This is a genomic window from Butyricimonas muris, assembly GCF_046365375.1.
GTDB classification, from domain to species: domain Bacteria; phylum Bacteroidota; class Bacteroidia; order Bacteroidales; family Marinifilaceae; genus Butyricimonas; species Butyricimonas muris.
In genome coordinates, this window is sequence record NZ_JBKEIT010000009.1 from 1 (window position 1) to 57671 (window position 57671).

Sequence of the window (57671 nt, forward strand, 5' to 3'; positions counted from 1 at the left end):
CCCGCCTTCCAAGTAAACCTGAAGCGTCATGTTTTTCAAATCCCCGATTTTATACAGAGCCTTTACCGGGGCTGCCAATTCTTTCTCTTCCGTGTACTTCGCCAGTACCGTTCCCGATATCGGATTTTTCACAATACAACGCTGAATCTGATCGTTCACTTGCTCTATTTTCAAAACCATTGCCGCACTTTCCGCCTTTGCCCCGGCAATCATCACCTCTGCCTGATGTGTTTGTCCCACCAATACCGAACGCCCCTCGTCCACCATCGCCTTCACGTCATCATACTGTTTCCGTGTAGCCGCCTTCCCCTCCAGTAAACGCTCCACCCTTTTCAATTCCCTTTCTCCTTTCTCAACTTTCAAACGATACACTTCCAGTACCTTGTCCAAATCCGGTATTCGCTCTTCCACAACTTTCACCGCCTGTTGAGCCTGAACTTTCAACCAATGCAACTGCATCGTGTCAATCAATCCTACCACTTTGCCGGCCTCAATATAATCCCCCTCCATCACCTCCAAACGCTCCACTCTTCCACTTATCTCCGACGACACGACCACCTCCCTCGCCTCGAACATTCCCGACGCATCCCGCTCCTCCGTTTTGTCTTTGCAACCAACTCCCAACCAAGCTAAAACCACCAAACCTAATACCGCATTTTTCATCTTTATAAACTTTACAAACCTTATGAACTTTATAAACCCAATATTACCTTCTTCGAGTAAACCATCATCTGCAATTCTACCTCCCGCAACACCTTCTCCTGCTGCGCTATCAACGCTTGATTCACATCCGTGATTAACTCCGAGATCGTGTACACCCCATTCATGTATTTCACTTCGGATGCCTGCCGGATACTCTCCCGCAAACGCACAATCTCCTCGTCACTCTTCACCAACTCTTGCAATTTCCTAATCTCCGCATCCTGCTTCAACACCTCTATCCTCGTGTTGAAGATAAAACTTTCCCGCTCATTTCTCACGCTCTCCTGTTGTACCTTCACCAATTTTCGGTCATTGCCTAACGTATTCAACTTCCCGAAATTCCAACTCAACCTCACACCTCCGATAAAATTAAGTTTAAAATCACTATCAAACGTGCTCAATCCTGACTTACTATACCCGCCGATAGCAAACAATCCCAACTTCGGCATATTCTCGGCATTCTGCATTTTCAAATCGGCATCCAACCGTTTGACCTTGCTATCCAAGTATCTCAATTCCGGTCTTTTGATCTCATTCCCGTCCATTCCGACCTCTACCGACGGTATCCGTAATTTGGTTTTTCTCGACAAAGGACGGTGAACCAGAGTCGACAACACGTTCAGGCAAGCCTCTCGCTTGGCTTCCAACTCTACACGCATTTGCTTATACTTTATTCGTTCCACGTCAATCACATCCAAATCCGTTTCGTAAACCACTCCCTCTTTCAACCCGACCTCCGCTCGTGCCCGCAGGTTATCCAAAACCTCATCCGTCCGGTCCAACTGCCTCACTCTTCCCTCTATTATCAACAAACCGAAATATAATTGTTTCACCCTTTCCTTGATCTCGTACAACTGCACATCCAACCCGGCACGCATCATGTCAATTTCCCGTTCCACCACCTCTTTCCCGGCTTTCATTCTCCCTCCTGTCCACAACGTCTGCTTCAAGGACAGTGAAATCCCATAACGATCCCGATCACTCACGGGAATCGTTATCGGGGGAATAGATATTGGCATATTCACCGTCGACAAATTAAAATTCTGAGCTTGTTCTACCTCACTCAAATCCATGCTGACATTCATCTTATCCGGCATCTTCAAGTCCAGCTCCATCCTTTCTGATTGCCATGACGCCATTCCTGACAAACCGAACTCCGGCATATACACCCTCGAAATATTCGACAACGTGTATTTCCTTATCCGTTCCAACATACCATACCGCCGTATCGCAGGATAATTATCCATTGCCCATTGCTGGCATTCTTCTATCGAGATTTCCTTCTCGGGCTGCCCCATCTTTGCTACTTCCTGTCCCCGAAGCAAAACACTCAACAACATGATACACCAAAAAAGGAGCGCTCTTTTTCTCATAAACTCCAATAATTTGACTCCTTTCAACCACATATTCAAGGAAGTAACTCTTTCAGTCTGGCTTTTAACTCTTCTCCTCTCAAACCTCTTGCCACGATCACATTATTCTCGTCCAGTACCAAGGTCTGCGGAATTGAATTTATCACGTACAAGTGAGCTAAAGCACTTTGCTTGAACCCGAGATCGGAACAATGCAACCAACTCTGCCCATCTGCCCGAATAGCCTTTTTCCATGACTCCAAATCCCCATCCAACGAAACCCCTAGAATTTCCAAACCTTTAGGATGAAATTCTTTATAAATTTCTACCATATTCGGCATATCCGCACGACAAGGACCACACCAAGAAGCCCAAAATTCAATAATTTTATATTTTGCTTTTATATCATATAAAGAAATGCGATTCCCCTCCGGCGTCATAGCCGTAAAATCCGGAGCCTGTACCCCGGGAGTCGTGGCCCTCAATCGCCGAATCCGATCCTCCACTTCACGACCATACGTTGCGGCTCTTGCTTTCGGTCCGAGTAAAGCGAATTTTTCTTCCAACTGTTTCAATGACAATTTAGTGATTTTCATTTTCAATCGATAAGCAGAAGCTATCGCATCCGGATTTTGAAAAAGTATCTCATTCTCCTTTCGATCCATCGCTTCCTCCAAATTTTCAAGTCTTCGCGTAAGCTCTTCCGCCTCTCGTGTCAAATCTTCCGCTACACTTTTATTCCTTGCGATTCGTAATTTTCCTCCCTCGATAAAAAGTTTCTTGTCAATATCCCAAAAAAGATTATACACGCCCTGCTCCTTTCCCCCGGTAATCAAAGTACCTTCCAATCTTCCGAAGTCCATATTCGCCTCAAATTCCCTATTTTCCAAGAAAATCGGGAATCCTCCCCCCAGTCCGTCAATACTGATCTGTGCTATGGTTAAACTATCAACCGATCCGCGGAAAGAAAATTCGCCATCCTTTACAACGGCAACTCCCAACGTATCAATTTTCTTACCTTGAACCGACCTAAAGTTTGCATCCGCAAGCAAATAGACCTTTTTGCCATCAACTCTTGCGGCATACCCCCGTACGGCAAAGCCGTACGGGGTACTTTTACAACCGCTCAAAAAGGATATAATCCACAAACATATCCATATACTACTTTTCATATCTTTACTTTTTCGCTAATTTCTGTAAAGCAAACAATATCTTTTGATAATGAGGTCTGTCTTCTACCGGCAAGGTATCCATACGGCTTGACAACAGAACTGCTACCTTAATTCCCATTTTATAAAAATAAGTTTCCAAATCCGCAATTGCACGTACATTAAGAGGCTGTTGCCACCCGTAACCTTTTCCGAAATTAGCCAGATTCATCTGTTGCGCCACATAACCGGTTCCATATTCTTCTTCCAATTTCTGGAAAATCTCTTTATATTGAGAAATCAACCCGGTTTCATCCAAACCGTAAAGACACATATCATTCACAGAAGGCAGATAAGCATCCAAAGCAAACCGTTGTTGTCCGCCGCCACCGCTAGCTGCCGAAGTAGCCTGTTCAACCAAACCGATCGTCAATGCTAAAAACTGACGTTGCATTTGTTTCTCGTGCATGGTCAATTTGCGCCCTCTCAGTGTTGCATCCCACATACCTGAATACAAATCGTCAAAATACTCGTTCACGGAATATTTGCTACCGGTAGCGGCTTCCGCAGCATACACGTTCATCACGGCATTCAATATACTTAACGTGATTTGATTGCCTACCATAAACGAAATCGGGAAAGACAACTCGTATTTGGACGTCAGCTTCTTGTCGTCCAACCAATTCAAATTCTTGAATTGGTTTAACGCCCATTTCAGAGATTCTTTTTGTACGGATTTCGAAACAGCCTCGTGTTTTTTCCCGGGAAGTCCTTCTTTCACGTCGTTCAAATAAATCCCCCCGATGTTCATCACCACATTATTCACGTAACGCAAATACTGCTCTGCGATAACCTTGTGCAATTCCGCTTTATGTTCGGCATTCGGATCATCTTGAATCCACTCGTCCAAATGCGACAAAATATATTTCAAATTCTTTATCCCGTACTCCCCGGCCTTAATCGGGTCATCCCCCAAATCTTCTTCAAGGGCACTCGGGTCCACGCGGGCATACAGTTGCTGACGTCCGTAACGGAAACGCGGATCACCTGCTTTCTCGTCAATCCAACTCTCCAACACGGCAACTTCATCTTTGGGAGTAGCGGCTTCAGGAATCGGACAATACAACCATTTGATAGCATATTCGTCATACACCCCCAGATCCGGGGGAGTCAACTTCACCCCCTTGTCACCCGGTTGCGCGACATAATTAAACCGGGCATAATCCATAATAGACGGAGTAGTCCCATATTTCCGGGTAAAGGATACCGAACGCAATGAATCCACCGGATAGGCAGCGGAAGCAGACATATTATGCATCAAACCCAACGTATGCCCCACCTCATGAGCGATCACGTAAGCCATCGTTTCGTAAACAATATTATCCGGTAACTTCTTTCCTCTCACGGAAGGATCCACTTGGGAAGTTTGGACAAAACGCCATTGATTGTTCAATTTTATCACGTTGTTATACACCATTACTGAAGCGTTAATAATCTCCCCGGTTGTTGGGTCTACCCACGATGGTCCCATCGCATTTGCCGTGTACGAGGGCACGTAACGAATACAAGAGTATTTCAGGTTATCCGGGTCAAAATCAGGATCATCTTTCGGGAAATCCCTCACTTGGACAACATTCTTAAACCCGATTTTCTCAAAAGCTTTATTCCAACGCAACGTTCCCTCCTTTGCCGCTTTCTGCCACAATTCCGGCAAAGCATCATCCACGTAATACACGATCGGTTTTACCGGTTCCACCAACTCACCCCGTTTCCAAGCCTCCATATCTTTGGGCTCCAATCGCCAACGGTTAGCCAGCGTGTAATCCTGCAAACCGTCTTCTTCATTCGAAATATATTGCTTCGCGGTTAAGAATACACCTACACGGGAATCTGATATTCTCGGGCGCATTTTCTCTTCCGGCAATAATAACAATGTACGGGTAGCTTCAATCGTTAAAGGACCGCTTCCCAGATCAAACATCATGACACGCATCGAATAATCATACGAGAAAGTAGATTTCACCATGATATTGTCATCAAAAGCTTTCATTTCACCCACGATCGTCAAATCCGTTTTAGGGGTCACCGACACTTGCAAAAGTCCGGAACTCACACTTTCCGCCGGTGCTAACGCAGGTTCACCTCCGTTAAAAAATACGGAAGCATCAAAAACGACAGCTGTACTATCCGGGTTATAGGCTTCCCGTTTAAACTTTCGCCTCATGGGATCCAAAAAATTCAACTTTTTCACCTTTGCCATCCGCTCCGGCTCTTTCTCGTCGAAAGTAGCCGACACATTCACGTCACACATATATATCGTGCTATCGATCATCATGAACTTAATGTGCATGGGATCTTTTGACTTGAAACCGTTTAAACAGAACATACTATTATTTGATGCTGTCATCGTCGATGCCAACAACATATCCCGATTGAAATACTTCACGGGCATTTCAAAAAAGACTTTACCTTTCACTTTATGTAACGTGATAAAATTCCCTTTCACCGTTTCAGCCCCTTTCAACAATTCTGCATAAGGATCCTTTTTCTTCACGGGTGGTTTCACGGGAGTAGCTTGTTCCGTGGCATTCTTCTTTTTCTTTTTTCTCCCTAAAGCATTAGCGTCTTGCACGAAAGGCAAAACAAACAAAGTCATTACTAACAATACAATAATTTTCTTCATACATTTTTTTATTTAAAAATTAACGCACATTACCCTGAAAGAGAGATATTTCACTCTCTTTCAACAATTACACATTCAACTAAATTCCCGGCTATTGGTTCATTAACGATCTGACAATATCCTTCAACACCTCATATTTACTCATCACAACAGAATATTCTCCGTTTTCAGCCTCGAACTCCTCATCTGTCATGGTCAATACAGCTATAACAAAATCCCTCACGTCCTCCTGTTCGGAAGGTGTCATGTAGCTATAAAAATCAGGCATAACCTCCGGGAAATCCTCCGGAAGATCCCAATAAGAGAAACTGCCGTGACTGCAATTTAAAAAGCCGAACTCTTTCCAGTAAGCCTCCCCGGCAGCCTCCGAGTCATAATTAGAAACCCTCACGTTATAGGCAGACCCCGTTGACACTGAATTATTGGAATACCGGTAGAAAGCATTCAACGTATCGGCATAATTATATCTCAAATAAGCACCGAACTCCTCGCCTATAATATCATAAGTTAATGCTAACTTCTCATCTTCCGACATCTTACCCAGCGTATCGACTCCGATTACCGTGCATCCGGCACCCCGGTACATCGCACCCGGAATCCAATTAATATTCCAGCTAACACTACCGACACCCCTCAAATAAACCGAGTCCACCAACAAGAAACACTTCGGTTGAACGGCTTCCGGCAAACGTTCTAACGCCCCGTCCCGAAGAAATTCAACCGCGGCCTTCAACTTCTCCCGCTCCTCCGACAACACATACTTCACGCCAGCCATTACACTTTCTATCGTATAATTCGGATCCAATATTTCATAAGACACCCACTCTTGTCCGAAACGGTCTACTTTCTTTTCCCGCCCGATCGTATCATTGTAAAAAACAGGAACATGATAACTTGTGTAAACATCATAGATCAACCCATCCAACGGATCATCGGAAGGATACACCACATACCAATCCTTATCCTCACCGGAAGGTCCGACGTTATCATCGTCGTCATTACATTGCCAGCAACAAAGCGCCAGCACGCATAAAAATATAGTATAAAACTTATTCATAATTCTATTCACTTAAATTTCTCGGTTTTCTAACATTATCTACCATCACTCCGTCGTTATATTCCATCGCGTACTTGGGTATCGGCAGCACGTAAGCTTCCGCGTCCGCATCGTACGTGCCCAACACGTAATACCCGGTAAGTACCGCGGTATTATTCCCGCCATTCTCGTAATAGGCGTGACGTATACTCTTACTATCCGCATATTTAGGACTAACGGCATAACGACGCAAATCGAACCAGCGGTGTCCCTCGAAACAGAGCTCCCAACGACGTTCCCAACGAATTTTATCTATCAAATCCCTACCCGTTTCGGTAATTTCATGGCTTTTCCCGGACTCAAATCGTTTATCTCTCAACTCTTTCAGCACGGCAGCCGCCTCTCCGTCCCGATCCTGCATAGCCAATGCCTCCGCTTTATTTAAATAAACCTCGGACAAACGCATGGTCCCGACATCAGCGGTAACATCATTATTCATTCCCACTTGTTCATAGAAATCACCGTATTTTGAAGAAATCCAAAACATGGCAAGCTGATCCCCAGGAAGGTACAATCTAGCTCTCCGGTCACCCTCTTCATAAGAATTCCGCAACTCGTCAGATACTTTGTATGACATCGCAATCCCCCTCGGTCCGCCCCCCGGAGCCCCTCCGATCGATACATTCGGTACCATAACATAAGTATGCAACCTATTCAGTCCTTGTGCAAATATAGTTTCCGGAGAAGTCGTTCTAACCACTCCCGCCGCAGTTTGAGTCAAATCTACAGGAATAGCTGCCATTTGCAAATATTGCAAAGCCATTGCTTCCGTGTACCCCATCTGCACCAACTGGTCAAACGTTGATTTCAACCCGCACCAAGCATGAGCCAATCCGTTATAATCTTCCAACCGGAAAATTCCTTGCGTTAACACCTCGTCACACTGTTTCTCCGCTAACTCCCATTCCCCCATGTACAAATAAACCCGGCTCAACAAAGCATTCGCCGCGAAAACGGAAGCCCGTCTTACCGATTTCTGTTCCACACCAGTCAAATTAGTTATCGCCTCCTTCAAATCATCCGTGATCAACGCGTACACTTCTTCTACCGTGGCACGCCCATATTTTATATCTTCAACATACTCCGTCGTTTTCAAAGGAACCCCTAAATCCGTTGCCGCGGTTTCCTTCGAATATGGTTTGGCATATATATTTACCAACATAAAGTAATAATAAGCCCTTAAAAAATGCGCTTCCCCCTTCACGCGCTTATAATTATCTTCTTCTTGAAACTCTTCAATACTCACTAACAAAGCATTCAACACCGCAATATGCTTGTAATAAGTCTTCCAAGCAAGATCCTCTATTTCTTGAGTCCGGGCATAAAAAGGATCTTGTTGCCACCAATGAAAACCGGCCACCCGCCAAAAAGTAGAATTATCGTCATATCTCGCCGCGTAAGGCTCCGTATCGTCATCCATGGCATGTAAATAATAGCCATAATCGTTGCTTTGCAAAGCTATACTGTAAGCATTCGCCTCTGTTCCGGTTCCTAAATCCGGATAGCAACTCCCGATCAACAACTCATCCAAATCATTGATGGAAGTCACGTAAGCCAGATCCTGAGATTGTTCTTCTAAAAAATCGCTACAAGACACCCCCAAGAAAAACACAAACATCAAACATATATATCTATTCATAACCACTTGTTTTTAAAATGCTATATTCAAATTAAATGAATAAGTCGGACGTATTGACATATTAATCGTACCCGCGCTACCGCTTTGCGTCGTCGGATCTTGCCCTTTCAGCTCCTTACTGCAAATCGTGAACAAATTCGTCCCCGAAAATCCGACATAGGCAGATTTCAAATGTATTTTCTTACAAAACCTGTCCGGGAAACTATAGCGGAAAGAAAAAGACTGCATCTTCACGTAATTCCCACTCACGACCCGAACATTCGAATTATCATACATCTGCCATATATTCTCGGCAAAGCTCTTATTCCTCAATTCAGACGGCCAAACACCGTTGGCACCTTGCATTCCTCCTCCCACTGTATTAACAAACTCGGAATTCGGAAGTATGCCCGGTATATTCGTGTGCTTTTCATCTCCCGGTCGTTGCCAACGGTCTAAAAATTCACGTCTCACATTTTCCAGAGGTTGCGGGGCTAAAGTTCCATTACCCAAAGATACATTCGGATACAACTGCAACAAGCGGATCTTGGAGCCGAAACTATACGCCAGGTTAACCGACAACGTGAAGCGGCGATACGTGAACGTGTTTAGTACACTTCCCTGAATATCCGGCACCCGGCATCCGGAATAAGCCATCACGGATTTGAACATCTCTTCTTTATCCATCGTGATATAACTATTCAACTCTTCGTCCGAAACACCATGAAATGTCGGACGCCCGTCTGCAGGATCCAAACCGGCAAATTTGTAAGAATAAAAACTATTCAAAGGGCGACCCGCGATATTGATACTTCCGTCCAGATAATCTTGATAAACAATCTCATCCTGCACTGTCGCATCTTTATTTTTTATCGCCTTATCGATCAACTGATTGATAACTTGACCTATTTGCGGATCAAGCTTCCAACGAAAACCGTTCGGGTTACCGGCTGAAATTTGATCAATTGGGACAAAATTCAATGAAACCTCTATTCCCTTATTCTTCAACGTACCCTGGTTCACCATGTAACCTGTCACCCCGTTAATCTCTGATACCGTTTTTTCCAAGAAAGCATCTTTCGTTTTCTTAAAATAATAGGAAACAGAACCATTCACCTTACTATTAAACAACGAAAAATCAAGAGTCACGTTTGTCGAAGCCGTTTTTTCCCACTTCAGGAAAGGATTGGCAAACTTATACACCGTCGACTTATATTCGTTAAAATAAGGATCCATCGTTCCCCGCTGAATCACCATATCGGGACCTTCCCCCTCTAACATATTTCCCTGGTAACCGAAAGAAGCCCTCAGTGAAAGATCATTCACCCAATGCACATCCTTCAAAATATCCTGTGCTACATTCCAACGTCCCGAAACAGACCATATAGGCAATATCTTCTCGTTACTCCGGCTCCCGAACGCGTTGGAATAATCCATACGTCCATTTACATTGAACATATACACGTCATTATAAGAATAAGATCCCGAAAAATAAACCGACATCAAATTCGTTAACTGATGCGTGCGTTGACCTAAAGCCTCAGCCGTCTGCGTCCATTGACCGTAATACGGGAATTTCTCCAAGTCAACGGCTGTCATCTTTAATCCGCGTTCCGGCACGTATCCCCGGTAAGTCTGACTTATTCCCGTGTATTTATTTGAAGAAACTTCCCATCCAGCCGAAGCAAACACCAAATGCTTCCGGACTTGATCCAAATAATGATTAAAATCTAACTGAGCTCGAGCCATATAACTGTTATTCCGGGTGTTACTCTCTTTTAATTCTCCACCGACCGGCAATAAAGAGGAAGTTCCGCCATCATGCCTTAAACAAGCCGCGTAATACGACTTCTCTCCATGATAAACATCCATTTCCGTGTGATTCAACGTATAGGAAAGCGTCGTGCTTAATTTCAAAAAATCAAATAAATTATAATTCACCGTGGCATTCAACGTTACTCCACTGGAATTAATATCCTGCGATGTATTGGCAATCTCATTCAAAATATTAAAAGCAGCCAACTGGTTTTCATCACCATCCGCTCTTGTCGGAGCTGCATAGGGGCGATTATAATACAGCAATCCGCCATCCCCGTCATATACCGGCACGGCACGACTCGTGTTATAGGCGTAATTCACCAGCCCCACGTCGTCAGGAGTGTATTTCTTCTCCTGAATATTGGCATTAAGCCCGAATTGCATGGCAAAACGGTTATAATTGGCAGTCAGTTTCACGTTCGCAGTATACATTTTATTCGACTCCCCTTTCGCGGTTCCCTTTATATCACTATATCCCAAGGAAGCATAATAACCGAACTGATTAGCTCCGCCGGAAACACTCAACGTGTGTTTATGCGTGAAAGCGTTCTGCGTGAGAATATCAAACCAATCCGTGTTCAAAGATTCATAGTAACCGACAACATCAGCCATCTGATTGTACGAATACTCGCCATTCCAATATTTTCTCATGGCATCCTCGTACCCCACCCACGTTTCAATCGTGGGATATTCAATTCTCTTCTGTATCAACTCCCTGGAATAAGCAATCCGTTCCGTCGAATTCATCATATTCACGCTCTTGTCCGAGTAATGTGGACGACGGGTGATACTGCCCGACACGGAATAACTGAAACGAGGGGGACCCGCCTTCCCTTTCTTCGTGGTAATAACAATCACCCCGTTAGCCGCACGTGCCCCGTAAATTGCTGTTGCCGAAGCATCCTTCAACACGTCTATCTGCTCAATATCCTCCGGATTCAACCCGGATATAGCGTTACCCAACAAATTCACGAAATCCAAATCGTTAAGTTGACTCGGGTCCACGTTCACGGGATCCGTCTGCACGATTCCGTCTACCACCCATAACGGTTCCTGAGAACCCAATATCGTGGAAGTTCCGCGAATCCTCAACCGGGGTGCCGCCCCAATCTGCCCCGTGTTTTGCATGAATATCATCCCCGGAACACGCCCTTCCAACATCTGGTCTATCGACTGCAACCCGGGCAACACGACATCCTCCGCCTTCACCGTGGTAACCGCACTGGTAATTTTCCGCACACTCTGGCTCGTGTATCCCGTGCTCACCACCACCTCTTCCAACTCGGCAGCAGTTTCCTTCATCACCACGTTAATCGAATCCTGACCTGTATATTTCAACTCCTGAGATTCCATTCCAATAAAGGAAAATACAAGCGTCAGATTCCGTTCCTCCGGTAAAAGCAATTTATATTTCCCGTCCTTATCCGTGGCTGTACCACTAGTACTTCCCTTCACCTGAACGGTCACTCCCGGAAGAGGAAAACCCTCCGTGTCCATCACTTTTCCTTTAACCATTTTCAACTTCACCTCATCATCTTTCAAAGGACTCGGTTTTATAATCACCACTCCTTTCAGATATTCATAACTAAAAGGCAAATCCTTGAAAATACGTTCCAATGCTTTTTCAAAAGGCTCATCGGTCAATACCATATTCAATTTCACCTTTAAGTTAGCGACTTCCTCCTCGTTGAAAACGAAATAAACTCCCGTCTGATTTTTCAACTCTTTAATCGTTTCCCTTAAACTTGCGTTTTCTAATTTCAACGTCACAGATTGCGACGACACGTTAGCTATCGCCGTAAAAGAAAAGAACATAGTCAAAAACAAAGTCAATCTCATCACTAAATAAATTTTCCCTCTCACATTTTCCGGAGAGGATTGTTCAAAATTTCGTCTTTTTTTCATACATTTGGGTACTTTGATTAATAAACGTAGCCTTTTACCGAAGGCTGCCATCAAATTTCAAATAAAACGGGAGATGCTGGGAACATTTCCCGTTTTTTCATTCTTTCATCTTGTCACTGAAGTTATCGTCACATCTCTTCCATTTATAATAAATTTCACGTTTGTAGTCTTTTCTATCATATCCAGCACATCATTCAAATCCTCGTATTTCCGAATCACACCTGTAAAACGACGTTCTTTATACTCCGGGGAAGAGAAAATGAATTGTACATCATACCAGCGGGCAAGTTGAATCATAATATCACTCAATTTCATATTCTCGTACTCGAATATTCCCTTCACCCATGAAGTGTACAACGAGAGTTCGACAGCCCGCCGGCTTATTGCCCCGCTATGTTGGTTCACCACAGCCTGATAACCCGGCTCCAATACCACAGAATCATTCCCGGACGTCACCCTCACCGCCCCTTGTACCAAAGTCGTCATGATACTTTCATTTTCAGGATAGGCAGAAACACAAAATTTCGTCCCTAATACCCGCACGCTCACGTCATCCACTCGTACAATAAAAGGTTTATCCTTGTCATGCAATACTTCAAAATACACTTCCCCCTTGACGCTCACTTCACGAGTATCACCCGTGAATCGAGTGGGAAATGTCAATTGAGAAGAGGAATTTAACCACACCATAGTACCATCTGCCAAAGTAAAATGATACTCACCCCCAACCGGAGCAGAAATCGTGTGGAATACCGGTTTCTCTTCTTTTCCTTCGTTTTCCACACAATCATACCGTAACTCATTCTCTTCATTCTTCACGACCACCACCCCGTAGTGCCCGATTAACTCTTGCAAATTATCTCGTGTAAGATCAACTTGTGTCCCGTCCGCCACCGTTAAAGTAGCTTTCATTCCTCCCGACTGAACTTTAGCCAACACCGGTGCCATCTCTTTGCCACCCGGAGAATAAAACAACAAAAGCGCCCCAACAAGCAAAATCACCACGGAAGCTGCAGCCGAAACCTGAACCCATACCTTTCTCCTCCCGCGTGCCCGAACCTTTTCCCGCACTCGTTCCAACACACCCGAACCGTTTTCGTCCAAACAAGCAACAACCTGGTACTCCCGTACCATTTTCACTCCCTCCATAAAATATTGCTTGTTCTCCTCCGACTCCCCCATCCACGTGCGCAATTCCCGTTCCTCCTCTTTATTCAAGACGCCGGAACAATAATCACCTATCCATTGCCAAATTTTATCATTCATACTGATTCGTTTTTATATATATACCAGAAGAACGAAAAAGAGATGACAACTTTTTGAAAAAAATTATTGTTGAATGACAAGAAACAAAACCAACGTATTCCCGCCTAATTCCTCCTTTAGTTGTTTCAATGCCCTGTAATACATTGTCTTCACGGTATTCACGGTCACCCCGAACCGTTCTCCCACTTGCTGGTACGTCATATTATCCAGCACCACGGCTTTAAATATTTCTTTTGTTTTTCCCGGCAACGCCTCAACCCTGGCGTTCACCTTATCACGTAATCGACTGAACTCATCCTCATCACACTCTCCCAACTCTTCCAAAAAGTGATCCACGTACTTCTCCACATCATCAAACAGGATCTTTTTCCGGCGTACGGCAAATTTAGAAGCGGCTTTGGCTACCGCCCCGAAGAGATAAGAACGGACAGAACCGGAAAAAACACTTCGTTTTTTATTCATCCAAAAAGAAACAAAAACCTCCTGTACAATGTCTTCCACATCATCCCCATCCGAAACAAACCGAAACGCGTACGCGCATAACGCCCGATAATAATTATTATAAAGCATATTCAGACAGGTTTCATTGCCCGCCTCCAATTCACGTACAATTTCCGACTCGCTATATACCATAGATTAGAATTGCAATTATAATTCATACAAACTTACACAAAAATCCGCGATTTTTACACCCGCGGAATAAAAAAAACAAAAACACGTTTCCTCACGGGCTTTTCGTACTCGTAATATAAATATTTGTACCTCCAAACCTTTAGCTCTTAAATAAAAATCTATAACCTTTAGACCTCTTTTCATTTATTTAGAGAAAATGGTAACGTAAACACTGTTAAATACGTAAACTAAAACAGCGAAGTTTCACCTTTTTACACTAGTTTCGCTCTTGTATATATTGAATATTTTATTTTAGAAGAAATTATGAAGAAGTTTATTAAAATACTAGGTATCACATTGATAATTATTATATTTTTAGTTATAATTTGTGCAATTATCGCACCGCCGATAGCCAAAAACTACATTAACAAACACGGGAAAGAACTCGTCGGCAGGAAAATCCAAGTCAACGGGCTCTATTCAAATCTTTTCACGGGGTACAACCGGATCACCGATTTCACCCTTTACGAACCGGACGACACCACGGCGTTCGTGTCATTCGACACCCTCGTGGTAGACCTGTCTTTATACAGGTTACTCGCTAACGAATTACGGGTAAACGAAATCACGCTCGTGCACCCGCGGGTCATGGTATGGCAAAAAGGGGACGTATTCAACTTCAACGACCTGCTGGCACTAGCCTCATCCGACACCACGGAAACGGCATCCTCCAAGGACACAACAAACTCCTCCCCCATGACAATAGCCATAAGCAACATCAATCTCCGGCAAGGTCGCGTATACTACGAGGACAAAATACGCCAATCCGTCTGGGACATGGAAGATATGAACCTCCACATTCCCGGGGTTTACTTCAGCGGGGAGAACACGAACGTGGGCATCAACCTGAATTTCAGCAACGGCGGTAGCCTGCAAACTCAAACCGAATACAACTTGACAAACGGCGATTACCTCATCCATTTGAATCTCCAAGACCTTGCCATAGACAACCTGCAAGCCTACTTGACCGATTACTTGAATATCAGCAAACTCGGCGGGTTACTATCTGCCGACATGGATATAACGGGCAACGTGAATCACGTGCTCGATCTCTCGGTCAAGGGACAAACCGGATTAAAGAAACTATCTCTCGCGGACATGCACCAGAAGAACGTGCTCACTCTTGACACCATCGGGATAGACATACAGGAAATCAATCCCTCGACAAACACATTCTATTTCAACACCCTCACCATGAGAGGCCTCACCACCTCATTTGACTTGTACAAAGATCACAACAACCTCTCCGACCTCATGAAAGCCTCCCCCGCCGACACGACACGAAGCACGGTCACGACGGATTCCGTGGCGGAAACACCCACGCGGTTGAAATTAAACAAACTCGACATCGCCGAATGTTCCTTCACGTTTAACGACCACACGCTGGCACAACCGTTCTCTTTTCCCATGACACACATCTCCGTGCAGGCAGACTCCGTGACTCTTTCCGGCACGAACCATATTCTAATGAAGATGAACATGGGGCAAGGCGGAAGCGCGTTCCTCAACTGGAAAGGGAAACTCGACGACATCAGTAACCTCATGCTGACATTAAGCATCAAAAACGTAGACCTGCGCGGCTTTGCTCCCTATTGCCTCGCCTACTTCGCCTACCCGATACGGAAGGGGAATCTCGCTTTCACCAGCGTGAACGTGATTACCGACAACATGCTTGAAGGAAGAAATACACTGGATGCTTTCCGGTTCGAGCTGGAAAACAAACGCAAAGACCTAAAAGCGGAATACAACATCCCGATGAAGACCGCCCTTTATCTGATCAAGGATAAAAACGACAAAATCAACATGGAACTCCCGGTAAAAGGCAACATCACCTCCCCGGAATTCTCCTACCGGAAACTGATTTTCAAGACGCTTACCAACCTGCTCGTGAAAATAGCCGTCTCCCCGGTCACCTTCATGGCAAATTCATTAGGATTATCCCCGGATAAATTACAATCCATCCCTCTCGACCCCAGTCAATGGGAATTTACATCGGAACAATTCACCACGTTCAACGATCTGGCAAAAATCATCAAGGACAAACCCGCCATGACGCTGGTATTGGAACAGCAAATCAACCTCCCGCGAGCACGGGAAGAACTGGCTCTATTCAACGCCAAAAAGAAATATTACCTGTCACAACACCCGGAAAAAAGCGATTCCACCCTTCTGGCAATCGACTACGCCAAAATCGGCGAAATAGAAACCAAAGATCAAAACTTGAATACCTACCTGTCCGGTATAGTCGCCCCGGAACACCAAAATAATTCCGTGACCGACAAAGCCCTGTCCCTCGTTCCCGAACAAACCCTGCAAGACCAAGTAGACCGCTTCATCCGCCTAAGGAATCAAAAAGCCGCCACTTACCTTATCACCCAAGGAATACCCGAAGCAAACCTCCGGGTGGAAACGATAAAGCCGGAAGCCTTAAAAATCTACAACGGTAAAAACCAGTACAAGATCAACCTTGTCCTCCCGGGTGACGAACAAGCCCAAGCCGAAGCGGCGACAACACCCGCTACAAACTCCCCGGAAAAAACAAATGCTCAAACTACAACGGATCGGACATAATCTCCTACTCCATTTTTGCCAATAGAAAACATAAGAAAAGCTCAAAAAGAGCACGTCAAAAAAAATTGACGTGCTCTTCCTATAAATAACACTCTTTCTATTTCCTTTGCCTGCGCAAAAGCAAAATCATCCCTAACAACAACAAAACAGAAGGAAGAATCCATTTCACGAACACTTTCACCCATGTTCCCGAAGATATTCCCAAAAAGATTTTATTGTCAATCGGGTTCGGGTGTCGTATATCTACCGGCAATTCCTCATCGGACAACCAACAAAATGCCCCTTGAATCAACGAAAAATTCGAAGCCCGTATACCTCTCCGGACTGCAGAAAGCTCGCCCATACTAATACAATCGGCATCCCCCAGCACCAACACCCGTTGATTTCGCCCGTTACATTCCCTTTCAAGAGCCATCGCCGTTACCATCCGGGCTTCCCTCTCTCCTGCCGAGGGATTCAACTTCACGGTTCCATTCACGAAATCCGTCGTTTCCACCTCATTCCAACAACCAGAATCCCGAGATACCAACAAAGGAATCATCCTGAATCCCTTGTCTGCCTCCGAATCAATTCCCATAGCCCCCGGCATGGTAAAAATCGAACGCCGCCAACCGGCACTCACCCTGCTTAATCTCGCTCCCGCCAACGTCGAACGAACCACCAGCAAATCGGCAGGAAACTCTTCCATCGGTTGCACCAATGTCCCCGGAACATATCGAATCCCGAACTTTTCCAACACAGGAGCTAAATACTCATCGCTCTTCGGTTCTCCGGCTATAATCAAATTATTTCCCCGGTCAATATAATCCGACAACTGCTCTAGTTCCCAATCCTCAAACGCTTCCAACGGATCTGCTATCACCAGAATATCAATATCCTGCAAATTATCCTTTTCCGGTTCCAATTCGGACTCCACCACATCAAACCCTTGATTTAACAACGAATGCCTGAAATATCTGCCATAAGCGAACAAAGAATAATCCCGATTCTTATTTCTCGTGATAGAACGTTCCCCATGCCCTTTCAAAAAACCGACCTTAGGCAACTTCATAACCATACGTTTCAACGTTGCAGAAACCTCCGTTTCCGAAGGATGCTTCTGCATATCGGTAAATATCCTCAAGCGGGCGGTCTGACCGTTATCCCTTTCCAATATACGAACAAAATGATTCCCTTCCTCAGAGAGATCCACACGCTCACGGATCTGCTCCGGGGACAAATAATCATCCAAATTCAAGTTGGCAGCCTTCACCACCTTTTTCGCTTTCTCCTCGGCACTCAAACCGGGATACATCTGCTCCAATTTCGGATTATCCACCTCATCATAATAAAAAACATACTTCATCCTAATATCCGGCTTAAAGCGCACGTATTTCTCGAAGAAAGCCATATCACTCAAAACACCCTTTCGGGAAAAAGAATAAACATTATCCAAGAGATTCACGTAAGTCGTGATCGTCATTCCCCCATCCAGTCGTTTCACGATATCCTGACTAGCCTCAGAAATAGTATTCGCCTTCGTGTAAGTCCCGTCATAATACACTTTCAACACCGGACGAGAAGTCACGTAACCGGCAAGCATCGCCACCGCGAACACTCCCCCGTAACGCATCATCTTGGACAAACCGGAATAACGGGCACGCCCCAGCTGGATCTTCAAAAAACAGAATGAAAGAAACATCGCGATCACGATAATAAAATACAACACGTCCTCGCTACAAACCATGCCCTGCAAAAACGTGTTCACTCTCCCTCCCAAAGAAAGCCAGTACGTGATATCCCGCACGAATTCAATATCTTGCCCGACCCTTCCGACCAGATTCAACAACGCGAACACGACAAAAGTCCCCAAAGCGGCAACAATCTGGTACGAAGTCAACGAAGACATGAAAAGCCCGATAGCTGCGTAAGCTCCCAGCAAAAAATACAACCCCAACATCCCGATCAGCACCGGTCGCCAGTCAAAATTTTCAATCGTCACCCAACCGATAGCAACATACACCCCGATAACGAGCATCAAACAGAACCCGTATATCATAATACCGACATACTTTCCAAGCACAATCTGCCAACTGGTAATCGGGGCAGAGAAAAGTAATTTCACCGATCCCCGGCTAAACTCCTGACTCAACAACCCCATCGTCAACAAAGGAATATAAAGATACAAAGAACTTGACACCCCGCGCAACAAACCACCCATTCCCCCGTAATACACCCTCGCCGTCAAATTCATTAAATTCCGCCCCAACTCTTGGAACCGTCCCAACGACCCCATCATCTCCCCGAAATTAATACCCATCTGCAACATGAATATTATCAATATAAACCACGCGATCGGAGAATAAAAAAGGTTAGCTAACTCTAATTTCGCTATCTTATATATTGTTTTCATCATTCCACGTTTTATAATTCACGAATCTCTTTATTTGACAATTTTGCGAACACGGCATCCAAAGAACTCTTCTCGAAACGAATCTCTTCCAACTCCCAACCATTCTTCACACTGCACTTCACCACATCCTTTGACACATCCCGCCCACCGTCAAACCACAGGCGATAATTCTTCTCGTTCACTTTTTTCACCTTGGTGATTCCCTCCACGGCCAACAATTCATCTTCCAGCGGAGGGCGTTCAAAACATGCCAACAACGTGTTAGGTTTGATATAATTGTCAAAATCATCCACCGTACCGGAGAAAACAACACGCCCGCACTCGATCATCTTTATATCCCGACATGTAGCCTGCACTTCCGACAAAATATGAGTGGAAAGCAAAACCGTACGATCCGAGGCTATCTCTCGAATCAAATTACGAACCTCCACGATCTGATTCGGGTCCAAACCATTAGTCGGTTCATCCAATATCACGAACTTAGGGTCATGCACGATAGCTTGGGCTATTCCCACGCGTTGCTGGTATCCCCCGGATAAATTCCGTATCAAACGATCCTTGAAATGCGTGATACCGCAACGTGCCATTGCCCGGTTCACCGCCGACTGAATATCTTTTTTAGCGACAAACCTCAAGTCCGCACAAAACCGTAAATACTCCTCGACATTCAAATCCGGATAAATCGGTGGCTTTTGGGGTAAAAAACCGATATTCCTTTTTGCTTCCACGGGATGTTCTCTCAAATTAACCCCATCAATAAACACCTCCCCGCGAGTCTGATTCAACACCCCGCAAATAATATTCATGGTCGTTGACTTACCCGCACCGTTAGATCCCAACAATCCCACGATTCCTCCCGCTTCAATCTCAAAATTAATATCTTCTATCGCCCACTGCACCGTGTAACGATGAGATAAATGTTCCACTCTTACAATTGGATTTTTCATACAATTCATTTACATACAACATATTATTATACAGTGTGTCAAAACACACCTTTAGTCCGTAAAGTCCATAAGGTCCATAAAGTCTGTAAAGTCACTGAAGTCTTTCGGACAGAGTTTATCGGCAGCAACACTGCCGTAAGCAAAGCGCCCCGCAGGGGTCCATGGACTTTTGACCTTATGGACCTTACAGACTTTATAGACTAAACTTACCTCCTAAGCCCCATCTCCACGGCGATACTTTTTATAATATCATATTTCTCGAGACATCCCTTAAACCCCGCGTTCCTTTCCGCGAACCCCTCGTCATCACCCATCAACACCTCTATCAGATAACTGCACACATCATCCTTATACTCCGGTGTATACCTTTTACTCTGCCACCAGCGCAAGAAACCGGCTTCCCTCGGGTCTGTCGCCGCCCCATTCGATCCGGCATTATAATTCGGAATATTACTCTTGAACTTCGTGATAATATCCGAATACACGTCTTTTTTCTTGCACAGCACGAAACTCACTTGAAAAAACGCATCCACCTCCTTGGAATAATTCAACTGGATACTATCATACACTTCCTCCGCGACAACTTCCCAAGCCAAACGCTCCCGCTCCTCCTCGGACATTTCGTCCACTTCTGCCACCCGACCGATAACCGTCGTATTCATCCCCTTACGAGCCCCCACGACATCCGTATAAAACTCCTTTTGACGCAACTGATCCACCAAAAGATAACACGCCGAGCGATATCCTTTCGGGAGCTTGGGATACACCTCATCCCGAAACAACTCCACCCCCTTCTTCAATTTTTCCCGGTCCGTCGACTTCGTGAATGTCCACAATTTAGACATACCCTCTATCATGTAATTCGGGTTCAATATCTGGTAAAGCGTGTACTCTCCCCCCCATTCATTCACCTCCGTACGACTCCGAATCGTGTCCTTGTAAAAAAGAGGAATCCCCGTAGATTTATAAACCTCGTAAATCAAATGGTCTAACTCGTCGTCGCTATCCTCCACCACGTACCACTCCATATCCTTATAAGAAACATGAGTATCCTTATCATCCCGGTTACAAGCCATCAGCCCGCAACACAGCATCCATACAAATAAAATCTTTTTCATCTCTCTCTTTTTTAATATTCAACCAAAGGCGCACCATCCCTCTCGTTAGCGACCAACGTACCGTCATTAAAAGTAATCGCGTACTCCGGTATCGGCCATACCCAATTCCCGCTATTCTCGGAATAAGGAGCCAACCTGTAATAACCGATACGTGCCGATTGATTCACATACTCGTGTATAATCTCCTTCTCTTCCGGGAAAGTCGGGTGAACAGCGTAACGCCGCAAATCAAACCAACGGTGCCCCTCCCCACACAACTCCAAACGGCGTTCCAGCCGCACGAAATCCACCAAATCCTTCTGATTCGAGGGAATAACATCCATTGTCCCCTCCACCAAACGTTTTTCTCTCAACGCCCTCAACACCTCTACCGCCTCCTCCGTGCGTCCCAACATAATCAATGCCTCCGCCTTATTCAAATACACCTCCGGCAACCGAAGCAAAAACTCGCTCGAAACCATCGTCGAAACAACCGGCGTTAAAGGAGAATACTTCATCCATATCCACCCGATATTCCTCACGTTATTAAACCAATGAGAATACCTCAAATCGACATCCGCATCATACCTCCCCAGCAAATCCTGTGTCAGCATATAAGTAGCCACTGCGGATTGCCCCATGAATATCGGGTTTCGGGCACTACACTTTCCCTGCGTGAATATCGTTTCCGGGGAATCCAGAAAAATGAAATCCTTCTTGGGCTCATGCTCGTTAATATCATACAAATCGTACCGTTTACTCTTCAAAACGGAATCGCACATCGCCACACAATTCTCCCAATTCTCCTCTCCCGCCATGTACAGGTACACCCGGCTCAACATAGCACGTGCCGCGTCCACATTCGCCCTTCTCTTCGTCGTTTGCGTCGTTCCCTCCAGATAAACGGCAGCACTCTTCAAATCGGAAACAATCGAAGCGTACACCTCAGCCAGCGAAACCCGCACGTAATGCTTATCCTCGACATACTCCGTCAACTTCAACGGCACACCGGGTTCACTCGCCGCCGTCTTGGCGGAATACGGCTTCGCGTACAAATTCACCAGATAAAAATAATCCATCCCCCTCAAGAAATAAGCTTCACCCTTCACTTTTCTATACGCCTCGCCTTCCGACGCGAAATCCTCCGCTTTAGTCATCACCACGTTAATCGCCGCCAGATATTTATAAAACGTCGACCACACCCCGTCCTTCTGCTCCACCCCGGCACTAGACACGAAAGGATTAGCCAACCAATAATGGAACCCCCAATATCCCGGCGTCGTGGGTTTTCTCACGTACTCCGTGTCATCATCCATCACGTGCAACATAGGCAAAAAATCCGACGTGTTTGAAATATAACCGCTTCCCACCAAAAGCTCGTTCAAATCATCCACAGTCTGTATATAAGTCAAATCCTGCGAGTACTCTTCCAAAAAACCGCTACAAGCGGAAAAAAGACCACCCAAGCAACACAGCCACAAAACATAAATCATCTTTCTCATAACCATACTCGATTAAAAAGTTACATTCAAACTAAACGAATACGTGGGACGCACGGACTGCGCGATTTTCGTCGAACTACCCGTTTGCGTGGAAGGATCCTGCCCTTTCAACGCCTTAGCCCCCCAAGTGTACAGGTTTGTACCCGACAAACTCACGTAAGCACTTTTCAAAAACAACCGGTTACACCATCTCGTCGGCACATTATAACGCAACGACACCGATTGTATTTTAAGATAATTCCCGCTCACGACACGAATATCCGAGTAATCATACATTTGCCAGATATTCGTCCCGAACGAATACGTTTCTTTACGCCACCAACCGTTAGACAAAGACTTCACGAACTCATCATCCGATATAATCCCCGGCACATTCGTGTACGCCTCATCCCCCGGGCTCTTCCAACGCCTTAAAAACTCCCGGCGAACGTTCTCCATCGGCTGTGGAGCCAACGTTCCGTTCTCCTTGGCAATATTCGGGTACATTCTCAACAAACGCACCTTAGAACCTATACTATAACTCAAATTCAACGCCAACGCAAACCCTCTATAAGAAAATGTATTACGTACACCTCCCTGCAACTTCGGCACACGGCAACCGGAATAATCCATCACTTCCAGGAACACCTGCTCCTTCGTCATCTCAGCGTAACGACTCTTGTTCGTGATCACCTCGCCATCTTCTCCCAGCACTTCCTCTCCATTCACCGTGTAATTAACCTCTGTGCCACTGAACATCGGGCGGCCATCCGCCGGGTCCAAACCCGCGAAACGGTAAGAGAAAAAACTATTCAACGGTCGACCGGCAACTTCTACCCTTCCATTCAAATAATCCGTGTAAGTAATATTATCCTCGTCGCGCAAACTCTGCTTCTTGCCGTTATTTATAGCTTTGTTAAGCAACTTATTAATCACCTGACCGAACTGAGGATCAAAACTCCAACGAAAACCGTTTTTCGAACCACCGCCAAACGTGTTCACCGGGATAAAATTCAACGCGAGCTCCATCCCCCGATTCGTCAACGTACCCTTGTTCACCACGTAAGCATCTATTCCGTTAACCTCCGAAACCTTCTTGCTCAAAAAAGCATCCCTCGTCTTCTTGTAATAATAAGAAACAGAACCCCGTATCTTATTTTTCAAAAAAGCAAAATCCAAAGTCGTATTCACGCTGGAAATTTTCTCCCACTTCAACAAAGGATTGGGATACTTGTAAATCGTAGAAGCGTACTCGTTAAAATACTTGTCATGCGTTCCCCGCTTTATCACGGTTTCCACCGTTTCCGAATCCAGCATATTTCCCTGATAACCGAACGAAGCCCTCAAAGCCAACGTGTTCACCCAATTGGCACGCTCCATAAACGCCTCCTTCAAATTAAGCCTCCCGGAAACCGACCATATCGGCAAAAACTTATCATTCGCGCGGGAACCAAACTTGTTCGAGGCATCCACGCGGGTATTAAAATTCAAAGTATAGTAATCCTTGTAACTATACGACAACGTGAAATACCCCGAAATCATATTCGTCAACTGATCAGTACGAATCCCCTTCGCCTCTGCCGTTTGCAACCACTCCGCGTACTTCACGTACTTTTTCAAATCAATCTCCGCCATCTGCAACCCGCGTTCCTTCAAAAAACCGCGATAAGTCTGTTCCAGCCCCTTATACTTATTAGAAGACATTTCCCCACCTAAAGCCGCCACGATCATGTGATTCCGGGCAACATCCAAATACTTGTTAAAATTCAACTGTCCCCTCAAAGTATAGGCATTCCTTCTCGTGTTCTTCTCCTGCAATTCCCCACCCACGGGCAATCTATTATAATTAAGATTCTCCGAGCCATCCGGCATATTCGACCTCAACTTCCTGCAATAATAAGTATCCTCCCCGTGCCAGATATCCTGTTCCGTGTTATTCACCGAATAAGAAAGCGTCAAGGCAAACTTCAACGGGTCCATGATACGGTACCCCAACGTTCCGGTAAAAGTCATCCCGTGGGAATCAATATCCTGCGTGCTGTTTTCCACCTCCTTCAAAATATTAAACAATTGATAATACCCCGTATTATCGCTTCCCTCCCGCGCGTAATACCAGTAATCACCCGATTCCGTGTAGGCAGGAAGAGCCCTCGTGGTATTATAAGCGTATTCCGTGACACCCACATCCGAAGGCGTGTATCTCTTCTCTCCCACGTTCCCTTTCATATCAAAATGCAAATCGAAACGGTTGTAATTCACATCCACCTTCAAGCTGACCGAGTACAACTTATTCTTCTCCCTCCGCTCGGCACCCTTCATATCGCTATACCCCACGGAAGCGTAATACTTCGTCTTGTCCGTCCCGCCCGACAAACTCAGCGTGTGCTTATGCGAGAATGAATTCTGCATCAACAGATCGAACCAATCCGTGTTCACTCGCTCGTAATACCCCACGTCTTGCTGGAACTTCTCGAAAGAAATCTCCCCCCTGTAATACTTCCTGATCGCTTCCTCGTACCCGATCCAAGTCTTAATTGTCGGGTAAACCGTCTGCTTGGCAATCAACTCACGCGAGAAATCAATCCGTTCCTCGCTATTCATCACGTTCACCGCACGGTCCGTGTAATAAGGGCGACGGGTATACGTGCCGGAAAACGAATAAGACACCGAGGGCGGACCCGCCTTCCCCTTCTTCGTCGTGATCACGATCACGCCATTCCCCGCACGGGCACCGTATATAGCCGTTGCCGAAGCATCCTTCAGCACGTCGATTTGCTCGATGTCCTCCGGATTCAAGCCGGATATGGCATTCCCCAACAGATTCACGAAATCCAAATCATTAATCTGCGAGGGATCCACGTTCACCGGATTCTCTTGCACGATCCCGTCAATCACCCACAACGGCTCCTGCGATCCCAACACGGTGGAAGTCCCCCTGACGCGCAAACGCGGTGCGGCACCAATCTGTCCCGTGTTCTGCATAAAAACCATCCCCGGCACGTACCCCTCCAGCATCTGGTCTATCGTCTGCAACCCCGGAGTAATAATATCCGCGGCCTTAATCGTGGTAACAGCGCTGGTGTTCTTTCTCGGGTCAATCGACTGGTAACCCGTTTGCACCAACACCTCCTCCAACTCAGCGACACACTCCTTCATCACCACATTAATCGTGTCATTGCCCGCGTACTTGACCTCCAAAGTTTCCATACCGATAAAAGAAAACACGATAACCGGCTTCTCCACCCACGGGAAAACCAACTTATACTTCCCATCCTTATCCGTGGCAGTACCCAAACTAATCCCCTTCACCGCCACCGTCACGCCCGGCAACGGTTTTCCATTCTCGTCCTTCACGCTTCCGCTCAAACTCCGGTTCCTCACCTCATCCCTCTTCTCCTTTTTCTTGATAACAATCGACTTCATTTCAAACTTGTACTCGAACTGTGTCCCGGCAAACAACTTCGCCATCACCTCCTCCACCGTCACATCCCTCATCTGAAGTGTCACCGTATCAAGCTCCTTCAACTGCAACGCCCCGTACACGAAATCCAACCCCGTCTGCTTGTTAATGGATTTAAACACTTCTTGTACACCGACATCTCTCACGTCGATCGTCACCTTCTGGTGTTGCGCCATAACTCCCGTCGTAAACAACAAAAATAACAGCAATACACACCCTCTCGCGACATAAATTCCCGATTCTTCAAATTTTTTCATAACTTTGCAATTAGTTTGACATTTTGATGCAAACGCATCAATCTACTACCGGTAGTTAGCCCAATAACTACCGGTTTTATTTTTATCACGTACCCACGGTCACGACATTTCCATTCAACTGAAAGCGCACGACAGCCGTTTCCCCGATCAAATGCAACACGTTACTCACCTCCGTGTAACGGGTAATCACCCCCGTGAACGTCTGCTTCTTCACCCGTTCGTCAGCATAAAGAACTTTTATGCCATACCAGTTACTCAAACGCTTCATAATCTCCTCGATAGGCTCATCCTCAAACACGAATTTACCCTCCTTCCACGCCGTGTACACGTACGGGTCAACCTTCCTCACTTTTACAGACCGCGACACCTCGAAAAACTCCGCCAAATCATTCGGGCTCAACACCACCTCTTTGCCCGACTCCATAACCCGTATTCCCACCTTACCGTCAACCAACACGGTTCGTACCACGTCCGTCCCGTAATTATTCACGTTAAACCGCGTGCCGTAAACCGTCACCTCCACCCCATTCGCCACCACCACGAACGGACGCTCCGGATCATGCGCCACCTCGAAATAAGCTTCCCCGCTCAAATGCACCTCACGACAATCCTCCTTGAATATCTCCGGGTAACGCAGTCGTGTCAACGCGTTCAACCACACCCGGGACCCGTCGGACAACACCACTTGATACTCACCCCCGACCGGAGTCGTCAACGTATTATACCGCTCCTCACTCGCGCACTCCCCCCCGCCCAACTCGTAAGCGATACTCTCTCCCGAACCGACAACACGCACTTGACCAGCCAATTGAATATCCACATCCCGATTCGGAGGCAAGGCTATCGTATCCCCGCCCGCGATAGTCAATATCGCTTGACGAGTACCCGGATACACCGGTTCCTCGTTCAAAAGCACCCGCGTATCCTCCCGCGCAAACTCGTACCACGACAAATAAACAGCTATCAAAACAGGAATAACTATAACGGCAGCATACTTGTACCACCCCTCTTTCCAAACCAAACGCCTCTCTTTTCTCACGGGCTGTTGACGCATGAAATTCCGAAAACGCTCCAACTCCACCCGTTTCCGTTCCGGGGTAACACTCGGACCATTCACCAGATTCCAGACCTTCCGCAACTGTCGGAAATACGCCCTATTGCCGGACTCCTTCACCCACTCCGCCACACGGCGAATCTCCCCGGGAGAAGCCTTCCCGTCAAGCACTCGCCATATCAATTCATCCATCTCGTTTGCCATAGTATTTTCCTTTATACATATATGACAACTCTGAAAAGGATAACCCCTACGCCCGAATCAAAAATTTGTAACAAAAATAACACAAAGTAACCATTCCAAATCCTTCCGCAAACGGGACAAAGCTTTAGTCATCTGTGCTTCAACCGTTTTCACGGAAACATTCAACTTCTCCGCGATCTCCTTATTAGACAATTCCTCCATTTTACTCAAGACAAATACCTCCCGGCAACGCTCAGGCAACCGTTCTACAGCCTCTTCAAGCACCTTTCTTATATCCTGTTCCAGCAATTCCACCTCTACCTCCGGTCGCTGAACAACCTCCTCGAAATAAAAATCCAACATCTCACGGTCGATATAATTACGGACAACCTTTTGATGTTTAATCGCATTCAAACAACTATTATACACGGACTTATACAAATACGACTTAATCGACAATCGCACATCCAACACCTTCCTATCCTCGTAAAGTTTACAAAACGTGCTCTGCACCAAATCATTTGCCAACTCCACCTCCTTCACGATACGCCCGGCATAATTCACCAAACCGTCATAATAATTATCAAAAAGATACACGAATGCCCTTTCCTCACCACTCCGCAAGGACTTCACCAACACATCACTATCTTGAAAATCATCCATCTTACGACATCTTTACGAGCCACCACATCCTGTTCAACTCCGGCACACGCCCAACGTCCCCGACGCCTTCTTCCCGTCGGCACTCACGGCAAAACCGTACACCACCAACTTCCCCGCGTCCCAATCTCTCGGCAACTCCCACGCCATATCCCCACTCACACCCCTCGTCCCCAACTCCACCTTCCTACACCTCCGCAAGCCACTTTCATATACCACCCCGTACAAACGGTCATCCTTGAACATGTAAGGCATCAACGGTTGCTTCACCCAATGAAACATCACCCGCCGCATATCCCCGTCAACCTCCGCCTGTATCGACGGCAACGCCAACTCCCCGGCAGAAAGCGAAAGGGACAACAAATCGAACGTCACGTTCAAATCATCATCAACCTCCACTTTTTTGATATTCTCTTTCAAGAAACCATTCAAACACACCTTCCTTGACGAAGTACAAAACCCCAAGGGCAACACCCCCACAATCCCCCGCCTAAGCCGGGCAACCTCTTTCATCCGCAAACGCTGCTTTAACTGAGCCAAAGACTTCGCATCCCGCACGACGAAAGTCTTTGCCCTTGCCACCTGCTTGTCACCCAATTTATACGCGGTCACGTTTCCCACGGACCCTGACAAATCTCGAAAAATAGTTGAATCGAATATAGCCATAACCGTTTCTTTTTAAGATTTACTAATACTAAAATACCGGCACGGGGAATAACGCCTCTCCGTTTCCGAAGCGAAAAAACAATATAAATGTACCGTTTTCCACGTACCCTCGGGCAAATTCACGACTCCCGCACCGTCACCCCTGCACGACCTATCCATCTCCAACACCACCGGACTATACGGTTCATCGTCAAAGATCGCGGCTACCAGCAACCGATCTGTCGCCTGTGCCGTCACCGAACCGGAATTATCTATCCAACTAAACAAAGCGTACGTTTCGTCCCCCTCGATCATTTTCATCTCGAAAGGCAATTGCAAACTCCCTGCCGTCAATTCCAATCTCGAGTAATCAATATAATGCTCTTTCCCGAACACGTTCATATTAGCGTGCAAAAACCAATGATAACCGGAACGCCGCTCTTCCTCGCGAGCGGCAACATCAAGCACATCTTTCAACATACCATCCCGCATCGCACGATACATCGTCTGTGCCCCCGGCAACTTCGCCCGCTGCATCGTCTGCCCGTCCGTACGAGGGTTAGACACATTCTCCGCCAATTTCCGCATATACGTCTTCTTCCCCACCCGATAAATCACGTAGCCATCAAGTTTCCCTGACGCCCCACTCAATAAAGAATCATTTAATGTAGCCATACCTTCCTTGTTTTACTTACACCATACACACCTACTTATCGGTCAAATCATAAGAAAATCCTATCATTCACCGTTATCTATAACAAATATCCGATAGAACAAATATATAATAAAATCCATCTAAATGCAAATAAAATACAATAAATATTTTATTAAAATAGACTTTAAATGGGAGTAGAATGGGAAGTGAATAGGAGCGGATACCTAGAAAATAACTATAATATTACAGTAATATACCCTATTGAAGTATGTCTTTTATATTATTTTATACAATAAACTATAATTACCGGAAACCACACCCAGTAATCGATATTTATGCATATCTATCACCACAAACTTCCATTTCTTTTACAAATGGAATCCCCACCCTACCGTTATTTTCTACCTATCGGCAACTCTTTTCACGATATACCATATCTATAACATGCCTATAACGTTCTTCTTGGCTATCTTCGCCGGAGCCTTAATCTTCGGGCACACAAGAATTCAGCTAGGATTCGGTCATGTTATCGCTCTACACGTGTTATGGAATCTGGTAACTTCCCTTCGCCTTTGGATAAGTTAATTTCGCGAAGGTTGTTTTCGATAGCCTTTATTCTCCATAATACATTGAAAAAAAACATCACGAACCTTGCAACCGATACTCCGACGGGGTACACCCCACCCGCTTTTTGAAAACACGCACGAAATGCTGCGGGTACTGGAATCCCAGTTCGTAAGCGATCTGGCTGATCGTTTTAGCCGGGTTAAGCACTTTATCTTTGGCGACACCTATCAATTTCAACTGGATATATTCCTGTGCCGATTTCCCCGTTTCCTTTTTAATCAAATCCCCGAAGTAATTGGGTGACAAGCATATTTTATCGGCAAAATATTTCACGGAAGGCAATCCTTCCGTCTGTACCTGATTTTGGAAATACTCGTTTATCAGATTCTCGAACCTCGTGAGCGTATCCTTGTTCACGCTCTCGCGAGTGATAAACTGCCGCTCGTAGAAACGGGTACAGTAATCAAGCAATAACTCGATATTCGTGACAATAAGCCGTTTACTATGCTTATCAATCGAGTGCTCCAATTCCATCAATATCTTATTCAGACAGTCGAGCACGATTCCCCTCTCCCGCTCCGAAAGGTGCAAAGCCTCGTTCGACTCGTAAGAGAAAAAAGAGTAATTCTTGATATTCTGCGCCAATGACGTACCCCGAATCAAATCGGGATGAAACACCAATCCCCGCCCCTTCGGCTGATAGACTTCGCCCGTGTCCTCGAAACCGACCACCTGTCCCGGGGCGATACAAACTACCGTCCCTTCTTGGTAATCGTAATAATTACGCCCGTAACGCATATCCCCGCACTTGACTTCCTTCAAGAAAAGAGCGTAAAGACCAAAATTCATCCGGCAATACCTTCTCTCTTTTGATTTCGAAAGATCGACAACACTCACGAGAGGGTGCAACGTTTCCTGATTGTACAGCTTATTGTACTGGTCTATTGTTTCAATATTCAATATCTCGTCCATGAGTTCTACTATTATATGTCTGATACAAAGTTAAAAATTTTCTTCATGAATTTATTCCCGACCTGTAAAATGGGTACAAACATCCGTAATCCATATACCATCCTGTCGCACGAGGTGAAATATCTTTGTAATAAAGAAACCGGATAGAATTAAACTGAAATTTTAACCTAAAACAAAATACACATGAGAAAGAATTTCGTTTTAATAATGGTTTGCATGGTCATGACATTTACAAATTCATGCAAGAATGGCACTTACAGTAAAAATAATAATCAAAACAAATTAATGATGGAAGCATCTACAAAGAAAACGGAGCCGGTGCTGGGTTTAGGCACACCCGTTACGGCAAATTTCACCGGGGAAGCTTGGTTGCAATACCTATCCGGTCAACCGGAGTACGAGTGTAACGTGTACAATGTCACTTTTGCCCCGGGAACACGCAATTACTGGCATTCGCACACGATAGGTCAGATTTTGCTTTGCACGGAAGGCATCGGTTACTACCAAGAAAAAGGTAAACCGGCACGACGCTTACAACCCGGCGACGTGGTGAATATCCCCGCCAACACGATTCACTGGCATGGAGCCGCCCCGGACAGCCGCTTCACGCATATCGGAATTACGCCCAGAGTCAGCGAGAACAACACGGAATGGATGGGCGAAGTGACTGACGAGGAATACTCGGAAGCGATTTCGACTTTCGCGCAAGAAACGCCTAAAAATGAAAAAGATACGAATAGAATCGTGTTATGCAAAAAGAACTATACCACCTTGTTTGGCGGAGAAGCATTAACCGGACAAGGTTCGGATCCGGAAATGATGGAAATTCTCCAGAAGTTCATCTTCGGGGATATTTTCCGCACCGGTAATCTGGATATGAAAACACGTGAGATGATCACCTGCATTACATTAACCGCGATGCAGACGTTGCCACAACTGAAAGCCCACGCCAGGGCAGCCTTGAACGCGGGAGTAACTCCCGTTGAATTGCGGGAATTAGTTTACTTGTGCGCCCCGTTTATCGGTTTCCCGAAAACACTGAACGCACTTGGCACGATCAACGAGGTATTCAAAGAACGTGGTATCGCCCTACCGTTGGAATCCCAAGAAACCGTGAAAGAGGAAGAACGATTCGAGAAAGGGAAAGAAATCCAACACGCGCTCTACGGCGAAAAAATGAAAGAAGCGTTGAAAACTCTCCCCGCCGGAATGAATGACACTCTTCCCCGCCTCCTCACGGAAATGTGTTTCGGCGACTTTTACACCCGGAGCGGGCTGGATATTAAAACTCGTGAATTATTATCCCTCTGCATCTTGGCAACCCTCGGTGCAGAACGGCAAATCGAATCGCACGCGCAAGGCAACCTTAAAGCGGGAAACAACAAGGAAACCCTCATCGCTGCCATGATTCAATGCCTGCCATATATCGGTTTTCCTCTGGCATTGAATGCGATACATATTATTAAGGATATAGAATAAGTAAATACAACTTAATAAATCCCATTACTTTTTCGGGAAGTAATGGGATTTTTATTTAAAATCGAATAAACACTGATACAGTTTACATAGATTATTTCAATTCCAAAGCCCGTCTTATCTTAAACAACAAATAATCATAGTGTTGACGAGTAGCCCCGGAACTAGATTGTATTCTCGTTTTCAATAACTGTTGAATATCCAACAACATTTTGTAATAAATATGGGCAACAGGATAATTATTCTGTTGAATCATGGGTATCGGACTGAAACCACTTTGCTGCATTTTTGCCCTGTCACGAACCATTTGTTCCAAAACAGTCTTACAGTAACGTGCGGCTAAATTATTTCTTTCAGGAGTAACTAACGCAACCTGACCGACTGGTTCGAAAGATGATACGGAAGCATCTACCGCAGAAGTTTGTATAACGCTTGTCAAAAAAGCTCTTTGCACATCCATTTCATTCCTAGTCAGTTTTTGGTTCTTTAAAGTTTTTCCCCAGACCCATTGATAAAGATCACTGATATATTCCCGAATCGAATAAGCCTCTTTAGATTTTTCCGTACACAAGGCAACCGGTTTAATTCGAGCAAACAAACTGGACACGACCAACTGTCGCATTAAATCTCCCCGACTGTCTTGAATTTCTAATTCATTCATCAATATATTATCGTCAAGCCAAGAGAATTCATTTGTCAATTGAAGTAAACATTTTACCGCGGCACGCTGTTTCTCGCGAGGAATAACTTCGTAAGAAGGCTTATCATCACCATTTCTCACATCCCGGAGATAAATACCACCGATAATATTAGCCACATCCTGTATTCTACCTGTTAGCAGACCGTCCAGATACTGGGACAGTTCTGCCCGCATCTGTAAGTTCTCGTCATTTTCCGCATACCATTCATTCAAGTGTTGAACAGCTATTTTCGCATTCTTCAGCAAATACCCCAACGCTTTTACTTGATCATCCCCCAAATCTCCTCGCGCCACGGAAGGATCATAAACAGGATATCCTATCTGCTTGCTACCGAATCGACAGTAAGGTTGTTGTTGGCTCTCTTTAATCCATCGGTCAAGTGTCGTGAGTTCCTCTTGGAAATCTTGTACCCCGTAGATAGGCTCATACAGCCATTTTATGGCAAAAAAATCATATACTCCTAAACCTTTAGGCTCCAAAAGAACGCCTTTTTGCACATCTTCCGGCTGAGCGATATAATTATAAACCAGATCATCCATTATCGAAGGACTCAACCCGTATTCCTTTGTAAACGAAGCCGAACGCAATGAATCCACCGGATACGCGTAGGATGCACCCAAGTTCTCCGCCAACCCCAAACATTTTCCAACAGCTTGCATCACATGCATCTTCATCATATTACCGACTTCCGAATCAGGCAAACAGACATGCCTCACGGAGGAATCCGCCGTCATGGTTGCCACCATACGATTTTTTATCATCGCATAAATCAAATTCTGGTGTATATAGATCGACGCATTCAAAATTTCCCCGCTTCTCGGATCTTCATGTAATGAAGTCTGTATATTCGTCATCCATAATACTGACGGGGAAAAACGTATCGTGGAAAACCGAATGTCATTAGCATCAAAAGTCGTATCCTTCACGGGAAAATCCTTCACTCGAACAACATTTTTAAACCCGATTCTTTCAAAAGCCTGATTCCAAGCCTCAACACCAGCCCTGACATAAGGTTTCCAAAATTCAGGCATCAGAGAGTCCAAGTAAAAGACAATCGGCTGACGGGGTTCCACTATCTTCCCCTGTTTATAATCGCTTTCACTCACTGGTTCTATTCTCCAACGCTTGGCAAGGTAAATTTGCTTTGCCCCGTCCTTCGAATCCGAAAAATTCATTTTCCTTTCGGGTAACACACCTATTCTGGGATCTGCCAAACGAGGACGCATCATATTTTCCGGCAACAGGGTCAGCATCTTGTTCACTGTTACCGTTACGGGTACATCTTTATCTTTCAAAAACGCACCGAATATTAAACGGTCGACATTATAACTCAATTCACATTTTACATTTATGTTCCATGCCTTAGCATCAATATCTTTCAAAAACGAACGTTCCGCCCTGTAATTATGAATTCTGGATACAAAACCGAACAATGAATTTCCAGAAAAACCGGAAAACGGATTGGTATTGTAAGAACTTTCCAGAAAGAGAGGTGTCATATCTATTAAATAGGATGAATCTGTCGGGTTTATCGCTTCTATTTTAAAACTTGTGTACACACCACCACAATTTGATTTTTGCAGCAAATCTGTCAAGTCCCGATTATCACCCGTGTCAAAGGGAAGATTTCTAATCATATTCGCCTGTATCACCGAATCCTGCTTGATAAACCGGAAAACAATTCCTGCACCGGCAAATTGCCCGACAACACCTTCTCCATTATCACTGGTATTTTCAATGGAAGAAGCAAACAACATATCTTTTCCTAAATAAACAGAGGGGAACTCCACGTACACTTTTCCATTTATCCGGTGTACTTTCATCCATCCTTCTTTGGTCACTTTTTTCTTACCTTCAAAAAACTTCTGATAAGGGGTCTTTATTTCCGTTTTTTGTCGGTCTTCTTCTTTCTTTTGTTTCGCGGCAACAGGCATACCCCATCCGCACAACAAGAAAACAAGTATATTAAAATATAGAATCTTTTTCATATCTCATTTCACATTTTCAGGACTTACTATTTCAACACTTTTTCAATCTTATACAAGAGTAAACGATAGTGCTCACGAGTATCTGAAGACCCAGTGTTCGCCTTTTCTTTCAATAAACGTTGTATGTCTTTCAATAAAGAGAAATAAAAATGCTCCATAGGCTTACCTTTCTGTTGCGCCGCTACAAAGAAACCGAATCCGGCTTTTTCCCGGGGTGTCATATTATCTGTACAAATCGGAACAGCCTGCTCCACTTGATTCGTGAAACGCCCTAGAATAGAGGGAGGCAATATTCCGAAATACGAACGACTTCTTTCCTTGATTACCTCCGGTATAGCAACCTGACATTGATTCGCGGTAAAAGCTAAAGCACCCATTGATTCTTCGTTCAGTCCCTTCTGTACACCTGCATTTCCAAACACATGAGTCAAGAATTTAATCTGCCACGATTTTTCGGTTTCTGTTAATGTTTTTCCTTTTCGGGTTGATTCCCAGACGAAACGAGAAAAATCTTCCATAAATTCTTCTTCCGTGTAAGGATTACTTTTTGTTTTTTCGGCACATAGATTTAAAGCAAAAGGACAGTTCATCAATGATTCAAACAATTCATCTTCAATTAAATTCGACATATTCCCCGATAACGCAAACCCCTCTTTAAACTGCTCGCCATTCAGCCATGAAAGATCTTTCATCTCCTGCAACAAGAAGTGCAATGCTTGTTTTTGCCTCTCTTTGGGTACAGGCTGGTAACTCGGGCGTTTGTCACTTGCATAGCGTTCATTCAAATAGATACCCCCGATATTACTTAACACGTGATTCACGTACCGCAAGTATTGGTATAAAACCTCATTATACATTCTTGCCCGGAAAGAGTAATCAAAGTCTTTCTTTCCTACCCATTCATTGAGATGCTCCAACACGTATTTCAAATTTCTCACCCCGTATTCTGCCGATTTCACGGCATTATCTCCCAAGTCCTCTTCCATGGAACTGGGATCAATGTGCACATCAAGCTGCTGTTTTCCATACCGATAAATAGGATCTCCGGACTTTTCACTGATCCAAGCCGACAAGACCGGTACTTCTTCTTCCGGAGTCCGCATATCTAAAAAAGGAGTATACAGCCATTTAATTGAAAAATAATCATAGATTCCCAATTCCGGGGGAGTCAAGCGTACCCCTCGTTCTTTATCTCCCGGTTGGGCGATATAATTATTGCGCGCATAATCCATAATAGAATACGTTGTTCCATACTTTTGGGTGAAAGCCGGGGAACGTAAAGAATCTGTCGGGATAGCTGAAGAACCAGCCATATTATGCATTAAGGACAAACAATGACCGACTTCATGACTCACCACGTAACGAATACATTCTCCTAGCATATCATCCCCCAATTTCATCTTCCTCACCTCCGGATCTGCCGGAGAAGTTTGTAAAAAACGCCAGTCTTGCACCAACTGTATGAGGTTATGATATAAATAGACAGAAGCATTTAATATTTCTCCACTCCTCGGATCTGTCCAAGAAGGTCCCATAGCGTTCGCTACTTGAGAAGGAGAATAACGAACACAAGAATATTTCAGATTATCAGGATCAAACTCCAGATCATCCGTGGGAAAATCTCTCGTAACAATAGCATTCTTGAAACCTATTTTTTCAAAAGCCAGATTCCATTTTTCAATTCCTTCTTTAATGTAAGGTTTCCAACTTGCCGGAAACGCATTATCTATGTAGAAGATAATAGGTTTACGAGGCTCGACTAATTCACCATTACGAAATTTTTCCTCGTCTTTAGGTTCCAACCGCCAACGATTGGTATAATAAATTCTTTTTACCCCATTCCCCTCGTTACGGAATAAAGTTTTCATTGTCACGAATATATTGATTCTAGGATCCGCCAGTCTAGGTTTCATCGGTTCATCCGGCAACAAAATCAAACTACGATTCATCAGTGCCGTGAAAGGTTGCTTATAGACATAATAATATCGCTCATCCCTGACATTCACGGTATACACCATAGAAGACTGCACACTAATATTATCAGAAAAAGCCTTGATTGTTGCAATTCGAGAATCTCCGGCTTTAAATTCTTTCTCTATCCAAGCTCTACCATACCCGGTGATAGGACTATATGGATTAAAAGGTCCCATATTATCGATATCATCCAAGAAAAAACTTGTAACGTCTATCACAATTGCCGTACTATCCGGAGTATAGGCTTTTACTTCGAAATTTCTCAAAATAGCAGGAACTTTGCTTTCCCGAATCCTCTCGATTATATTTTCATCCCGGGAAACAAAATCAGACGTAACCAAACGCAGGCTAACCATCGAATCTGCCTTCGTGAACACTACATGTAGAGGGTCATACGGCTTTTCTCCCACGATAGAAAAACGATTATCCGTAATCTCACTTACCGTCGAGCCAAGCAGCATCTCACGCCCCAACAAACTCAATGGTAATTCGAAATATACCTTTCCATCCATTTTATGAATCGTAAGCATTCCTTTTACCGATTCACAAGCTTTATCTTTAAATAATTCTTCATATTTAGAGTCTTTCTTCTCTAACTTCACCTCCTGACTCGCTTTTTTCTTATCTTTTTTACGAGCATCCACTGTAGTGGCAATACATAACATTGTCAGCAAAACAAAAATGATTTTAAATCTCATAGCAGTGATCTTGAAACAATTACATATATGTAAAAAAACACGTGTTCTCTAATATCAGGACAGGTTGTCTTCCCTGTCCTGATAACACCTATCTCATTTTTTATAAAATTCTACTTACACAAACAATCCACGACTTTCCCCGCCACCTTCGTATGATATATCGGTTCCGGAATTTGTCCGCTCATAAATACATCTTCCGACACATCCAACAAATAAAACTCACCATTATCCAAACCTATACCCACCGCAGAGTCTTTATTTATATAATCCGATTCGATACAAGTGATATTCCCGGAAAAATCAGTTTTGTAAGGATATGCTATATTCGTGTTCAAATCATAATAATACAAGGCTGAACCCGTAGCGATAAATAAATAAGGTCTGGATCTCAAACGATGAAATTTTGTATTTTCATTTACCTTGTCACTTGCGGTAAATTCACTCATGGATAAAGCCGTGCATACATCATCGCCAGTGTCATAAGAAAAAGAGTAAGCAAAAATTTTCCCCTCCTCGTTTTTCAATAAAGCGAACACTCCCGTTTCATAATAACTGGTGTTGAACAACTGGGAATATAAATTCTCGTAGCCTGTCAGCTTGTTCGGTGTAGGAATATTAGGAGGCAATACAACCGGAGGATTCAATACACTGGGCGTACCTGCGTAATAATAAGCTGCCGCATAAATCGTCATAAAACGTTGGGTTGCCCGATCATATATGATAATATTATACATAGTCTGGAGCGGATGATCAGTCAAAACATATTGAATATCCAATATCCGATTGTTATACTTCATCGGTATATCCACAAACATACTATAATTCAGTTTATCATTATTATAAGTTCGAGTGTACATATCCCCTTTGTCACCAACAACAACAGCAGCATTAGCCGAGAATCCCATAGTAACAGGTTTCAAACCATCGGGTTCCTCGCCGGAAGCGAATTCCGATGCAAGTGTTTTTGTTTTCTCCAAATTCTTCGGATTCAAGGAAACCGAACCCTCCGGACCATATTGTAGCACACGCAATTCCTTATTTTCATTCCAAGACATTCCCTTTGTATTCAAGAATAAGCGATAAGGTTGTGTACCCAAATCTTCACCATAAAGCGTCGTGTACAATTTCTGGTCTGTGACATACTCGTCATTCCTCAAGCGTATCATATTGAGTCGAGATTTCCCTCCATCATCGGATAAAACTATCCATCCTTTCTCGTAAGGACTTTGATAGGAAACAGAAACCGACTGATACCATTTCTTACCCGTGGTTGTATCCGTTGCTATCACAATTCCGGACACACTACCCGTTTCACCTTGAAACACATAATTCATGTTCCGCTCCGTACACACAACACCATACTTCTCAAAACAATACTCAAATTTATAAATTGTCGTATCAACCTCCTTATTGGCATATTTAATTATCGGAACAAATATTGCAGGCTCACCGTAAAACGGTGTTACCGTATAAGATTTAAATGATATTGTGATATCGTTAACGCCCAATTCCTTGTAATCGTAATTGCCTTTGTCATCATAACAAGATGAAAAACCGAAAACGGCAATTAATATTCCATAAAGTAATTTATTTATTCTCATCGTTTTCTCATTTTAGATTAACCTCTGACAGGAACACTCATTAATGAACCGTCAACCTCCGTGACAGGTCCTAACGGAGAAGATGCCCGTTCTTCCAAATGATATTTCAATTTCAAAGCCCAAGTACGAATTAACCCTTCGTCCACCTTACTCAAATCGGGTTGTGCCGCTGTCATCAATTCCCGAAATTTCTTATCGGAATACCCCCCTAAATAATAAGTCTCGACATCAGGAGTCCACCACGAAGGTTTTGCAACATTATCATTTATCTTCAAATGCATCCGGCGATAATAACGATCTCCCAGTTTAAAATTTTCGTTTTCCGCCAGTTCCAAACATAGGGTAACCGTCTTCTGCTGCAATTCCGGGAAATTTTTAAGTTTCACGTAGAAAGTATCCAAATGGCTCATCGCCTGAAACTCGGGTTGAGGCAAATCATAAAATTTAGTGTCAGCTGTTGTCCCTTCTTTATTCACAGAAAGAGAAATAGCCTCTTTCTCCAGCAGAGGATCTCCTGTAAACCGAACCGCAACAGGTAAGTCGTATTCCTGCAAATTTCCCAAAAGGAAAAACGAAATCATAAGTGTATCCGCCTCTTTATTCACAAAAGAAATATATCCATCTGATTGATACAAATCAATATTGTCTGTTGAACATCCAATCATCCCCAACAAACACAATGCTAAATATAAATATCTTTTCATAATTTCTTAATTAATAGATTTTCTGACTATCCGGGATTCCAAATACAAATACCTTATTGCTGGGATTAACTGCCGCACCGACACTCAAAATAGATTTGTTCAATCGTTTATACATGAAGAACAACTGCCCCTCCCCTATAAATTCCCGGCGAGCGTCATTAATCAAAATATCCTGTAAATCACTAATTCCCAAAGCAGAGCTCACTATACGCTTGCACCCTCTAGCCCTTCTCAATTCCTGTAATAATTCAAAAGCTTTTGCTTGATCTTTTTCATACAAGCACTCGATCAGAATATAATATATTTCGCTCATTCGCAAGTTGGGCAATACACGTCCTTCCCCGGAATCTATCGAGAATGAATTCACTCTTCTGTATTTTAGAGAGGTATAGGTCGTCTCCCAGTCCTCCTTCTTCTCCAATAGATAATTTTTACGATAATCATCTCCGTCATTTTCAAAAATTTCATCCACACCTTGAATCATCATCGGGTCGCCCCAATATACCGTATAATCAGCATAATTATCCAGCAAGTCAAAATTATAGAAAGCAAACAAACAATCAGACAAATGCTTCTTACATCGATATGTCAAATCATCTGTAAAGTCATAGGGAGCATTATATTTAAACCATTTTTTACCAAACACGAACTTATTATAAAATTCCCACGCGTATTGATAAGCACGTTCCTTATCTCCCTTATAAAGGTACACGCGGGCCAACATTCCCAAAACTGCACAATAATTCATCCGCATTCCCCGGTAATTCATAAAAGTACCACCTTGAGCGGGCCAGAAATTACCGTTAAAACGAGCATCAAAACTAGACATGGCCGACTTGTTAAACGAAGTATCGCATAAAGCAAGATAGTCTTTTGCCAATAACAAATCCTTGATGACCTCCTCCAACGCAGCCGTCACGCCGAGATTCGTTTTAATCTCCGAAGGCCATTCTGCCTGATACGGAATTAAGGGAGTTTCATCCTCCGTCACCGGAGCCGGAGCGTAAAGACGAATAATATCAAAATGGAAGAAGGCTCTCAACGCTAACGCTTCCCCGGTAATCACATTTTTAGATACTGTATCCAAAGTAAATAACGAGGGAGAAGCATCACTTATCTCATTCAATAGTAAATTACAATTAGCAATTAATTTGTATAGCCCCTCCCAAACCGCAGTAACAATAGGTTTCGTATATTCGTTGTCATACGTGTATTCAGAAAAATAAGATTCCGCCTCTTGTAGTGATTCCGGATTATAAGTCTGAGAAATAGCTGTTAACATACCCCAAGTCAGATTTTTACCATACAAATCTGAAACAGAGGCTCCTTGATATATACCATTCAATGCATTCTGAAAGCCAATTTCGTCAGAATACAATTTTTCCTTACTTATTTGACTCTTCGGTGTAATTTCCAGCCAATCATTACATGAAGCCGTCAACACGAATAATAATAATAAAACAATATTTCTTTTCATAATCAACACTTTTACGATTAAAAGCTAACATTCAATGTCAAATCATATACTCTGGCATAAGGATAGGATGTCCCTCTTTCTTGTTTTACCGTTGAAAAATGAGCCAATCCTGTCGTATTAAATTGTAACTTCAAAGTGTTTATTTTTAACTTCTTAATCCAATTGCCTTCAAATGACCATGAAACACTCAATGAATTAAAATCAAGGGTATTATATTTTTGAACAAAACGGGAAGTTGGACGAGATACTGCCGAACGGTCTGCAATATTCTTCAATGGAGTACGGTCGCCGATATGCATCCAACGATCGGAATAAACTCGTTTATCCGCATTATGTCTCCATAAATCCACACTTTCAATATGAGTAGGGTAAGTATCATTGTAGCGTTCTCCCCCGAATTCATACATGAAAGAAGCGTAAACAGATAATGATTTCCACATGAAGTTAAAACCAAATGAACCTTTAGCATCGGGCTCAGTGTTTCCTATTATCTGTTGCTCGTTTGCTTCCCAATCATAGGTAATTGTTCCGTCCTTTCTCTCGAATACTTCCTGCCCGCTAGACGGATCAATCCCCAAAGACTTCATTCCGAAAATGGAGGTTAACGAACCACCTTCTTCATATTTCATAAATGGTTTCGCGTATTTCTCGTCACTGGAATTCCATTGATTATAACCTTCGTAATGTTCATTTACTTTATCGTTATAATTACTCAATGAATTGGATATTTTCAATATCTCATTTTTATTGTGGGAAAGATTGGCAAATACCGAAAACAACATATCTTTTTTATTCAATATATCCGAACGTAACTGGAATTCAAAACCTGTATTTTTGATTTCTCCCAAATTATCAAAATATTTATTGAAACCGAATGATGACGGAATATCGATCTCCGTGATCATATCCGTGGTTTTCTCGTGATAGTAAGTTGTTTTCAAATAAAGCAAACCTTCTTTCAACGTGATTTCCGCTCCTACATTCGTGGCATTTTTCACTTCCCATCCCAGTGTGGTGTTCCCTAAAGCCATTAATTGTACGCCCATTCCCGTGATGTACCAATTCTTATCATAGATTTCATAAATATCTTTGGCCGCATAGGGTTGGAAATTTACCTTACCGGTTTGTCCGAAAGAAGCCGTAAGCTTTAACTGAGAAATCCATTCGTTATCATTTAAAAATTTATAACGATGTACATTCAAACCAACTCCCGCAGACCAAAATGGAGCCCACTTTTTATCCGCACCAAATTCAGAGGAACCGTCCAAACGACAAGATACATCACACAAGTAAATATCTTTATACGAGTAGTTCATCGTCAGAAATGCTCCAAACAAACGGGTATGATTATCCGTTTCCTGTGTTTTTCCATCTTGCTGCTGGGCATACATGATGGAATTCAAACTTCCGGAAGGGAATCCCTTGTAAGCACTTGAAGTACTGTAATACGTCGTTTCGGTTGTATTTAAGCCCAATGTCCCTGTTAAATAATGATTGCCGAAAGTTTGGTTATACATTAACAACAAATTCGTGGTCCAGTGAAAATCCTTACCGTCAGAAACAGCTAAAGAACCTTTCAACTCACCAAGATCATCCCTCACGTTTGCGAAAGTACCTGATTTCGGATCTATAAACGTCTTTGAACCTTCTACTCTTTTGGTCAACGCCAATTGGGCTTTCAATCGGAAAGCATCTGTAATATACCAATCCAACATAAAATTATTCGTGAATTCCTCATAATAATTCTTGTCGAAATTCTTTGTTTCCTTCCCCTCGAACATCGGATTCACGGGAGGATTACCACTACCATACATTGTCAAAGTCGGCAAGTAGTGTCCCGTTTCATCTTTCATCTCGTTATAGGGTAACTGTTTCACGAAATCGGCAAAACTACCAAATGGAGAATTCTTCGCATTTACCCGATCATAGGAAACATGATTACGTATCTGCATATTTTTCAAACGATAGTCAATATAAAAACCGGCTCCCACCCGATTCCGGTATGATTTCTTCATCACCCCGTTCTCGTTATCGTACCGAAGTTCTATCCCATAACGTACAGCATCATTACCACCATCCACGTACAAGCTGTGCTTGTGATTAAAACCGGTTCTCAACGGCTGACTCAGCCAATAAGTATCGACTCCTTTATTGATAGCATTCATCTTATCAATATAGTGGGCGTAAACCTCTCGAAGTGATTGCTGGTCATTCACCTCGTAATATCCGGCAGCAACCTCCGCATCCAATTTTTCCTTTGCATTAAAATAATCATAGCTGGACAAATCCGGGGTTGTGATACTACCAACTAGATTATAACTCACATTTAACTTCCCGGCTTTCGGGGCTTTCGTTTCAACAACAATGACACCATTCGAAGCCCGGGAACCATAAATAGCTGTTGCTGCCGCATCTTTCAATATCGTGATACTATGAATACGGGTTGGGTCCATATCATAGATTTTTTCAGCACTCACGTCAAAACCATCCAAAATAAAAATAGGTAAGTTGGGGTTATTCTTTAACTTTGCTTCAGAAACATCCGAGACATCCAATTCTCGAATACCGACACCCGATTGTCCCCGAATATAAAACTCCGGTATAGTATTGGGATCCGACCCCATCAAATTATTTTCCATAATCCGAAATGAAGGATCGAATACTTGTAAAGCCGATATCACGTTACGGTTTCCAACCTTCAATATATCTTTCCCCTCTATTCTGACTGCCGTACCCGTGTATGATTCTTTTCTAACATTAGCGTATCCCGTCACAACAACATCATCGAGGCTCTCTGCTTGCTCCATAAGCACCACCAACAAATCAGTTTTCCCTTCCAGAATATTCTGATCTGTGATATCTTTCAATTTCACCTCTTTGGGCTCCATGCCGACAAAACGGAATTCTAGTGTCAAATCTTTATTTTCAGGCAACACCAAAGTAAAACGCCCCGCCGTATCAGTAGCACACCCCACAAGTGTTCCTTTAATCAAAACAGTCACCCCGGGAAGTGGAAGCCGCTCTTTATCCAGCACACGCCCTTTAATTTTTTTCTGTTCGGTTTTCGTCGATTCAGATTTAGATTTCACATTCTGAATAACAATTGTTTGATCTACAATTTTGAACTGCAAATTCGTTCCTTTCAACACTTGTTTCAAAACATCTTGGACACTTGCATTCTTTACATCTATACTCAGATGTAATACATCAGCTACCTCGCTGTAACTATACAAACAAGTATAATTACCTTGAGATTCAACTGCCTTTAGTACTTCTATCAATGAAACATCATCCATCTTCAGATTAAACAATGTTTCCTGTGACTTCACTTCAGCTCTGATCTGGAGAACTGACAACAAGATAAATAAGATTGTAAACCTCATCATAATAGAACATTTTCGAAGACCACATCTATGGTCTTTGTAATTGAACTTTTTTTTCATACATTTGTAATTCAAATAAATACTATTTTTCCGGACATTCTCCGGGAGAATTAAACAGGTGATATTGAGAGTATCACCTGTTTTTTTATTGGCAATCCTTTATAAAAACATCATTTCCTTTTACTTCGATATCAATTTTGTTTATTAATTTCAACATTTCAATCACTTGTTCCAAGTCACCATACCGTTTGATATTTCCGGTAAATAAAATATCCTTCACGGCTTGATCTTCATAAGAAACATTAATGTTATACCATCGGGATATTGTATTCATTATATTTTCCAAACGTTCCTTCTCGAAAACAAAACGCCCCTCTTTCCACGAACAATATAAACGAACATCAACCATTTCCACGGTAGTTTCTCCGTTCTCTTTATTTAAACGCAACTGTTCATTAGGCTTCAAATAAACCTCCTTTTCGGATTGATTAAATGCAATTTTTCCACTTACAAGAGTTGTTTCCAGAAAAGTTTCGTCCTGATAATCCCTAACATTAAAAGAAGTCCCCAAGACTTTAATATTTCCGCGATCAGTATGAACAATAAAAGGGACTGCCGTATCCCGAGCTATTTCGAAATAAATCTCCCCACTCATGTAAACATCCCGTTGTCTTTTATCAAAATTCTCCGGAATACGAATTTCTGACTCCGAATTCATTGTCAAAATACTACCATCACTTAATGTCAACGAATACTCTCCGCCCCGTGGTATAGTAATAGTATAATAACGCAAGGGAAGTGTATCGAGTTCCTCCTTCTCCATGGAAACTACAGGCAAAGACTTATTTGTAATATAATCCAAATAAGATGTATTTGAAATATCCACTTTCAAACCGTCCGGTTGGGTTAGGACAGCTTTACAAGTCCCAGGCATTATCTTTTGTGCTAAAAATACAGGAACTTCTTCTTTCTCCCGAGTCAAAAAAACGATACTTCCAAGCGTAAATAACAAAAGAATAACTCCGACGTAGCGATAAAACATGATTCTCCGTCTACGTCGTACGGCTCTATATGTTCTCTCCACGAAAACTTGATAGGCTTCTCTAAGATCATGTTCCTTTACAAATTCAAATTTATGAGCCACAAAAATCTCCGAATGATATTTCTTGTATAACTCCATATGCTCCGGAGACTCTTTTTTCCAACAGTCCAATTCTTGTTGCTCTTCTCCACTAATTTTCCCTGTTAGCTCTAAAGCAATTAAATCTGCAATGTGATTAATATATTGAAATCGTTCCGTCATTTTATTTTTTTATTAAATGACACGGAACAACAAGAAAAGTGACAAAAAATTAAAGAAAAATCAAAAACAATATCAAGAAAGGATGATCCAGATGCTCTCTCAATCGCTCTTTTCCTCTCTTTTTCTGCTGTTTGACAGCATCTAGCGTGATACCCAACCTTTCGGCAATTTCTTTGTCACTCAATCCATCTAAATTCAAGTTTATTACCACGCGATATTTCTCCGGAAGTTCATCGACAGCTTTTCTCAACCGAATAAAAATTTCTTCTTCCAACAAAACATTATAAAAGAAATCTTCCGTGACCATCTCTGCTTTATTTCTATACCCCTCCTCAACTTTCTTGTTCCGGATATAATTCAAACACCCGTTCTGAACCGAACGATACAAATAAAAACGTAAATCTGTCGTGTGCAGAAATTTTTGAGGAGTACTCCACAATTTAAAAAACACATCCTGCACGATATCTTCCGCCACTTCCCGTTCCACGTATTTACAAGCAACTGCCAGCAATACATGAAAAAACTCTTCATACAAAGCTTTAAATGCTCCCTCATCCCCTCGGGCAATTTGTTTGATCAATAAATTATCATCCGTATTCATTTGTACACCTTCACGTAACTTGTACAAATATACGACTTAATTTGAAATACCAAAACCTTCCCATAATTTTGAAAACACTTTGACAAAAGAAGGAGGCATCCGAAATTAACGGACACCTCCTTCACAAAACACATCTACGGTCTTCGAAAATTATTTTCTCTTTCTCCCGATCAAGAACATGATACACCACGCCAGAATAGACAATGGTATCAACCAAATAAAGAATAGCTGAAGCCAGAACATTGAATCCTGCGGGATGTAGACATTATCATCCGGTGGACGCACCCGAGCAGTTTCTATCGGATATTCTCCATAAGAGAGGCTACGGAACATTTCCGTGATCATGCTAAAATTCGCACCGTTCAATCCAGCCCGTTGGGTTGATAATTCTTTCGTGGACAAACAATCGGCATCACCGAGCACGAATATCCGTTGCTGCGGTTTATCCGGTATATCCCGTGTCAAATATAGCATGACCGAGTTGGATTGCTCGATTTCTCCTTTTTCCGGATTCAATTGGGAAGTTTCATTCACAAAATCCGTTGTTTCATACTCAAGCCAAGAGCCCCGGGGAGAAGTTGCCAATACTTCCGAAATTTCAAAACCTTTATTCCCATCCACCACTTGAACGGCACACGCCGAAGGGGTTATTACGGTATATCCCCGTCTTATCATATCCATAAAATAGGGCGAAGCTTTTAACGCTCCCTCCATGACATTCACGGCAATAATATCATCTAAATATTCTTTGGACGGAGCTACCAGAATTCCATCAGAAAAACGCAATCCCAACTTCTCCACCACGGGGTTCATGAATATCTGGCGTTTCGGTTCCCCTAACACAATCAAATTACCACCCCGCTCCACATAAGCATCATAATTCGCTTGTTCTTCCGGGGTAAAAGCTGATTTCATATCGGCAAGAACCAATACATCCACGTTATCCGGAACGGACTCCCCAAGCGTCAATTCCCGAACTTGATAACCTTGGTTAATCAGTGCACTCCGAAACGTCGGATTCTTGGCAAAAGCGGCATATCCCCGATCCCCGTAATCGTTACATTCACGTTCCCCATGTCCCTTGACAAACGCTACCAGAGGTGATTTGCCGACCAACGTTTTTAATGCCGCCGTGATCTCACTCTCGAAGGGATGGACATACATATCATTATAGATACGCAAAAATGCTTTTTGACCGTTATCCCGTTTGAAAACCCGAACAAAACGTCCGTTTTCTTCCGAGATGTCATCCATTTTCTGTACTTCCTCCGCAGAAATGAACATTTCCGGGTTATAATCGTACCCCTCGCATACTTTTTTCATTCGTTCTTCCACGGACAAATCTTTGTACACCTTGTCATAGTGCTGGTTTGTACCCTTCCCGTAATAATACACGTAATTGATTTTCATCTCAGGTTTGAAGCGCACGTAGTTCTCGAAACGCTCCATATCGTAATTTTTAGAATCCGGAGCACCGTTGTACCAAGTATCATCCAATAAATTCACGTATGTCGTCAAGGTCAGCCCCCCGTCCAGTTGTTTCACTATCTCCTGACTATTCTCTGTAAGGGTATTCAATTTCGTCGCCGTTGCATCGTAATAAACCATCATTTGAGGACGTGAAGAACCATATCCTGCCAATAACACCATAGCGAAAACAAACAAGTAACTACCGGACGTCCGCCACACTGTCCTCTTCAACCGTTCCCCTTGCAATTTAATGAACGTGAATACCAAAAACATGAAAATAACCAACACGAAATAAAAAATATCCCGGCTACAAATCATACCTTCCAAAAATATCTTCGAGCGACCGGAAATGGACAACCAATAAGTCAAATCCCGCACGAAGTCAATATTTTGCCCGACACCGCCGATAAAATTCAGCACGGCTAGTACCGCCAAAGTCCCGATTGCCGCTACAACTTGATATTTCGTGATCGTGGACATAAATAAACCGATAGCCCCATAAGCGCATACCGTAAGAAACACACCTAACAAAGCCGTGAACATTAACGGAATATCCGGCTCCTTTATCGTGAATACCGTGAAGAACAAGGGAATCAACAATATACATACCAATATCAAACCGTAAACTACAATCGAGAGATATTTTCCCAATACAATCTGCAAGTTTGAAACCGGAGATGAATAAAGCAGTTTGATAGAACCGCTGCTCAACTCCCGGCTCATTAACCCCATCGTTAAAAGTGGAATATACAAGTAGAGATAATTCAACATTTGTGTAAATACCCCACCATATCCTGCCAACAAAGACCTCGTCAAATAATAAGGTCTGTATCCCATCGCCAGATCACGCAACTGATTAGCATATTCATCACAATAAGCCAATCCTGCTTGAAAAGCAAAAACAATCAGTACCATCCAAGCTATCGGGGAAAAGAACAGAACTCTCAGTTCTGTCTTCATTATTCTTGTTATTGTCCTCATCAATATAAATTCTTTTAGAATGATTTTCCAGATAATTTAGCGAATACTTTATCCAAAGACTCTTTTTCCAAAGATATCTCTCGCAGATGCCAGTTATTGCTAATCGCTTTATTTACAACTCTCCCGACAATCGCGGTATCCCCATCCGTGAAGTGTAAACGGATACGGGTTCGTGTCAATCGCTCCACCCGTTTCATTCCTTCTATACTCAAAAGATCGGCATCATTTTCCGGGGCATTATGCATAATCACCAATAGCACACTAGGTTCCATGTAGTTATTAAAATCTTCTATCGTTCCTTTAAATACCGTATTTCCATGTTCGATCATCATGATATAATCACATGTCGCCTGTACTTCCGGAAGTATATGTGTCGAAATCAATACAGCCCGTTCTTCCGCTATTCCCCGAATCAAATGGCGAATTTCCATGATCTGGTTGGGATCCAACCCGTTCGTGGGTTCATCCAGAATCACAAACATCGGATCATGGATAATAGCTTGCGCTATCCCTACGCGTTGCTGATATCCCCCGGAAAGATTACCAATCACCCTTTTGCTGAAATGAGTGATGCCACATTTTTCTTTAGCCCTTTCCACTGCAGCCGGAATATCCGCCTTCGGCATCAAACGAATATCAGCACAATGGTACAGGTATTCATCAACGGTCATATCCGTGTGCAAAGGGGCTTTCTGGGGTAAGAACCCGATAAACTTCTTCGCCTGAATCGGATCTTTCCGAAGATTTACCCCGTTGATAAAAACATCTCCTTCCGTCTGAGTCAATACATTGCATATAATATTCATGGTCGTGGACTTACCGGCTCCATTGGAGCCCAACAAGCCAAACACTCCTTTCGTTTCAATCTCGAAATTTATATCTCTGATAGCCCAATCCACACTATAACGGTGTGAAAGACCTTTCACTTCAACTATTTTATTTGCCATAACTTATTTATTTCCGTTTCCTACGAAATATTACCACGATTCCTAACATACAGATAAGCAAAGGGAAAACACACATGCTACCCCAATTTACCCACGAACGGCATCCTTTCGGAAGACGCAGGCTGGTATCTATATAATCCGCTCTTCTCGTGTCAACAGGGAATTGTTCATTCGACAACCAACGGAATGAACCATTGATAATACTGTAATTGGATGCACTAATTCCCGTGAACTGAGAGGTCAACGCTTCGTTAGCCACCACATCGGCATCCCCTGAAATCACGATCCGCTGTTCTTTATCACCGACCTTTCGGCTTAACGTGACCAACACGGCATGTACTCCTTTTTTCTCTCCCGCTTCCGGGTTATACTCAAACTCCCCGTCAACAAAATCCGTTGTTTCTTTCTCGATCCAAGCATCCTGATCTGAAACCAATACCGGAGTCACCTCAAAATCTTTAACGCCGGAATAATCAATCGCCTGTGCCGTGGGTAAGGCTACCACGTAAGCATATTTCTGCAATTTCTCGTATGTCGGATATTTCTTCGCCGCTTCCGGGGTAAAGAAACCGACAAGTACTGTCGGAGAAGTGTATTCATTTTTATTCACCACCACGCCTTCTTCAAATTTAACACCTAAAGACGCAACCAGTTTATTCATATTCACTTCCCGGTTATATTCACCTAAAATAAACAAATTCCCTCCTCTGTCAATATATTTCTGAACGTTATTCATTGCCACGTCAGACAATGGTTCCCGCAGGTCGGATATAACCAACACTTGGATCGAATCGTCAATTTCATCTTTATCCAAATCTATTGTTTTCGTGTCGAAACCATTGTTCAACAACGATTGACGGAACCACTTATCCTTGGCAAACAGGTAAAATCCTCTTCCCCCGTAATTATCCATTTCCCGCGAACCGTAACCCGTGGAGAAAGCAACCATCGGTGAAGGTGAAATAAAACGTTTCAAAGCAGCTGAAATCTCCGCCTCATCCGGATGTTTATTATTATCATTGAACATTCTTAAATAAGCCTTTTGCCCGTTCTCCCGTTCCACGATGCGGAGAAACCTGTTCAATTCCGGCTTTAAATCAATCACGCCCTTGATCTCATCCGGCGTCATAAACATCTTTATATCCAAACGGTTCGCTTTGCATAACAGATCAACCCGTTCGTCGTCCGTCTTATTCGGGTACCTCCATTCCAGACTCGGGTTATTAGCCTTATCATAGTAATAGACATATTTCATTTTTATATCCGGCTTAAATCGGAAATACTTTTCAAACCGTTCAAAATCCTTGTTCCTGTTACGGGGTAAACCGTAATAAAAACTCTCGTCCAACAAATTGACATAAGTCGTAATCGTCAAATCTCCTTCCAAATTTTTAAGCACTTCCTGACTTTCCTTGGAAAGCGTGTTTGACTTCGTGTACGTCGCATCATAATAATACTTCATCGAAGAAAGCGAGGAAACGTACCCCAAGGCTATTGCCACCACAACAATAGCGCTGTATTTCATCACCTTTGTCTTGAAAGACATAATACTCTTTTCCGTGTTCAATTTCAGTATGGACAACGAGAGAAAGAAACCGATGACAATCAAGAAATAAAGCACGTCGTCACTTGCCATCAACCCCTCGATAAATGAATCCGAACGCCCGGTGATAGATAACCAATACGTGATATTACGCACGAAATCATACTCCTGTCCGACACCGCCTATAAAATTCAAAATTGCAAGTATCGCCAATGTTCCAATAGCCGCAACCACCTGATATTTGGTAATTGACGACATAAACAATCCTATCGCGGAATAAGCCAGTATTAATAAATACAACCCCAGCATTCCGGTAAGTATCATCGGGTAATCAAAGTTCACGACGGTAATCGCGGCAAACAACACAAATACACCCAACACTGCCATTAATGCCAAACCGTATATCATCATCGATAAAAATTTCCCCATGATAATGGAAGCATTCTTTACCGGGGAAGAATACAAAAGTTTGATCGACCCACTCTGGTATTCCCGACTCATCAATCCCATGGTAATTAACGGGATATACAAATAAATATATCTTTGAATAGGAGGTAATATACCCTTCATCCCCACGAACACGGCAGAAGTAACCTGCCACAAATCATATCCCATATCCTGATATCGGATTTGCTCGCCAAACACCCGGGCAAAAGCCATCCCGATCTGAAAACCGAATATCACTAAAACAAGCCAAGCCACCGGGGAATAGAACATCGAATTCAACTCGATCTTCGCTACGCGAATAGCAGTCTTTATATTATTATTCCATTTCATCTTACTCCATATTTTTTGTTTTTCCTGACAATTGTGCGAATATTTCATCCAAAGAACAACGTTCTACCACCAAATCTCTTAATTCCCAATCATTCGCTTCACTTGCTTCTATATATTTTTCCGTGATCCCGCTATCTTCTTTAAAATAAATCCGGAAACATCCCGGTTCCAATTCCTCGATACCTTTATTCTCACACAAAGAAGACAAGACAACTTTACCGGGAGAACGTCCGAGTTTGATGACAAAACTCTCGGGAGCGATATAATTGTCAAAATCTTCCATACTGCCGGAAAATACCAATCGCCCGTGCTCTATCATCTTGATCTCGTCACAAATAGCCTGCACCTCCGACAGAATATGCGTGGATAACAAAACAGCATGATCCTCCGCAATCTCCCGGATTAAATTCCGGATATCCACGATCTGATTCGGGTCTAACCCGTTCGTGGGCTCATCCAATACCACGAACTTGGGATTGTGCACGATAGCTTGCGCGATCCCCACCCGCTGTTGGTAACCGCCCGATAAATTCTTTATCAAACGATCCCGAAAATGGGTAATGGCACAACGTTCCAAAGCTCGCTCAACAGCCCCGGGAACCTCCTCGGCAGGCATTAACCGCAAAAAAGCCGAATGCTTTAAATATTCTCCCACGGTCAAGTCCGTGTACAACGGCGGCTGCTGAGGTAAAAAACCGATATACTTTTTGGCTTCAACCGAATCCTCCCTCAAATTAATTCCGTTTATAAACACATTCCCTTCAGTCTGATTCAATACCCCGCAAATGATATTCATGGTAGTAGATTTCCCCGCTCCATTCGAACCCAACAAGCCAACTACCCCATTTTCAGCTATTTCAAAGTTTATATCCTTGATAGCCCACTGCACAGAGTACCTGTGGGACAAATGTTCCACTCTTACAATAGAATTTTCCATACGATACAATTAGTGATTTACATACAAATACGTTTCTTATTCTGCATTATACTCTCGTGTCGAAGTTTGAGAAACATCTACAATTTCTCCTCCTACGTTAAACACCGATTTTTTAATTATAAAAGGTTTATTTTTATCTCGAATATCCACTCTCATAAAATCTCCGTTAGCCAATCCGACACCAAATTCTTTGTGTCTAGAAGAAGATAAGTCATAATGTATTGCCGTCACCTTATCGTGAAAAGTCATAAATATACCTTCTTGATAATTACTTCCACAATCAATATAGCGCAATTCATTATCCTTGGTGTAAAAAATAAACTTTCCGTAATTACCCGGACTATTGGCAGATGTTATTAAAATTTTATTCGCTTTTGTCAATTGTACCGGACATTCCACCTCTTTCATATAAGAATTATTCAGTGCACTAGCATAATAGGCTGGAGGATTACTATCCAGAACAAAATCAGCAATATAAGTTTTACCGGCTTTATTATAAATCATCTTAAACAATTTGGCTGTATAAGGACTTAAATACTCTTCTCCTTTTTCACTGATAGCCAAAACCTCGACCTCCTCACCCAAATCCCAAACAGGAACACTATGCCCTGAACCCAAAGGTGTTATCGGGAAAATCGCTCCAAAAGGAGTATACCACTGATTGATTGACAATACTCTATGATTCTTTCTGTCATAAACTAAACGATGGGAAGTCCACGTTGCCGTCTGACCATTGGCAATAAAATCTATCTCATATCCTTTAGCATCCACCTCATACGATTCCGTCAAAAATTTCCCGCCTAAATAATTATCGGAAAATAACCGACGGAAAAGACGACCGTCTTCTGCCACCAAAAAAGTCAGCTGCTTCGTATAGTAGGCATCAACAATACTAAAATTCACCGGAGTTCCATCCAGAAACTCATCTTTCAAATCACTTGCTTTCTTGAGACTTTCATTACTGACCTCATAAGCGACTTTATCCGTAAGAATCAACGTGGCACCGGAATAAGCAGATAGCGCAGGAGCGTGATGATCTAATAATTTCCGTGGACTCCCGGGTATCGGCTCTCCATTCATCATCCGATAAATCCCTATCGTATTTTCAAAAGTCGTATCTACTTTATTTCCGTTATTCTTTTTCGTCATCCGCTGGTAAGAAAGTTTTGAATTTCCTCCGTCTTTAGAAAGAATCATCCAATTTCCTTTACCATATTTAGGAACAAAATTATATAACACGGTAGTCATATACTTTAATCCTGTCGAATTTTCCGTTATACTATAACTCCCGACTAAATGTGACGAAGGAAACTCCGAAAGCCCGAGCATTTCCATCGCTTCATCCGTGGGAACATTAAAATCTTTTTCCGTACATAACACCACCCCATTCAGTTTCCATTCAAAACTCAAATCAGCCATTCTCTCCAACGAATCCGGCGTATCAAAACGGAATTCCCCTTTCATAATTGTCGTTTCTCCCTCGTAACAATACATGTGGTTGGGCGATTTAAAAAGAAAAGTTGGAGATGATTCAGGCAGATAAGTGTAATTTCCCTCATCTTCAAAACACCCTGCCATAAACAGTGCAACAAATAATGTTATATATATATTGGTTTTCATAGGATATCTAATTAAAAATTATAAAGCAACTTCCATTGGCTCTTCATCTTCATCCAGAATTACTGGGTCTTGATTCAACAGCCAATTTTTGAACTCCAGTGTCAATTGAATAGCTCTATCCGGATGTTTAGCGATTAACTCCTCACTCATCTCCGCTTTTTTATCTATTTCATTCAAAAACAATTTATATTTTTTCCCTGAATAATCTCCTAATAAATTATTTTCGACCTCTTTATTCCACCATGTTGGTCTATCAGCTACCGTTGTCAAGATCAGTTTAGCCCGAGTCCGCTCAATCTGTCCCAATTTCAAATACTCGTTGGGTATAATTTCAACAACCAAAGTAACTCCGTTCGGCATGGACTCAATCCGGTCACTCCGGTGAAATTTTATCTTGATTACATCACGCACATCATTAGAGTCTTTGTTCACTGTATTGGTGTGAAAAACATACGCCGGATCTATTGTATATTCCTCCGGGTTAGCCGTAGTTTCCTCCTCTACCACTTTCAATTGAAATTCTCGATTCTCTTTCAACGTATCCCCGGATAATAATACGGTCAAGGCTGCTTCAATATCCTTGGTTCCATCGGGATAAAAGAAAAAAGAAGCTACAGTGGAATCAGCTTGCGCCAAACCGGGATACACTTCATCGATATAGAACTTCTCGAAATAAATTTCATTCTTATCAGTAAATATTTCAATCTCTCTCCTGTCACACGCCCCGAACACGACAGCCAACAATAACATAAATATCACATATTGTTTTTTCATCTCATTTTACTTTTAAATTTTACATAGATTGGCTTGCCGGCATAGGAACAACAGCTTCCTGCCGTTTAAAAGGACGTTTCACGCCTTTTCCGAAATCGACATCCGCATTCAATCGTTTATAGAGATAGAACAATTGTCCTTCAGAAATCCATTCCCGACGAGCGTCAATAACCAACTCTTTCACAAAATCTTCCCATTTATCAAAAGAGATATCATCCCAACATCCTCTAGCCCTGCGAATCTCATTCAAAATATTAGTAGCCTCTGTCCAATTTCCTTTTCGAGCATAGTACTCCGCCATGATATATTGCATTTCTGTGCCCCGGATAACAGGAAGTATCGTCACATTTTTTTTACGCATCGCTTCATCTTCATGATAGAACCATTTGCCGGAAACAGGATACTTGTCTTGTGCCAAGAAAATCATTTTCGAGTAACGAATGTCGTTGGCAGATTCATCGCTACCTTTTGAAGATTTAAAAATATTATCTGTCCGCACAACAAAATATTGTGCCCCAGCTCCCGTGGATTCTTTCAAGAAATACGTTCCTAACCACAATTCGTCATAAGCTTTCGCATTATACACTGCAAATATCAGATTGTCGACCAAACGCAGGTTGGACTTACCTTCAAAGGTCTCAGCCCTATTATCTGTCCCGTTCGTTATACCCGTGGTCTTGAATTCATAAAATGTAAATTTATCCCACTGGCTGGCTTCATATTTAAATTTCAACACCGCATCTGCTGCTTCAAAAGCATCATCATATCTCTCCGCGTATTGATATGCGCGAGCCAACAAAGCCGTTATCGAATAATAGTTTAATCGATAGCCGCGTCCCTTGAAAAAATCCGTCAACGCACTAGGCTTACTCCCTAATTCCGTGTAAGACGGGAATTTATTATAAAACCGGGCATCCCCCGTACACACGGCATTCATCGCAAGTGCTGACGTATCAAAATCAAACACAAGTTCTCTCGCTTGCTCCAAATCGGTTATAACCTTATTGATACACTCTTTTACTGATATTCCTGCTGGTTGAATATTAGGATATTGCTCTACATAAGGAACATAATTTGCCCCGTCATCGCTTATCGGAGCGGGAGCAAACAATCGTAACATATCAAAATGCATCAACGCCCGGCACGCGTAAGCCTCTCCTAATATCATATTGCGCTCCATTGCCCCGAATTCAAATAATTCAGGAGTTGTATTTTCCACTAAATTCTGAATCAGGTTATTTGCATTGGCAACAACATTATAAGCAGCCATCCAAGTTTTTTCGATACTTGCTGCCAGTTGTACCTGCCCGTAATTCATCTCTCCACAAGCTTGAAATTCTTCCGCCCCATTATTTTCAGGACTAAGATCATATTGCTGAGAAAAACCGTCCAACATCGCAAATGACAGATTCTTTCCATACAGCGATGACTTTCCCATATTCTTGTACAATCCGTTCAATGTAGAACGATAACCTTCCGCCGTACTAAAGATTTGCTCTTCCGTGGCTTGCGTCA

The 57671-nt window shown here is 43.1% G+C and carries 37 protein-coding genes (1 of these 37 running past the window's edge); 3 read left to right on the plus strand and 34 right to left on the minus strand.

Features of this window, described 5'->3' with window-relative positions:
- From ACK8P8_RS14830 to ACK8P8_RS14870, 9 genes are all read right to left on the minus strand, one after another.
- Positions 1–663: HlyD family secretion protein (locus tag ACK8P8_RS14830; protein ID WP_410026013.1), on the minus strand; the 663-nt coding region annotated here is incomplete at its 3' end.
- A 29-nt stretch (positions 664–692) separates the two neighbouring features.
- Positions 693–2075 carry a TolC family protein gene (locus ACK8P8_RS14835; RefSeq protein WP_369860750.1) on the minus strand — a complete coding sequence of 461 codons (1383 nt, stop codon included), beginning with the start codon at positions 2073–2075 and terminating at the stop codon, positions 693–695.
- Positions 2076–2110: 35 nt separating this feature from the next.
- Positions 2111–3226 (minus strand): redoxin domain-containing protein, encoded by a 1116-nt coding sequence (locus tag ACK8P8_RS14840; RefSeq protein ID WP_369860751.1) that lies wholly within the window; start codon positions 3224–3226, stop codon positions 2111–2113.
- A gap of 4 nt (positions 3227–3230) precedes the next feature.
- A complete protein-coding gene (locus tag ACK8P8_RS14845; RefSeq protein WP_369860752.1) occupies positions 3231–5885 on the minus strand; it encodes a zinc-dependent metalloprotease in 2655 nt (884 codons plus the stop codon).
- Positions 5886–5976: 91 nt separating this feature from the next.
- On the minus strand, positions 5977–6942 hold the full coding sequence (locus ACK8P8_RS14850) for a hypothetical protein (protein WP_369860753.1): 966 nt from the start codon (positions 6940–6942) through the stop codon (positions 5977–5979).
- 4 nt (positions 6943–6946) lie between these two features.
- Complete coding sequence (locus ACK8P8_RS14855; protein WP_369860754.1) at positions 6947–8620, minus strand: RagB/SusD family nutrient uptake outer membrane protein; 1674 nt, start codon at positions 8618–8620, stop codon at positions 6947–6949.
- Between the two features lie 12 nt (positions 8621–8632).
- Complete coding sequence (locus ACK8P8_RS14860; protein ID WP_369860755.1) at positions 8633–12322, minus strand: SusC/RagA family TonB-linked outer membrane protein; 3690 nt, start codon at positions 12320–12322, stop codon at positions 8633–8635.
- Positions 12323–12427: 105 nt separating this feature from the next.
- The gene (locus ACK8P8_RS14865) at positions 12428–13588 is read right to left on the minus strand and encodes a FecR domain-containing protein (RefSeq protein ID WP_369860756.1); all 1161 of its coding nucleotides are present in this window, start codon (positions 13586–13588) and stop codon (positions 12428–12430) included.
- Positions 13589–13651: 63 nt separating this feature from the next.
- On the minus strand, positions 13652–14221 hold the full coding sequence (locus ACK8P8_RS14870) for an RNA polymerase sigma factor (protein WP_369860757.1): 570 nt from the start codon (positions 14219–14221) through the stop codon (positions 13652–13654).
- Positions 14222–14524: 303 nt separating this feature from the next.
- Between ACK8P8_RS14870 and ACK8P8_RS14875 the strand changes: the two genes are divergently transcribed.
- Entirely contained in the window at positions 14525–16831 is a 2307-nt protein-coding gene (locus ACK8P8_RS14875; protein ID WP_369860758.1) for a DUF748 domain-containing protein, read from the plus strand.
- Between the two features lie 97 nt (positions 16832–16928).
- Here ACK8P8_RS14875 and ACK8P8_RS14880 read toward each other — a convergent pair whose 3' ends face one another.
- From ACK8P8_RS14880 to ACK8P8_RS14920, 9 genes are all read right to left on the minus strand, one after another.
- Positions 16929–19223 (minus strand): Gldg family protein, encoded by a 2295-nt coding sequence (locus ACK8P8_RS14880; protein WP_369860759.1) that lies wholly within the window; start codon positions 19221–19223, stop codon positions 16929–16931.
- An 11-nt stretch (positions 19224–19234) separates the two neighbouring features.
- On the minus strand, positions 19235–20170 hold the full coding sequence (locus ACK8P8_RS14885) for an ABC transporter ATP-binding protein (protein WP_176554891.1): 936 nt from the start codon (positions 20168–20170) through the stop codon (positions 19235–19237).
- A gap of 206 nt (positions 20171–20376) precedes the next feature.
- A complete protein-coding gene (locus ACK8P8_RS14890; RefSeq protein ID WP_369860760.1) occupies positions 20377–21288 on the minus strand; it encodes a hypothetical protein in 912 nt (303 codons plus the stop codon).
- Positions 21289–21299: 11 nt separating this feature from the next.
- Positions 21300–22769 carry a RagB/SusD family nutrient uptake outer membrane protein gene (locus ACK8P8_RS14895; RefSeq protein WP_369860761.1) on the minus strand — a complete coding sequence of 490 codons (1470 nt, stop codon included), beginning with the start codon at positions 22767–22769 and terminating at the stop codon, positions 21300–21302.
- A gap of 12 nt (positions 22770–22781) precedes the next feature.
- Positions 22782–26465, minus strand: a complete 3684-nt coding sequence (locus ACK8P8_RS14900) for a SusC/RagA family TonB-linked outer membrane protein (RefSeq protein ID WP_369860762.1) — start codon at positions 26463–26465, stop codon at positions 22782–22784.
- A gap of 85 nt (positions 26466–26550) precedes the next feature.
- Complete coding sequence (locus tag ACK8P8_RS14905) at positions 26551–27723, minus strand: FecR family protein (protein WP_369860763.1); 1173 nt, start codon at positions 27721–27723, stop codon at positions 26551–26553.
- A 57-nt stretch (positions 27724–27780) separates the two neighbouring features.
- Positions 27781–28365: an RNA polymerase sigma-70 factor gene (locus ACK8P8_RS14910; protein WP_186977705.1), complete on the minus strand. Its 585-nt coding sequence runs from the start codon at positions 28363–28365 to the stop codon at positions 27781–27783.
- A 33-nt stretch (positions 28366–28398) separates the two neighbouring features.
- Complete coding sequence (locus ACK8P8_RS14915; protein WP_099290310.1) at positions 28399–29028, minus strand: hypothetical protein; 630 nt, start codon at positions 29026–29028, stop codon at positions 28399–28401.
- Positions 29029–29040: 12 nt separating this feature from the next.
- Positions 29041–29682 carry a DUF6266 family protein gene (locus ACK8P8_RS14920; RefSeq protein WP_186977707.1) on the minus strand — a complete coding sequence of 214 codons (642 nt, stop codon included), beginning with the start codon at positions 29680–29682 and terminating at the stop codon, positions 29041–29043.
- 325 nt (positions 29683–30007) lie between these two features.
- Between ACK8P8_RS14920 and ACK8P8_RS14925 the strand changes: the two genes are divergently transcribed.
- The gene (locus ACK8P8_RS14925) at positions 30008–30247 is read left to right on the plus strand and encodes a CPBP family glutamic-type intramembrane protease (RefSeq protein WP_369860855.1); all 240 of its coding nucleotides are present in this window, start codon (positions 30008–30010) and stop codon (positions 30245–30247) included.
- A 57-nt stretch (positions 30248–30304) separates the two neighbouring features.
- Here the strand turns inward: ACK8P8_RS14925 and ACK8P8_RS14930 are convergent, their stop codons facing one another.
- The gene (locus ACK8P8_RS14930) at positions 30305–31201 is read right to left on the minus strand and encodes a helix-turn-helix domain-containing protein (protein WP_369860764.1); all 897 of its coding nucleotides are present in this window, start codon (positions 31199–31201) and stop codon (positions 30305–30307) included.
- Positions 31202–31384: 183 nt separating this feature from the next.
- On the opposite strand from ACK8P8_RS14930, the gene ACK8P8_RS14935 reads away from it, so the two are divergent.
- The gene (locus ACK8P8_RS14935) at positions 31385–32680 is read left to right on the plus strand and encodes a cupin domain-containing carboxymuconolactone decarboxylase family protein (RefSeq protein WP_369860765.1); all 1296 of its coding nucleotides are present in this window, start codon (positions 31385–31387) and stop codon (positions 32678–32680) included.
- A gap of 91 nt (positions 32681–32771) precedes the next feature.
- Here the strand turns inward: ACK8P8_RS14935 and ACK8P8_RS14940 are convergent, their stop codons facing one another.
- The 15 genes from ACK8P8_RS14940 to ACK8P8_RS15010 all read right to left on the minus strand — a co-directional run.
- A complete protein-coding gene (locus ACK8P8_RS14940) occupies positions 32772–35366 on the minus strand; it encodes a zinc-dependent metalloprotease (RefSeq protein ID WP_369860766.1) in 2595 nt (864 codons plus the stop codon).
- A 26-nt stretch (positions 35367–35392) separates the two neighbouring features.
- Entirely contained in the window at positions 35393–38038 is a 2646-nt protein-coding gene (locus ACK8P8_RS14945) for a zinc-dependent metalloprotease (protein WP_369860767.1), read from the minus strand.
- Between the two features lie 110 nt (positions 38039–38148).
- Positions 38149–39639: a PKD-like family lipoprotein gene (locus tag ACK8P8_RS14950; RefSeq protein ID WP_186977717.1), complete on the minus strand. Its 1491-nt coding sequence runs from the start codon at positions 39637–39639 to the stop codon at positions 38149–38151.
- A 17-nt stretch (positions 39640–39656) separates the two neighbouring features.
- Positions 39657–40343 carry a DUF4843 domain-containing protein gene (locus ACK8P8_RS14955; protein ID WP_186977719.1) on the minus strand — a complete coding sequence of 229 codons (687 nt, stop codon included), beginning with the start codon at positions 40341–40343 and terminating at the stop codon, positions 39657–39659.
- 10 nt (positions 40344–40353) lie between these two features.
- Positions 40354–41820 (minus strand): RagB/SusD family nutrient uptake outer membrane protein, encoded by a 1467-nt coding sequence (locus ACK8P8_RS14960; protein ID WP_292266929.1) that lies wholly within the window; start codon positions 41818–41820, stop codon positions 40354–40356.
- A gap of 17 nt (positions 41821–41837) precedes the next feature.
- Positions 41838–45206 carry a SusC/RagA family TonB-linked outer membrane protein gene (locus ACK8P8_RS14965; RefSeq protein ID WP_369860768.1) on the minus strand — a complete coding sequence of 1123 codons (3369 nt, stop codon included), beginning with the start codon at positions 45204–45206 and terminating at the stop codon, positions 41838–41840.
- A gap of 142 nt (positions 45207–45348) precedes the next feature.
- A complete protein-coding gene (locus ACK8P8_RS14970) occupies positions 45349–46506 on the minus strand; it encodes a FecR family protein (protein ID WP_369860769.1) in 1158 nt (385 codons plus the stop codon).
- A gap of 49 nt (positions 46507–46555) precedes the next feature.
- Positions 46556–47107 (minus strand): RNA polymerase sigma factor, encoded by a 552-nt coding sequence (locus tag ACK8P8_RS14975; RefSeq protein WP_186977727.1) that lies wholly within the window; start codon positions 47105–47107, stop codon positions 46556–46558.
- A gap of 150 nt (positions 47108–47257) precedes the next feature.
- A complete protein-coding gene (locus ACK8P8_RS14980) occupies positions 47258–49558 on the minus strand; it encodes a Gldg family protein (protein ID WP_369860770.1) in 2301 nt (766 codons plus the stop codon).
- A gap of 14 nt (positions 49559–49572) precedes the next feature.
- Positions 49573–50505 carry an ABC transporter ATP-binding protein gene (locus ACK8P8_RS14985; protein ID WP_369860771.1) on the minus strand — a complete coding sequence of 311 codons (933 nt, stop codon included), beginning with the start codon at positions 50503–50505 and terminating at the stop codon, positions 49573–49575.
- A 7-nt stretch (positions 50506–50512) separates the two neighbouring features.
- Positions 50513–52825 (minus strand): Gldg family protein, encoded by a 2313-nt coding sequence (locus ACK8P8_RS14990; RefSeq protein ID WP_369860772.1) that lies wholly within the window; start codon positions 52823–52825, stop codon positions 50513–50515.
- 1 nt (position 52826) lies between these two features.
- Complete coding sequence (locus ACK8P8_RS14995; protein ID WP_292266947.1) at positions 52827–53762, minus strand: ABC transporter ATP-binding protein; 936 nt, start codon at positions 53760–53762, stop codon at positions 52827–52829.
- Between the two features lie 36 nt (positions 53763–53798).
- On the minus strand, positions 53799–55382 hold the full coding sequence (locus tag ACK8P8_RS15000; RefSeq protein ID WP_369860773.1) for a PKD-like family lipoprotein: 1584 nt from the start codon (positions 55380–55382) through the stop codon (positions 53799–53801).
- Between the two features lie 18 nt (positions 55383–55400).
- Complete coding sequence (locus ACK8P8_RS15005; RefSeq protein WP_369860774.1) at positions 55401–56156, minus strand: DUF4843 domain-containing protein; 756 nt, start codon at positions 56154–56156, stop codon at positions 55401–55403.
- 19 nt (positions 56157–56175) lie between these two features.
- Positions 56176–57671, minus strand: partial view of a RagB/SusD family nutrient uptake outer membrane protein gene (locus ACK8P8_RS15010; protein WP_369860775.1) — the 3' portion only. 82 nt of this gene lie beyond the right edge of the window; only the last 1496 of its 1578 coding nucleotides appear in the window; the start codon falls outside the window, past its right edge; the stop codon is at positions 56176–56178.

Bases quoted from the DNA above. Each gene is read 5' to 3' on its own strand.
- ACK8P8_RS14835 (WP_369860750.1), bottom strand. From the start codon at position 2,075: ATGAGAAAAAGAGCGCTCCTTTTTTGGTGTATCATGTTGTTGAGTGTT.
- ACK8P8_RS14840 (WP_369860751.1), bottom strand. From the start codon at position 3,226: ATGAAAAGTAGTATATGGATATGTTTGTGGATTATATCCTTTTTGAGC.
- ACK8P8_RS14845 (WP_369860752.1), bottom strand. From the start codon at position 5,885: ATGAAGAAAATTATTGTATTGTTAGTAATGACTTTGTTTGTTTTGCCT.
- ACK8P8_RS14850 (WP_369860753.1), bottom strand. From the start codon at position 6,942: ATGAATAAGTTTTATACTATATTTTTATGCGTGCTGGCGCTTTGTTGC.
- ACK8P8_RS14855 (WP_369860754.1), bottom strand. From the start codon at position 8,620: ATGAATAGATATATATGTTTGATGTTTGTGTTTTTCTTGGGGGTGTCT.
- ACK8P8_RS14860 (WP_369860755.1), bottom strand. From the start codon at position 12,322: ATGAAAAAAAGACGAAATTTTGAACAATCCTCTCCGGAAAATGTGAGA.
- ACK8P8_RS14865 (WP_369860756.1), bottom strand. From the start codon at position 13,588: ATGAATGATAAAATTTGGCAATGGATAGGTGATTATTGTTCCGGCGTC.
- ACK8P8_RS14870 (WP_369860757.1), bottom strand. From the start codon at position 14,221: ATGGTATATAGCGAGTCGGAAATTGTACGTGAATTGGAGGCGGGCAAT.
- ACK8P8_RS14875 (WP_369860758.1), top strand. From the start codon at position 14,525: ATGAAGAAGTTTATTAAAATACTAGGTATCACATTGATAATTATTATA.
- ACK8P8_RS14880 (WP_369860759.1), bottom strand. From the start codon at position 19,223: ATGAAAACAATATATAAGATAGCGAAATTAGAGTTAGCTAACCTTTTT.
- ACK8P8_RS14885 (WP_176554891.1), bottom strand. From the start codon at position 20,170: ATGAAAAATCCAATTGTAAGAGTGGAACATTTATCTCATCGTTACACG.
- ACK8P8_RS14890 (WP_369860760.1), bottom strand. From the start codon at position 21,288: ATGAAAAAGATTTTATTTGTATGGATGCTGTGTTGCGGGCTGATGGCT.
- ACK8P8_RS14895 (WP_369860761.1), bottom strand. From the start codon at position 22,769: ATGAGAAAGATGATTTATGTTTTGTGGCTGTGTTGCTTGGGTGGTCTT.
- ACK8P8_RS14900 (WP_369860762.1), bottom strand. From the start codon at position 26,465: ATGAAAAAATTTGAAGAATCGGGAATTTATGTCGCGAGAGGGTGTGTA.
- ACK8P8_RS14905 (WP_369860763.1), bottom strand. From the start codon at position 27,723: ATGGCAAACGAGATGGATGAATTGATATGGCGAGTGCTTGACGGGAAG.
- ACK8P8_RS14910 (WP_186977705.1), bottom strand. From the start codon at position 28,365: ATGGATGATTTTCAAGATAGTGATGTGTTGGTGAAGTCCTTGCGGAGT.
- ACK8P8_RS14915 (WP_099290310.1), bottom strand. From the start codon at position 29,028: ATGGCTATATTCGATTCAACTATTTTTCGAGATTTGTCAGGGTCCGTG.
- ACK8P8_RS14920 (WP_186977707.1), bottom strand. From the start codon at position 29,682: ATGGCTACATTAAATGATTCTTTATTGAGTGGGGCGTCAGGGAAACTT.
- ACK8P8_RS14930 (WP_369860764.1), bottom strand. From the start codon at position 31,201: ATGGACGAGATATTGAATATTGAAACAATAGACCAGTACAATAAGCTG.
- ACK8P8_RS14935 (WP_369860765.1), top strand. From the start codon at position 31,385: ATGAGAAAGAATTTCGTTTTAATAATGGTTTGCATGGTCATGACATTT.
- ACK8P8_RS14940 (WP_369860766.1), bottom strand. From the start codon at position 35,366: ATGAAAAAGATTCTATATTTTAATATACTTGTTTTCTTGTTGTGCGGA.
- ACK8P8_RS14945 (WP_369860767.1), bottom strand. From the start codon at position 38,038: ATGAGATTTAAAATCATTTTTGTTTTGCTGACAATGTTATGTATTGCC.
- ACK8P8_RS14950 (WP_186977717.1), bottom strand. From the start codon at position 39,639: ATGAGAATAAATAAATTACTTTATGGAATATTAATTGCCGTTTTCGGT.
- ACK8P8_RS14955 (WP_186977719.1), bottom strand. From the start codon at position 40,343: ATGAAAAGATATTTATATTTAGCATTGTGTTTGTTGGGGATGATTGGA.
- ACK8P8_RS14960 (WP_292266929.1), bottom strand. From the start codon at position 41,820: ATGAAAAGAAATATTGTTTTATTATTATTATTCGTGTTGACGGCTTCA.
- ACK8P8_RS14965 (WP_369860768.1), bottom strand. From the start codon at position 45,206: ATGATGAGGTTTACAATCTTATTTATCTTGTTGTCAGTTCTCCAGATC.
- ACK8P8_RS14970 (WP_369860769.1), bottom strand. From the start codon at position 46,506: ATGACGGAACGATTTCAATATATTAATCACATTGCAGATTTAATTGCT.
- ACK8P8_RS14975 (WP_186977727.1), bottom strand. From the start codon at position 47,107: ATGAATACGGATGATAATTTATTGATCAAACAAATTGCCCGAGGGGAT.
- ACK8P8_RS14980 (WP_369860770.1), bottom strand. From the start codon at position 49,558: ATGAGGACAATAACAAGAATAATGAAGACAGAACTGAGAGTTCTGTTC.
- ACK8P8_RS14985 (WP_369860771.1), bottom strand. From the start codon at position 50,505: ATGGCAAATAAAATAGTTGAAGTGAAAGGTCTTTCACACCGTTATAGT.
- ACK8P8_RS14990 (WP_369860772.1), bottom strand. From the start codon at position 52,825: ATGAAATGGAATAATAATATAAAGACTGCTATTCGCGTAGCGAAGATC.
- ACK8P8_RS14995 (WP_292266947.1), bottom strand. From the start codon at position 53,762: ATGGAAAATTCTATTGTAAGAGTGGAACATTTGTCCCACAGGTACTCT.
- ACK8P8_RS15000 (WP_369860773.1), bottom strand. From the start codon at position 55,382: ATGAAAACCAATATATATATAACATTATTTGTTGCACTGTTTATGGCA.
- ACK8P8_RS15005 (WP_369860774.1), bottom strand. From the start codon at position 56,156: ATGAAAAAACAATATGTGATATTTATGTTATTGTTGGCTGTCGTGTTC.